We start from the raw sequence: 55,867 nt of genomic DNA, 5'->3' as shown, positions 1-55,867 counted from the left end.
CGGCGTCCTTGTCGCGGGCGTACAGCTCGGTCCAGCAGAAGCTGCCGGGCTCGCGCTGCCTGCCGAAGCCCTGGTGCGTGCCCGCCTGCCAGAGGCCGAAGACGGCGCCCTCGGGGTCGGCGGCGAGCCCCATCGTGCCGAACGGTCCCACCGGCATCGGGTCCATGATCATCTGCCCGCCGGCGCGGCCGATCCGCCCGGCGAGCGCGGCGGCGTCCGGGGCGGCCAGGTAGACCGTCCAGGCGGTGGGCATGCGGCCGTCCCGCTTGGGAGCGAGCGCGGCGACGGGCTCGCCGCCGAGGCTCGCCTGGACGTAGTTGCCGTACCCCTCCCCCGCGCCCTCGTCGAAGGTCCAGCCGAAGAGTTCGCCGTAGAAGCGCTTGCCGCCCTCGACGTCGGGGAGCATCACGTCCACCCAGCAAGGGACGCCTTCCGCGAATTCCATGAGACCGTTCCCTCGCTTCGACCGCGGAGGGCCCTCCTGTGGCCTCCGTCACAGTCAAGCTAGCCGCACCCCTCCGGGGCCGCAGCACATCAATTCGAACACTTGGCCAATTGTCGCGGACCGGGGGTCCGGCGGCACGCCCCGTGGTACGCGGCAGTGGCACCTCGCACAGAAGGGCGCACAGGACGGCGCGGGACCCCTCTGGCACCCCTTCAACCCCATTTGCACTCGGCCGAATCGCGCTCCGATCACCCCTCGGTAAGCTGACGGCATGACAGGACAGGTACGTACCGTCGACGGCCGTGTGGCCGGTCGACGTGGTCAGGCGACACGTCAGAAACTGCTTGAATGCCTGAGCGAGATGCTCAGCTCCTCGCCCTACCGGGACGTCAAAGTCATCGACGTCGCCCGGAAGGCGGGCACTTCGCCCGCGACGTTCTACCAGTACTTCCCGGACGTCGAGGGCGCCGTCCTGGAGATCGCCGAGCAAATGGCCGCCGAGGGTGCGCAGTTGACGCACCTCCTCGAAGGCCGCTCCTGGGTCGGCAAGGCGGGCTGGCAGACCTCACAGGACCTGGTCGACGGGTTCCTCGACTTCTGGCGGAAGAACGACGCGATCCTCCGGGTGGTCGACCTCGGTGCCGCCGAGGGCGACAAACGCTTCTACAAGATCCGGATGAAGATCCTCAACTCGGTGAACAACTCCCTTACGGACACCGTCAAGGAGCTCCAGTCCAAGGGCAAGGTCGACAAGGACGTGAGCCCGGCGGCGATGGCCGGTTCGCTGGTCGCGATGCTCGCGGCGGTCGCGTCCCACCAGCGCGGCTTCCAGACCTGGGGCGTCAAGCAGGCCGAACTGAAGCCGAACCTGGCGCTGTTGGTGCATTTGGGCGTGACGGGCAAGAAGCCGACCAAGTAGACGAAGCAGAGGCGCGGCTCGCGGGTCGCGCAGCACGAAGTCCTGTCACCACGGCGGCGGATCACTGACGGTGATCCGCCGCCGTGCGCTCTGCGCACGTCCTCGTTCTCTGTACGTTCTCGAATTCTCTGTACGTTCTCGAATCCTCTGTACGTCTTCGAGGGTGCCGCCTACCGCCGCTCGATGCGGAACAGCCGGATCTCCCGTTCCACGCGTTCCTGGTACGTCGCGTACGGCGGCCAGAACGCGAGTGCCGCCCGCCACGCGGCGGCCCGCTCCTCCCCCGCCAACAGCCGCGCCCGAACCGGGATGTCCGTGCCGCGCAGGCTGATCGACGCGTCCGGATGGGCGAGCAGATTGGCCGTCCACGCCGGATGCCCCGGCCGCCCGAAGTTGGACCCGACGAGCAGCCAGCTCCCGGCATCCGGCTCCGGCACACAGGCCAGCGGCGTACGCCGGTCGACCCCGCTCCTCGCGCCCCGCACGGTGAGGATCACGCCCGGCAGCATGCGGGCGCTGGGCAGCACCTTGCCGCGGGTGAGGCGGTGGACGGCCCGGTCCATGGCGGGTAGGAAGCGGGGGGCGACGCGGGCGAAGGCGCGGGTGGACGAGACGCGCCGCACCATGCGGAGCCCGACTCCGGGGGCCATCAGACGCCCGCCCCGTCCACCGGACGCGACCGGTCGACCCCGTCCACCCGAACGGCGGGCGCGGCCTCCGCCGTCTCCGGTGGACCCTCCGCCCCCTCGCCCGCGAACAACCCGGCACGTTCGGCCGCGTACGCGCGCAGCCGGTGCGCGGGCCCGAAGAGCAGCTCGTCGCCGGACGCCCGCTTGAAGTACAGGTGGGCGTCGTGCTCCCAGGTGAAGCCGATGCCGCCGTGGAGCTGGACGGCTTCGGCGGCGGCGGTGCGCAGGGCGTCGAGGCCCTGGGCGAGGGCGAGCCCGCCGACGCGTTCGTACGCATCGGCGGCACCGGAACCGTCGGAGCCCGGGGGCATCCCACCCTCCCCCGCCGCCCACGCCGCGTAATAGGCAGCCGACCGAGCCGCCTGCACCCGCACATACACGTCCGCGAGCCGGTGCTTCACCGCCTGGAAGGACCCGATGGCCCTCCCGAACTGCTCGCGTTCCTTGACGTAGGCGACGGTACGGGCGAGGGCGCGGTCGGCGGAGCCGACGGCTTCGGCGGCGAGCAGGGCGGCGACCCGCTCACCGACGTCACCCAGCGCATGGACCACCCCACTCCCATCGCCCACCAACTCCCCTTCCACATCCCGGAGTTCGAGGCGGGCGCGCGGCCGGGTCTCGTCGAGCGCGGTCTGCCGTACGCGGACGAGTCCGGGGGCGTCGCCGCGTACGAGGAACAGCAGCGTGCGCGAGCGGGCGAAGCCGCCGGTGTGCGCGGCGACGAGGAGCAGCCCGGCGCTGTGCCCGTCGAGGACCTGGTCGACCTGCCCGTACAGCCGCCAGGTGTCCGCGACGACCCGCGCCTGTACGCCGCCCGCGCGCCCGCCGCCCGACCAGTCGCCGCGGTTGTCGCCGACGAGGCCGAGTGCGGTGGCGAGGGCGGCGCCCGGGACGGCGAGGGTGGCGGTCAGCTCGCCGGTGGCGATGCGCGGCAGGAGCGCGGTGCGCTGGCGGGACGTACCGAGGGCGAGGAGGAGGGGCGCGGCGAGTCCGGCGGTGGCGAGGAGGGGCGAAGGGGCGAGCCCGTTCCCCAATTCCTCACTGGCGAGGGCGAGTTCAAGAGTGCCGCAGCCGATGCCCCCGTACGCCTCCGGCAGGGCGAGGCCGGGCAGGCCGAGGCGGCCGGCGAGGGCGGCCCACAGTCCGGTGTCGTACCCGGCGGGGGTGCGGACGGCGGCCTTGACGTCGTCGGGGCCGCAGTGCTTGGTGACGACCTCGCGGAGGGTGCGGCGGATCTCGTCCTGTTCCGCGGTGCAGGCGGCGTCCATCGGCGGGCTCCTCTCCCGGGTCCGCCCGACCCGGAGACCCGCTACCGGGCCTCCGCATCTGACGAACCGTCACACAAACTGACGGGCCGACATGCTAGAACCGCGAGCCGCGGTTGCCCAGGCCTGCGACGCCCTCCCCACCCCCCTGGACCTGATGTACCGTCAGAAACATGTCTCCCCAACCCCTTTCAGCTGTTCCTGACCGCCGCCGGAAGGTCGCCGTGGTGGGTGTGGCCCTCTCCGACTGCGGGCGTGTGGACGACGCGACGGCGTACGCGCTGCACGGGCAGGCGGCCCGGCGGGCGCTCGCGGACTCCGGTCTGGGCCGCGAGGTGGTCGACGGGATCGCGTCGGCGGGTCTGGGCACCCTCGCGCCCGCCGAAGTGGCCGAGTATCTGGGCCTGCGCCCGCGCTGGGTGGACTCCACCTCCGTGGGCGGCTCGACCTGGGAGGTCATGGCGGCGCACGCGGCGGACGCGATCGCGGCGGGGCACGCGAACGCGGTGCTGCTCGTGTACGGGTCGACGGCGCGCGCCGACCTCAAGGCGCGCAGGCGCACGGCGAACCTGTCGTTCGGGGCGGGCGGCCCGCTCCAGTTCGAGGTCCCCTACGGGCACACCCTGATCTCCAAGTACGCGATGGCGGCGCGGCGGCACATGTACGAGTACGGGACGACGCTGGAGCAGTTGGCCGAGGTCGCGGTGCAGGCGCGGGCGAACGCGGCCGCCAACCCCGAGGCGATGTACCGGGAGCCGATCACGGTGGACGAGGTCCTCTCAGGACCGATGATCGCGGACCCGTTCACCAAACTGCACTGCTGCATACGCTCCGACGGCGGCTGCGCGGTGCTCCTCGCGGCCGAGGAGTACGTGGCCGACTGCGCGTCGAAGCCGGTGTGGATCCTCGGGACCGGCGAGCACGTCTCGCACACGACGATGTCCGAGTGGGAGGACTTCACGGTGTCCCCGGCGGCGGTGAGCGGCCGCCTCGCGTTCGAGCGGGCGGGAGTGCGCCCGGCGGACGTGGACATCACCGAAATCTACGACGCGTTCACGTACATGACGCTGGTGACCCTGGAGGACCTGGGCTTCTGCGCAAAGGGCGAGGGCGGCGCCTTCGTGGAGAAGGGCCGCCTGCGCCTGGACGGCGAACTCCCGACCAACACGGACGGCGGCGGCCTCTCGGCCCAGCACCCCGGCATGCGCGGCCTGTTCCTGCTGGTGGAGGCGGTGCGGCAACTGCGCGGCGAGGCGGGCAAGGGGCGCCAGGTGCGACGGGGCGGCAGCCTGGGGCGACTGCCGGAGGTGGCGGTGGTGTCGGGCACCGGCGGGTGGTTCTGCTCGTCGGGGACGGTGGTGCTGGGTACGTGAGGGAGCCGCCGTACCACCGGCGCGCGTGAGGGAGGCCGGGCTCGGGGTGCTTTGCCTCGATGGGGTGAACCGGGCGCGATCACCCTCACCGAGGTTAACGCTTGCATTAACTTCCACGGCATGGCTCAATGGGAAGTGATCCTCGTCGCAGAGGTGGCGGCGTGGTTCGTCGAACTGACGGAATCGGACCACAGCAGTGCAGACCAGGTGGAAGACGCCATCGACACGCTGGCCACGTATGGGCCCGCGCTCGGCAGACCACTCGTCGACCGGATCAAGGGTGCCGAGCAGCATCACCTCAAGGAATTGAGGCCGGGTTCCGCCGGCACGAGCGAGATCCGGATCCTGTTCGCCTTCGATCCCGTACGACGCGCCGTCCTCCTGGTCGCAGGAGACAAGGCGGGAAACTGGCGCGGCTGGTACGACACCAATATCGACATCGCCGAAGAGCGGTACCGCTCGCACGTCGCCGAGCTGGATTCAAGGGAGTACGAATGAGCAGCGTGAGCTGGGAGGAAGTCAAGCGCAGGGCCGATCTGAAGCGCCGCGAAGCGGGCTTGCCTGTGCGCTCCCCCGAGGAGAAGCGGGCCGCGATGGACCAGCTGCTCGCCGAGGTGCGGGCGCACCGGCTGGCGGAGATCCGTGGCGAGCAGGACCTCACTCAGCGCGATGTGGCCGCTTCCATGGGCGTCAGCGCGCCGAGGGTCTCGGCGATCGAGCACGGCGAGATCGACCACACGGAGGTGGCCACCCTGCGCTCCTACGTCCGCGCGCTGGGCGGCGAGCTGCGGGTCGTCGCGGACTTCGGCGACACCGAGTACACGGTCGGCTGATGTGCGTGAGGGAGCGCGGTTCGGCTCCCTCACGCACGGGACGGGTTCGTTACTGGTGGAGTTCGTTGCGGCCCGTGCCGCCGGAGAGTTTGTCGGTGCCGGTGCCGCCCCAGAGGACGTCGTCACCGCTGTTGCCCCACAGCTTGTCGTTGCCCGCCTCGCCGTACAGCTTGTCGTTGCCCTTGCCGCCGTAGAGGACGTCGGCGGCCGACTTGCCGTGCAGGACATCGTTGCCATCGTCGCCGTGCAGGGTGTTCTCTTCGCCGTTGCCGCTCAGCGAGTCGTCGCCCGTCCCGCCGAAGCAGTCCTGCCCGCAGTTGGTGAGGGTGTCGTTCCCCGCGCCGCCGTACGAGCCGAAGCCCATGGGGCCGCCGCCCCCGTCGATGCGGTCGTTGCCGCCCTGGCCGCGGAGCATCGACCCGATGGAGCCGTTCAGCACGTCGTTGCCCGTGCCGCCGTAGACGCCCGCCCAGGCCTCGCTCTTGGGGGCGAGCGTGAGGGTGTCGTCCTTGTCGCCGAGGTCGATGTCGTAGGTGTCGGAGTCGTCCGAGTTCTGCGGGATCTCGACGCGGCACTGGACGACCTTGTGGTCGGAGGCCGTCGGGTACTTGCACTCGTCCCACTCGGCCGCGTTCGCGTCGATCTTGATGTCGAACCGGTCGCGGAACGTGAGGACGTAGTACGACTCGAACTCACCGACGTTCTCGATCTTGTCGGTGACGGTCAGCTCGTTCTTCTGGCCGGGGGCGGCCTTGTACCAGAGCTCGCTGTCCTCGTGGACGAGGGAAGCCGTGCTCGCCGACGGTGCGGCCTGGGCGGCGGGCGCCGCGAGGGCGGCTCCGCCGAGGGCGAAGGCGAGGGTGGCGGTTGCCGCTATTGCCTTGTACGTGCGCATGCAGAAGTGGCCCTTCGGGATGTCTTTTTGCGCCGTGTTGCTTCTGGTCATCCCGTTAGACAGGGCACTGGATGGGCGAGTTGTACCGCGGGGGATGAACATGCGTGAACCACGCCATGGCGGACAGATGGACGAGGGCGCCGCCTTCGACCGGGGACGACAATGTCCCCATGACGACGACACCGCCCCAGGAACCCTCGGCGTTTCAGCAGTCGCTGCGCGCGCAGCGGGTCTGGGACACCGAGCTGCCGGAGTTCGACCCGGCGGGAGCCCCGGCCGACCCGGTCGCCCTGTTCCACGGCTGGTTCACGGACGCCGTGGCCGCGCACCAGCCGGAGCCGCACACGATGGCGCTCGCGACGGCGGACGCGCAGGGCACCCCGGACGTACGTACGGTGATGCTGCACGATGTCGACGGCGAGGGCTGGCACTTCGCGTCGCACGCGACCAGCGCGAAGGGCAGACAGCTCGCGGCCCGCCCGCAGGCGGCCCTGCACTTCTACTGGGCGGCGCAAGGACGCCAGGTCAGAGTGCGCGGCCCGGTCCGCGCGGCCCCGCACGCCGACGCGCTCGCGGACCTGCACGCGAGGTCGACGGGCGCGCTCGCGGCGGCGCTGGTGGGCCGACAGAGCGAAATTCTGGACACGTACGAGGAGTTGGAGCGGGCCTCGGACTCGGCATGGGAGCGGGCGGCCGCGGAACCGGAGGCCGACGCGCCGAGCTGGACGCTGTACGTACTGGTGCCTGAGGAGGTGGAATTCTTCCAGGGAGACGCACGGCGTCGGCATGTACGGCTGCGCTACCGTGCGGCTCGAAACGGGGGCTGGGCAAGGGAGTTGATGTGGCCGTGACGATCCACGAGAACGGCACCACGGACGGCACCGAGCCCGTGACGCTGCGCCCCGCGACACTGGACGACGCGGCGGCGGTCGCCCGGATCTGGCACGAGGGCTGGGCCGACGGCCACCTGGGCAAGGTGCCGCCGACGCTGGTCGCGGTGCGGACACCGCAGTCGTTCGGGCTGCGGGCCCCGCAGCGCGTGTCGGACACGGTGGTGGCGGTGGTCGCCGGCGAGGTGGCCGGTTTCGTGATGGTCGTCGACGACGAGGTGGAGCAGGTGTACGTCGACGCGGCCCACCGGGGCACGAACGTGGCGCGGGCGCTGCTCGCCGAGGCGGAGCGCGTGGTGGCGGTGAAGGGGTACGCGCGGGCGTGGCTGGCCGTCGTCAGCGGCAACGCGCGGGCCCGCCGCTTCTACGAACGCAACGGCTGGACCGACGAGGGCCTCTTCGAGTACCTGGCGGCGAGCGACAGCGGCCCCATCCACGTCCCGTGCCACCGCTATGTGAAGCGGGTCGCGACCACCTGAGCCGCCCCCGTCAGGGCACCTGGCGGATCCGGAACACCGGCACCGTCACACCCTCCGCCCGCTCGCAGAACGCGACCTCCAACGGCAGTCCGGGCCGCAGCACGACCCCCTCGTGGTCGACGAGTTCGGTCATCATGCGCGGCCCCTCGGCGAGGTCGACGACGGCGGCGGTGTACGGGACGCGGGTGCCGAACGGCGGCAGGTCGTTCCGGTGGACGACGGACCAGGTGTAGAGCGCGGCCTGGCCGCTCGCCCGCTCCCAGGTGACGTCCTCGCCCCAGCAGCGCGGGCAGAACTCGCGGGGGTAGTGGTGGGCCCGGCCGCACCCGGGGGCGTGGCAGCGGCGGATCAGGAGGCGGCCCTCGGCGGCCGCGTCCCAGTAGGGGCGGGTGAAGGCGTCGGTCTCGGGGAGGTCGAAGCGTACGTCCATGGCGGCCAGGCCCTCTCGAATCAGCCCTTCTCGCCTCACTCGCGCGGGTGGCGTTCGGGGCACTGGGAAACCACATTCTGACGGTACGTCAGTTCAGCGCACCTGGAGACGGGGGCGCAAGACAGGGGCGTCCAGGGGGCACGCGCGTGATCGGATCGCAACCGGTTTCGGACTTGTCCGTCACCCATCAAGTGACGGCGTGGTTACTCTCCAGAACATGGCCGACTCCAGCACCCCCCGCGCGAGCAGCACCAAGCACCCCGCGCCAAGCCGCCCGGCCGAGGACCATCCGGTCTACGTCATCGGCGGCGGCCCCGGCGGGCTCTCCGTGGCGGCCGCCCTGCGCGCACGCGGCGTACGCGCGGTCGTCCTGGAGAAGTCCGACCGCGTCGGCGCCTCCTGGCGCGCGCACTACGACCGCCTCCACCTGCACACCACGCGCCGCCTCTCCGCCCTGCCGGGCCTCAAGATGCCGCGCTCGTTCGGGCGGTGGGTGTCGCGGGACGACGTACTGCGCTACCTGGACAAGTACGCGGAGTACCACGAGCTGGAGGTCGTGACCGGCGTGGAGGTGTCGCGCCTGGAGCGAACAGCCGACGGCGCCGGCTGGCTGCTGCACGCCACCGGCGGGCGCGAGCTGACCGGCAGCGCGGTGGTCGTGGCCACCGGCTACAACCACACCCCGCACCTGCCGGACTGGCCAGGGCGCGACACGTACACCGGCGATCTGCTGCACGCGAGCGCGTACCGCAACCCCGCCCCGTACGCGGGGCAGGACGTGCTGGTCGTCGGCGTCGGCAACACGGGCGCGGAGATCGCCGTCGACCTGATCGACGGCGGCGCGGCGCGGGTGCGGCTCGCGGTGCGCACGCCCCCGCACATCGTGCGCCGGTCCACGGCCGGGTGGCCCGCACAGCGCTCCGGGATCCTGTGCCGCAGGCTGCCGGTGCCGGTGGTCGACCGGCTCGGGCGGGCGATCGCCAAGGTGAGCGTGCCCGACCTGGCCGCGCAGGGGCTGCCGCGCCCGGAGACCGGGCTGTACTCGCGCGTCCACGAAGGCGCCATCCCCGTGCAGGACGTCGGCCTCATCGACGCCGTGCGCAAGGGGCGGGTCGAGCCCGTGGCGGCCGTCGAGTCCTTCGAGGCGGACAAGGTGGTCCTCGCGGACGGCACCCGCGTCGGCCCGGACACCGTCATCGCCGCCACCGGCTACCGCCGCGCGCTGGAGCCGCTCCTCGGCCACCTCGACGTGCTCGACGGCAGCGGCCGCCCGCACGCGCACGGCCCGCGCACGGCACCGGGCGTCCCCGACCTGTACTTCACCGGATTCACCAACCCCATCAGCGGGATGCTGCGCGAACTGGCCCGGGACGCGGGGCGGATCGCGGCGGCGGTGGCGAAGGCGAAGGCACGGAGCCGAGCGGCTTCGTAACTAACCGGCCAGTTCGCCGACGCACCCTTGGCAGGGGCCCGCTTCTGCGGTTCCGTGGTGTTACCGGGTGTACGCACCTGTCACACGCACCACAGGCAGCTCCCTTGTGCACGGTACGGCCGCCTCCCCGCGCCGTCGTAGAAAACGCGCAGCCCCATTCCTGACACAGCGTCAGTTCAGTAACCTGACTATGCGTCAGTTATGTTGCTGTCACACAGGAGCGGGCGGACCGATGCTTGGATCGACACACGGCACCTTCACCTCCGACCCCCGCCGCGCCCGCGCGGTGGCCTGCGGCAACGTCCCCGCCGCCACCGTCCACGGACGCCCCGCGGGCGCCGGTGACCTGGACGTCGGCGGGCGGCCGCTGTACGCCGGCGTACCCGACCTCGACCGGTTCTTCCGCCCCGAGTCCGTCGCCGTCATCGGCGCCTCGGACGCGGAGGGGCGGCCCAACACCGGCATCACGCGCCAGCTCGTGGCCTGGGCGGAGCGGGTCGGCGCCCGGCTGCACCCCGTGCACCCGACCCGCGCCACGGTCTTCGACAGGCCCTGCTTCCCGTCGGTCGCGGACCTGCCCGAGCAGGTGGACCTCGCGGTGCTGCTGGTCAGCGATCCGCTCCCCCTCATAGAGGAACTCTCCGAGGCGAAGGTGAAGTTCGCGGTCGCGTTCGCCTCCGGGTTCGCCGAGACGGGCGAGGCGGGCGCGGTCGCGCAGGAGCGGCTCGCCGCCGCCGTCGCCCGCTCGGGCATGCGGCTGCTCGGCCCGAACACCAACCTCAACGCCTTCGAGGAGTTCCGCGACGACCTCGAAGGCCCCGCCATCGCCCTCATCACCCAGTCGGGACACCAGGGCCGCCCCGTCTTCACGCTCCAGGAACTCGGCGTACGCCTCTCGCACTGGGCGCCCACCGGCAACGAGGCGGACCTGGAGACCGCCGACTTCATCTCGTACTTCGCCGAGCGCCCCGACGTCGGTGCCATCGCCTGTTACGTGGAGGGCCTCAAGGACGGCCGCGCCTTCCTGCTCGCCGCGGACCGGGCGGCGCGGCGCGGGGTGCCCGTGGTCGCGGTGAAGGTCGGCCGCACCGAGACCGGGGCGCGTACGGCCGCCTCCCACACCGGCAAGCTGACCGGGGCGGACGCGGTCGTGGACGCGGCGATGCGGCAGTACGGCGTGATCCGCGTCGACGGCCTCGACGAACTCCAGGACACCGCGGCTCTGTTGGCGCGGGCCCGGCCGCCCCAGGCCGACGGCGTGGTCGTGTACTCCATCTCCGGCGGCACCGGCGCGCACTTCGCCGACCTCGCCGCCGAGGCGGGGCTGCGCCTGCCGACGCTCTCCGACGCCAAGCAGGCCGAGCTGCACGACTGGATCCCGCACTACCTGAACGTCGCCAACCCCGTCGACAACGGCGGCCACCCGGTCGGCGACTGGCGCGGCCGCAAGATCATCGACGCGATCCTGGCCGACCCGGACGTCGGCGTCCTCATCTGCCCCATCACCGGCCCCTTCCCGCCCATGAGCGACAAGCTCGCGCAGGACCTCGTGGACGCCGCCGAACAGACGGACAAGCTGGTGTGCGTGGTGTGGGGGTCGCCGGTGGGCACGGAGGCGGCGTACCGCTCGACGCTCCTCGGTTCTTCCCGTGTCGCCACTTTCCGTACGTTCGCCAACTGCATCGGAGCCGTACGCGCGTACGTCGATCATCACCGTTTCACCTCCTCCTACCGCTCTCCCTTCGACGAGGCGCCGCGTACCGTCTCGCCGTCCTACCGCAAGGCGCAGGCGCTGCTTCGTCCCGGGCAGCGGCTGAGCGAGCACGCGGCGAAGCAGTTGCTGCGGGCGTACGGGATCCGCGTGCCGCGGGAGCAGTTGGTGACGAGCGCGGCTGCGGCCGTGCGGGCGGCGGGGCTCGTCGGGTACCCCGTGGTGATGAAGGCGTCGGGGGCGCGCATCGCCCACAAGACCGAGCTGGGCCTGGTGAAGGTCGGTCTCACCTCCGCCAGCCAGGTGCGGGACGCCTACCGGGACCTCACCGACATCGCCCGCTACGAAGACGTCGAACTCGACGGGGTCTTGGTCTGCCAGATGGTCGAGCGGGGCGTCGAAATGGTCGTCGGGGTCGCCCCCGACCCCCTCTTCGGGCCGACCGTGACCGTCGGGCTCGGCGGCGTCCTGGTCGAAGTCCTGCGGGATGTGGCTGTGCGGGTGCCGCCGTTCGGGGAGGACGAAGTGCGGGGCATGCTGGGGGGGTTGCGGGGGCGTGCCTTGCTGGACGGGGTGCGTGGCGCCCCGCCGGCCGACCTGGACGCCCTCGTCGAGGTCGTCCTGCGCGTCCAGCGCATGTCCCTCGAGCTGGGGGATTCCCTGGCCGAGCTGGACATCAACCCCCTGGTGGTGCTGCCCCGGGGGCAGGGGGCGGTGGCCCTCGACGCGCTGGCCATCTGCCACTGACGGTGTCACCCCCAAGGGGGCTCCGCCCCCTGAACCCCCGATCGCCGCTCCGCGGCTCGTCCTCAAACGCCGGACGGGCTTTCCCCCACCCACCCACCGAAACGGACCCCCCAATGCCCCCCATCCTCCACACCCACCGCGACAACATCTCCTGGATCACCCTCAACCGCCCCGAAGTCATGAACGCCCTCACAGCCGAGCAGCGCGACCACCTCATCGCCCTGCTGGAGGCAGCGACGACCGACCCGGCCACAAGGGCGGTCGTCCTGACCGCCACAGGCAAGGGCTTCTGCGCCGGAGCAGACCTCCGCTCCCCCACCACAGCCCCACCCCAGGCCGACAGAATCCCCGGAGACATCACCCGCACGATCAAACACGGCGCCCAACGCCTCATCACCGCGGTCCTGGACTGCGAAAAACCCGTACTGGCAGCCGTGAACGGCACGGCAGCAGGCATAGGCGCCCACCTGGCCCTCGCCTGCGACCTGGTACTCGCCGCCGAATCGGCAAGATTCATCGAGGTGTTCGCCCGCAGGGGCCTCGTCCCCGACGGCGCCGGCGCCTACCTCCTCCCCCGCCTCATAGGCCCCCACCGCACCAAGGAACTGATGTTCTTCGGCGACGCCATCGACGCGGCGGACGCCGAACGCCTCGGCCTCGTCAACCGCGTAGTCCCGGACGCGGACCTGGAGAAAACGGCCCAGTCCTGGGCGGACCGCCTGGCCGCGGCCCCCACCCGCGCCCTCGCCCTGACCAAGCAACTGGTCAACGCCTCCCTGGAGTCGGACCGCGCCACCGCCCTGGCGGCAGAGGCCGCCGCGCAGGAGATCAACATGACGACGGCGGACGCGCAGGAGGGCGTGGCGGCGTTCGTGGAACGCAGGCAGCCCACGTACCGGGGCAAGTAGCCCCCGCGACCCTCCACCCCCCAGCCCTTCCGATCTGACGAACCGTCAGGTTCAATGGAGGGCATGATGGGACACGCAGGCATGGCGGCCACCGTCGTCCGGTACCTCAGGTCGGTCGGGGCTCCCACGACGGCCGACCACCCGGTCGAGGCGGCACTGCCGCGCCCCCACCTGCGCGCCGTCCGCGAGGACGAGCGCGCACCGGTGGACGCGGCCGAATTCCGCCGCGTACTGGGAAACTTCGCGACGGGAGTGACGGTGGTGACGGCCCCCGCCGCCCACGGAGGAGCCGTCCACGGACGAGCCACCCCCGAGGCAACCGGCCCCGCCGGACCCGCCGGCTTCGCCTGCCAGTCCTTCGCGTCCCTCTCCCTCGACCCGCCCCTCGTCTCCTTCATGGTCGCCCGTACGTCGACGACCTGGCCCCGCATCGCCCGCGCGGGCGTCTTCTGCGTGAACGTCCTGGGCGCGGACCAGGGCGCCCTGTGCCGCGCGTTCGCGGTGAGCGGGGCGGACAAGTTCGCGGGGGTGGAGTACGACGCGGCGCCCGTCACGGGCTCGCCCCGGCTCGCGGGCGCCCCCGCGTGGATCGACTGCGCCGTGCACGCCGTGCACACGGGCGGCGACCACCTGATCGTCGTGGGCCGCGTGGCGGCACTGGGCACCACCGACGAGGCAACAGCGCCACTCCTCTTCCACCAGGGCAAGTTCGGCGACTTCACACCACACGGATCCCGCTGAAGCGAAGGCCGGAGAACCTCAGGCCAACAACTCCGCATCCCGAGCGTTCCGTCGAATCACCAACGCCATCAGCGCCGCCGCCGCGCACAGCGCCCCCGACGCGTACCAGACCACGTCGTACGTACCGAACACATCCCGCGCCACCCCGCCGAGGAAGGCGACGACGGCCGCGCCGACCTGGTGCGAGGCCAGGACCCAGCCGAAGACGATGGCGCTGTCGGCGCCGTAGTGCTCGCGGCACAGCGCGAGGGTCGGCGGCACCGTGGCGACCCAGTCCAGGCCGTAGAAGACGATGAAGAAGATCATCGGCGGGTGCACGGTCGGCGCGAGCAGCATCGGCAGGAAGAGCAGGGAGATGCCGCGCAGGGCGTAGTAGACGGCGAGCAGGCGGCGTGCGTCGAAGCGGTCGGTCAGCCAGCCGGAGGCGATCGTGCCGATGATGTCGAAGACGCCGATCACGGCGAGCAGCGAGGCCGCGGCGGTGATCTGCATGCCGTGGTCGTGCGCGGACGGCACGAAGTGGGTGCGGATCAGGCCGTTCGTGGACGCGCCGCAGATCGCGAACGAGCCCGCGAGCAGCCAGAACGGCCCCGTCTTCGCCGCGTCGAAGAGCACGCGTACGGTCCGCTTCGCGGCGCCGCGCGTCGGCTCCGGCTTGGGCGTGAACTCCCCTCCGTACGGGGCGAGTCCGACGTCCGCCGGATGGTCGCGCAGGAGCAGCCACACGAACGGGACGACGGCGAGGGCGGCGAGCGCGACCGTCACGACGGCGGGCTCCCAGCCGTGCTCGTCCACGATCCACGCGCACAGCGGCAGGAAGACGAGCTGCCCGGAGGCGCCCGCCGCCGTGAGGATGCCGGTGACCAGGCCGCGCCGCTCCACGAACCAGCGGTTGGTGACGGTCGCCGAGAAGGACATGGCCATCGAGCCGGTGCCGAGGCCCACGAGCAGGCCCCAGTAGAGCATCAGCTGCCAGCTCGCCGTCATCCAGACGCTGAGCACGGCCCCGGCCGCGATCATGGTGAGGGCGACCGCGACGACCTTGCGCATGCCGAAGCGGTCCATGAGCGCGGCGGCGAACGGTGCGGTGAGCCCGTACAGCGCCATGTTGATGGACACGCCCAGGCCGATCTCGCCGCGCGACCAGCCGAACTCGTCGTTCAGCGGGTCGATGAGCAGGCCCGGCAGCGAGCCGAAGGCGGCGCCGCCGATGATCGTCACGAAGGCGACGGCGGCGACGAGCCAGGCCCGGTGGATCCGGGGCGTCCGCTTCCGCCCGCTCGGGGCCTCAGGGGTCTTGCTCAGCAGATCCGGCCCTGCCATCGGGTCGTCCGGCTGTGTCGTCTGCACGCGCGGGTCGGTTGTCTCGCTCACGTCAACAGCTTCCGTGGCGCCGATCATCACGGACGAGTGGCCCGAAGGACAGCGTTCGCTAGGATCGGGCCATGGCCGACCGTACGCACGACCACACGCGGGCCGGGTTCTCCCGCAAGCACCGCGTCGCCGTCCTCGCTCTGGACGGCGTCATCCCCTTCGAACTCGGCATCCCCCAACGGATCTTCGGGCGCGCCCGCACCACCGCGGGTGAGCTGCTGTACGACGTCGTGACCTGCTCCGCCCGCCCGCCGGGCCCCGTCCGCACGGACGCGGACTTCGCGATCCTCGTCGAGCACGGGCCCGAGGCGCTCGCCACCGCCGACACCCTCATCGTCCCCGCGTCGTACGAACTGGGTCCGGTGTACGAGGAGGGCCGCCTCACCGACGAGCTGGCCGCCGCCCTCGCGCACCTGCGGCCCGGCACCCGCCTGGTGTCCATCTGCACCGGCGGCTACGTCCTCGCGGCGGCCGGATTCCTCGACGGGCGCCCCGCCACCACGCACTGGTCGTCCGCCGAGCACTTCCAGCAGCTCTTCCCGCGGGTGCGGGTCGACGCGGACGTGTTGTTCATCGACGACGGCGACGTGCTGACGTCCGCGGGCGTCGCCGCGGGCCTCGACCTGTGCCTGCATCTCGTACGCCGCGACCACGGCACCGCGGTCGCCAACGAGGTCGCCCGCCGCACCGTCGTACCGCCGCACCGGGACGGCGGGCAGGCCCAGTACATCCAACGCCCCGTGCCCGAGCCGCAGTTGGCGACCACGTCGATGGCGCGGGCGTGGGCGCTCGGGCGGCTGCACGAGCCGATCCAGCTCCGTGACATGGCGGAGCAGGAGGTGATGTCCGTGCGCACGTTCACGCGGCGCTTCCGCGAGGAGGTCGGGGTCAGCCCCGGGCAGTGGCTGACGCGGCAGCGGGTGGAGCGGGCGCGGCATCTCCTGGAGTCGAGCGGCCTGTCGGTCGACCAGGTCGCGCGGGACGCGGGCTTCGGTACGGCGCAGTCGATGCGGCAGCACTTGCAGGCGGCCCTCGGGGTGACGCCGACCACGTACCGGCGGACGTTCCGGGCCACGGAGGGCACCCGATAATGACCACGACGGCGGAGGCACGGGAGGATCTTGATGTACGCGATATCCCTGGGCGACGACGGCGCTGAGCTGCGCCCCCTCGAACCCTGGCAGGCCGACGAGTTCCTGGCCCACATCGACCGCGGACGGGACTTCATCGGGCGGCACAACGGCCTGCCCGACGTCGTCACCGACCTGGCGTCGAGCCGCGCCTACCTCCAGGCGTACGCCGACAAGACCGCCGCCGACACCGGCCGCATCTGCGGCATCCGCCTGCACGGCGAGCTGGTCGGCGCGGTCATCCTGCGCACCATGGACACCAGCCAGCGCACTGCGGAGGCGGGCTGCTGGCTGGAGCCCGCTGCCGCCGGCAAGGGCCTGGTCACGCGGGCCTGCCGGACCCTCATCGACTGGGCCGTCGAGGAACGCGGCATCGTGCGCGTGGACTGGTGGTGCACCTCCGCCAACACCCCCAGCATCGCCGTCGCCCGCCGCCTCGGCATGACCCGCGACGGCGTTCTCCGCGAAAGCTATCTCTACCGGGGGCAGCGGCAAGACGAGGAGATCTGGTCGGTCCTGGCACCTGACTGGCGCGCAGCGAAGAAGGCTGCGTCGGGCCACCTCCCGTAACCAGGGGGCTGCCGCCCCCTGGACCCCCGCTATCGGCGCTCCGCGCCTCGTCCTCAATCGCCGGACGGGCTAAAACCCAGCCCACCGGCACCGCATGGCCCCGCACCGGCGAGGCACGGCTCCACCAGCACAGTTCTAGCCCCTCCGGCGTTTGAGGAGCGGGGTCTGGGGCGGAGCCCCAGTTTCGGGAAGGGGTGGGACTGGGGCGCCCCCGCGAGGCCCCGGCCGCACCTCCGCCAACGCCCCCACCAGCGTCAGCACCAAGGACAGCCCCACCCCGGCCAGGATCGCGGCAGACGGAGTCGTAACGCTGAGGAGCCCACCCGCCAGGGACCCACTCGCCGCGTACCCGGCCCCAATCGCCGCGTACATCACGGAATACCCAGCAGCCAACGCACTCGGCGGCAGCACCTCCCGCAACGTCAGGTTCCTGGTGAGCATCGCGCCCGCCTGGAGGACACCCGCCACGGCAAGCCCCGCCGCGATCCACGCGGCAGTCGGCAGCAGCGCGACAACAGCCAGGCACCCACAGACGGACAGCATCAGCACCAGGCTCTGCGTACGCAACCGCCCCGGCCACGACCGCAGCCCGTACACGAACGACCCGACAGCCGACCCCACCGCCAGCCCGGCGAGCAGCGGCCCCGCCATGCCGACGGATATGGACCGCTGCTCAAGGAGCGCGGGCAGCACCAGCTCGGCGAGGGCAAGGAGCGAGAGGCTGGCCGCGCCGGTCACGTACACGGGCCAGGCGCGGGCCATGATGCGCAGCATCGACTCGCCGTCCCGGTCGGACTCGTCCGCCTGCCAGCCCACGGGCAGCAGCCAGAGCCCGGCCACGGACAGCGCCATCAGGACGGCGGCGAGCAGCAGCGGCAGTCCGGGCGCGACGCCGAGCGCGAGGCCGGTGACGGCGGCCGGTGCGACGGCCCATATGAGGAAGATCAGCACGGATTCGGCGGACATCGCCTGCGGCACGGACTTCTCCGGGACCAGGCTGTTGAGCAGCGCGCGCAGCCCGCCGGGCGCGGCGGCCGGTGCGGCGCCCGCGACGAACGCGAACAGCGCGAGCACCGCCGCGTGCGCGTCCGGCAGCGCGCCGAGCGCGGCGAAGCCCACGGCGCCCACGGCGAGCCCGACCGCGAGCTGCGGCCTGGCCCGCTCGGCCCGCATGCGCATGCCGAGCAGCGGGGCGCCGGCGATCTCACCGACCACGTACACGGCGGCGAGCATCGCGCCCAGCGCGTACCCGCCGTCGCGCTCGCGGACGAGGAACACCACGGCGAGCGGCGCCATGGCCACGGGCATCCGGGCGCCCACGGCCACGACCGCCCAGGCGAGGGTCCGCCGCGATGCGATGTCGCGATAGCTCATGCGTACGAAGGTAAGTCACGCCACTGACAACGCCCCACGCCTTTTCCCCCGCCGGACGCAGCGCCCGCCAGCCGACCCGACCAAGCCCGACCAGCGCGCCCCGGCACAGCCCAGCCCAGCCCACCGCACCGCACCGCACCCTCAGAACACCAACACCCCCCGAGCCACCTTCCCTTCCTCCGCGTCCGCCCGCGCCAGCGCGAACTCCTCCACCGGATACGTCCGCGTCACCAGCTCGTCGAGCAGCAGCCGTCCCGCCAGGTACAGGTCGGCATACAGCGCGAAGTCCCGTTGCGGGCGCGCCGATCCGTACCGGCAGCCGAGGATCGACTTGTCCAGGAACAGCGACGACACCAGGAACGACGCCTCGGCCTTGGCGGGCGGCACGCCGAGCAGGATGGCCTGGCCGTGCCGGTCGAGCACGTCGACGGCCTGGCGGATCAGCTCGACGCGGCCCACGCATTCGAAGGCGTGGTCCGCGCCGGTCGGCAGGATCTCGGCGACGCCGTCCGCCGACGGCAGGAAGTGCGTGGCGCCGAACTGCCGCGCCACCGCCTCCTTCTCGGGGTTGGAGTCGACGGCCACGATGGTGGTGGCGCCCGCGATCCGCGCGCCCTGGAGGACGTTGAGGCCGATGCCGCCGGTCCCGATGACGACGACGGAGTCTCCGTACGCGACCCGCGCGCGGTTGAGCGCGGCGCCGACGCCGGTGACGACCCCGCACCCGATGAGCGCGGCCGACGTCAGCGGGATCTCCTTGGGGATCTTCACGGCCTGCACGGCCTTGACGAGGGTGCGTTCGGCGAACGCGGAGTTCGCGGCGAACTGGTACAGCGGTTTCCCGGCCCGCGCGAACGGCTGTTGCGGCATCCCGATGGCCTTGCGGCACATGGTGGGCCGGCCCCGGTCGCACTGCGCGCAGGCCCCGCAGCTCGCGATGGTGGACAGGGCCACGTGGTCGCCGGGCACGACATGCCCGACGCCCGCGCCGACCGCCTCGACGACGCCCGCGCCCTCGTGGCCGAGCACCACGGGCGGCGGGAACGGGATCGTCCCGTCGATCACCGACAGGTCGCTGTGGCAAAGCCCGGCCGCCGCGACGGCCACGAGGACCTCGCCAGGACCGGGGTCGCGTATCTCCAGGTCGTCGACGACCTCCACCCGCACCCCGTCGAACACCACGCCTCTCATGGCGTACCCCTCACCGGCCCCTTGGCCTCTCTCGGCAGACCGAGCACCCGCTCGGCGATGATGTTCCGCTGGATCTCGTCCGAGCCGCCGTACACGGTGTCGGCGCGCGAGAAGAGGAAGAGCCGCTGCAGCGCGTCGAGTTCGTACGGCGCGTCCGCGCTCCAGTCCGCAGGTCCGACGGCGGCCGCCGTCCCGCGCACGGCCATCGCCAGCTCGCCGAGCCGCTGGTGCCAGCCGCCCCACAGCAGCTTGGCCACGCTGGGCGAGCCGTCATCACCGCCCGAACTACCCAGCGTACGAAGGGCGTTCCAGCGCATGACCCGCAGCTCGGCCCACTGCCGCACAAGGCGGTCCCGCAGCACCGGATCGGCCGCGGCCCCGGCCCGCAGGGCCTCCCGCACAACCCCGTCCAGCTCCTGCGCGAAGCCGATCTGCTGGGCCAGCGTGGACACGCCCCGCTCGAAGCCGAGCAGCCCCATGGCCACACGCCAGCCGTTGCCCTCGCCGCCGACGACGTGCGCGGCACGCGCGCGTGCCCCGTCGAAGAAGACCTCGTTGAACTCGCTCGTGCCGGTCAGCTGCCGGATCGGGCGCACCTCGATCCGCCCCGGCTGGTCCATGGGGACGAGCAGGAACGACAGCCCGTGGTGCCGCCGCGAGCCCGCCTCGGTACGGGCGAGGACGAAGCACCAGTCGGCTTCGTGGGCGAGGGACGTCCAGATCTTCTGCCCGGTGATTCTGTACGTCCCGTCAGCGCCGTCAGCCCTGTCGGCCCCGTCAGCGCCCCGGCCCCCGCCGCCCTCCCGCACGGCCGTCGTCCGTACGCCCGCCAGGTCCGACCCGGCGCCCGGCTCGCTGTACCCCTGGCACCACAGCGCCTCCCCACGCGCGATGGGCGGCAGGAACTCGTCCTTCTGCTCCTGGGTGCCGTACGCGAGGAGGGTGGGCGCCAGCAGATTCTCACCGACGTGACCGCAGCGGGCGGGCGCGCGCACGCGCGCGTACTCCTCGGCCCACACGACCTGCTGGGTCAGCGTGGCCCGCCGCGTGCCGTACACGGACTTCTCGGCGTCCGGGGCGTCGGCACCGCCCGTGGCACCCGCGCCGCCCGTGGCGTCCGCGGCACCCGCCACGCTTTCAGCGCTCTCGGCGTCCCAGCCGAGCCCGATCCACCCGCCCCGCCCCAACTCCCGCTCCCAAGCCCGCCGCACCTCCCCGCGCTCGTGCTCGCTCCCCGGCCCGCCAGCCCCCGCGGCCGCCGCGAACTCCCCCGCCAGATGCTCCTCCAGCCACACCCGCGCCTCCCGCCGGAAGTCCTCGTCGGCGGCCCCGAACCCGAAGTCCACGGCGGGGCCTAGACGTTGGGGCGGGGGGTGGGGGCGGGACGCGTGGCCGCGCCGTCGGGCCGGCCGCCGGGCGCGGGCCGCGCGTCCGGGCCCGCGTTGGGCCGGTCCTTGGCCGCCGCGGCCCGAGCCATCTCCTCCAACCGCGCGAGCAGCGGCATCGGATCCGTGCCCACCGTCCCCGGCAGGAAGTCGGCGATCCTCTCCGGTGTCCAGCCGCCGTCGGCGTACCCCGCGCGCAGTTCCCGCGGCTGCGCCCAGACCGCGATCTTGGGTCCGGCGATCGTGTACACCTGCCCGGTGATCTTCTCCTGCCGGGCCCGGTCGCTGAGCAGGTAGACGACGAGGGCGGCCACGTCCTGCGGCTCGCCGATCTCGGCGAGCTCCATGGGGACGTTGGCGGACATCCGGGTGCGGGCGACGGGTGCGACGGCGTTGGCGGTGACCCCGTACTTGTGCAGGCCGAGCGCGGCGCTGCGGACCAGGGAGATGATTCCGCCCTTGGCGGCGCTGTAGTTGGCCTGGGCGACGGAGCCCTGGTGGTTGCCGCTGGTGAAGCCGATGAGCGTGCCCGTGCCCTGCTTGCGCATGACGGCGGACGCGGCACGGAAGACGGTGAAGGTGCCCTTCAGGTGGGTGGCGACGACGGGGTCCCACTCCTCCTCGGACATGTTGAACAGCATCCGCTCGCGCAGGATCCCGGCGACGCACACGACGCCGTCCACACGCCCGTACTCGGCGAGCGCCACGTCGACGATCCGCTGCCCGCCCGCCATCGTGGAGATGTCGTCGGCGACGGCCACCGCCGCGCCGCCCGCCGCCTCGATCTCCTTGACGACGGCGGCGGCCACCTCGCTCGTGGGCTCGCCGCCCTCGATCGAAACGCCGTAGTCGTTGACGACGACCTTCGCGCCCTCGGCCGCCGCGGCGAGCGCGACCGCCCGGCCGATGCCACGCCCTGCGCCGGTCACGGCGACCACCTTGCCTGCCAAGAAGTTCCCCACGCCGGCCCCTTCCCGCGGATTCTGACGGACCGTTAGATTTTATGACCCGTCAGACACCGGAAGACAAGCCCCGGGGAGCACCCATGTCAGCGCCGACCACTCCGCACGCGCCCGCCATGCCGCCGGAGTTCCTCGACCTCGCCGAGCGCGTGAACAACTGGGGCCGCTGGGGCGCCGACGACGAGATCGGCACCCTGAACCTGATCACCGACGAGGTGGTGCGCGCGGCGGCGGCCACGGTCCGCACGGGCCGCCGCGTCCCGCTCGCGCTGCCGTTGCGCCAGGACGGCGTACAGACGGGCGCGATCCCGGGCCGCGTCAATCCGCTGCACACGATGGTGCAGATCAACCAGCCCCTGGCCGGGCCGGGTTCGGTCGCCACCAGCGACGACGCCGTGACGATGGGGCTGCAGGCGGCCACGCACTGGGACGCCCTGCCGCACGCCTCGCACTCGGGCCGGATCTACAACGGCCGCCCCGCGGACACGATCACGGCCCACGGGGGCGCCGGGTTCAGCTCCATCGCGACGGCGGCGTACGTCGTCTCGCGCGGCGTGCTCCTCGACGTGGCCCGCGCGAAGGGCCTGGAGCGGCTGCCCGTCGCGCACGCGGTGACGCCCGAAGACCTGGACGAGGCCGAGGAGTTCGGGGGTGTCACCGTCGGCGCCGGGGACATCGTTCTCGTACGGACGGGCCAGGTGCGGGTGTATCTGGCGGGCGACAGGAAGGGGTACGGCTTTCCGTCGCCGGGGCTTTCGGTGCGGACGCCGGAGTGGTTCCGCGCGCGGGACGTGGCGGCGGTCGCCAACGACACGCTGACCTTCGAGATCTTCCCGCCGGAGATCGAGAACCTGTGGCTGCCCGTGCACGCCCTGCATCTGGTCGAGATGGGCATGCCGCAGGGCCAGAACTGGGATCTCGAAAAGTTGTCCACAGCCTGTGGAGAGGAACGGCGGTACGGCTTCCTGCTGTCGGCGACACCGGAGCCGTTCGCCGGGGCGACGGGCTCGCCGGTGGCCCCTGTGGCGATCTTCTGAGCGTAGCGATCTTCCGAGCCCGAGCAATCTTCCGCGCCCGAGCGGTCTTCCGCGTCCGAGCGGCCCCCGGCGCCCGAGAAGCCTTCGGTGTCCGAGCGGTCTTGCGAGTTCGGGTGGCGGCGCGTCGGCGCCCGCCCCGAGCGCTGTTCCGCGCGCGCCGCCATCCGGCTCCGGCGTACGGGCCCCGCCCCCCTGCTGCCCTGAAGGGTCACCACGCCGAATCACGATCCGCACCTCGCCAAGGACCGGGCCACAGGCGCCAGCGCCCCTCGGCGTCCCCTCGCGGCGAATCGCTGCCCACCAGCGTGATCAATTGGTCACGGTACGTCAACACCGCGCCGGGGATTTATGGGGTATGCCGCTTTTGATCCGGCCGCGCACGGCCGCGCATCGGGGCACGGGACGGCGCATGCGTCGACACGGCGGGCGGTGCGGGAGCACGGAACGGCGGGGCGGCGCCGTGGGGGTCGGGCGGGGTGCGGGGGCGGTCGGGGGTCACACAGCGGCCGGAGTCGACGGCGGCCGGGGTCAACAGCAGCCGTGCGTCACACGGCTTCGTACGCGACGTCCTCGTGGGTCGTTCCGTCGAAGGTGTGGGCGGCGGTGTCCGCCTCGCAGCGGTCGACCTCGCACCAGATGCTCTTGCCGGCGCCTTCCTGGCGCCAGCCCCAGCGGTCGGCGAGGCCGTCGACGAGTTCGAGGCCGCGGCCGTTGGTGTCGTCGCCCTCCGCGTGCCGGGGCCGGGGCGGGCAGGTGCTGCGGTCGGCGACCTCGACGCGGACGGTGCCGGGTTCGTCGGCGGGGACTCCGGGGAGCAGCATGCGCAGGACCGCCGGACAGCCCGTGTGCACAACGGCGTTGGTGACGAGCTCCGAGATCAGCAGGATCAGCGTCTCGGCCACCGGCTCGTCGGCAGCTATGCCCGACCCGGCGAGCCGTGAGCGCGCCCATCTGCGGGCCCGGCCCACTTCCGCGGGGTCCGGCCCGACTTCCAGCTGAACTTGAAGCACCTGCACCGCTCACACCATCCGAACCGGCGGACACATCGCCTCGTGACTCCGCAGGGTCACAGAACGTGAACCCCTTGAGAGACAGCATGGTTGACGTTCAGTCACCCCAACAAGCGCTTCGGGCATATTCCAGCGCGAAGGAGTACGCGTGCGGCATACTGTGCGACGCGCGCCGCGGGGGGTCGAACAGGCGGGCGCTCGGCCTCGTCCTGCGCGGCGAGAGAAGCGCGTCACCAGGCGCGGAGTTGCCTCGGGGGCAACACCGGCACGGCTCGGCCTCATGACCACTCGCATCCCACACAAGGTACCGGAGCCGGGCGCCGACTCCGCGTCGTGACGAGTCACGCGTAGGACACAACCCGATATCGACGCTCAGTAGCATTTTGGTCGTTCGCGACGAGTTCTGCCGCCTTTACTCACAGACATCGACATCCCCTATTCCCCAAGAGGGACATCGGCGTCCATCACGGCAGGTATCGCCGCCTTTCACGGGAAGCTTTACCGCCTTTTCCGGGACGCACAAGTCGATCACAGCGCCGCGGCCAGTTCCTCCTCCGCCCGCGCCGCCGTACCGCCCAGACGGGCCCGCACCCAGGCCCGCTTCAGGTGCAGATGGACGTCGGACTCCCAGGTGAACCCCATGCCACCGTGCACTTGCAGACAGTCACGGGCGTTGCGTGCGGCGGCGTCGTCGGCGAGCAGCTTGGCCCCGGCGGCTTCGAGGGGGTCCTCGGTGACGGCGGCGGCGTACACCGCCACGCGGGCCAGCTCCGCGCGGACCAGCATGTCGGCGCACAGGTGCTGCACGGCCTGGAAGCGGCCGACGGGCCCGCCGAACTGTTCGCGATCTTGGGCGTATTGGACGGCGGCCTCGCAGGTGCGGGCGGCGGAGCCCAGTTGTTCGGCGGCGAGGAGGAGGACGGCGCGGGGGTCCTGGGCCTCCCCGTCGTCCTGCACACGGTGCAGGGGCGTCAGCGGATCGACGGACCGTACGGCCACCGCCCCCGCCGCGTCCCCCCGCACCGCGTCGGCCTCCTCCAGCCACGGCACGAACGGCCCTCCGACGGCGGTGACGACCGTCGTCCCCTCGGCGGCGCCCGCGACCTCCCCGGCCGCGAGGAACGTCGCCACGGCGGGCCCGGGCAGCAGCACACGGCCCGCCTCCTCGAACGCCAACACGGCCTCGGGCAGGCTCAGTCCGACGCCGCCCGCGTCCTCGGGCAGGCAGAGCGCGAAGAACCCCGCGTCGCCGAGCGCCCGCCACAGCTTCCGGTCGATCCGGGGCTCGTCGACGGCGGCCCGCAGCGCGTCCCGCCCGAACCGCCCTTCGAGTACGTCCCGCAGTCCGCGCCGCAACGCCCGCTGATCTTCACTGAGTTGGAAGTCCACGCGCCGCTCACCGCCCCTTCGGCAGGCCGAGGATGCGCTCGGCGACGATGTTCCGCTGGATCTGCGAGGTCCCGGCGGCGATGGTGTACGACAGCGACGACAGCCGCTCAAGCGTCCAGGGCCGGTCCGCGTCGAGGGCGCCGGGGCCGAGCACCTCGGCCGCCATGTCGTACAGCTCCTGGCGGGCGTGCGAGTAGCGCAGCTTGAAGACGGACCCGCCGGTGCCGGGCACGCCGCCGGTGCGCTGGGCCTCGCTGACGTTCCACTGGGTCAGCCGCCACAGGGCGGCGAACTCCGCGCTGAGGCGCCCGAGCCCGCGCCGCAGCACCGCGTCGTCCCAGCGCCCGTTCGCGCGCGCCTCGCGGGCCAGCTCGCCGAGCAGCCGACGGCAGGCCACCACCTCCCCCACGAAGGCCGTGCCCCGCTCGAAGGACAGCGTCACCATGGTCACGCGCCAGCCGTCGTTCTCGGCGCCGACGCGGTTGCCGACGGGCACCCGTACGTCGTCGAGGAACACCTCGGCGAACTCCGCCGACCCCGCGAGCGTCCGCAATGGCCGCACCGTGATCCCGGCGGCGTCCATGGGCATCGCGAGCCAGGTGATGCCCCGGTGCTTGGGCACCTCATCGCTCACCGGCGTGGTGCGTACGAGGAGTTCGCACCAGTCGGCGACCTCCGCGTGGGAGGTCCAGATCTTCGAACCGCTCACTACGTAGTCGTCGCCGTCCCTCCACGCGCGCGTGCGCAACGACGCGAGGTCGGACCCCGCGTCCGGTTCGCTGAAGCCCTGGCACCACACCTCGTCGCCGCGCAGCACGGGCGGCAGCCAGCGCTCGCGCTGCTCGGGGGTGCCTTCGGAGGCGATGGTGGGGCCCGCGTGCAGCAGGCCGACGAAATTGGCCCCTACGTAGGGCGCGCCGGCCTTCTCCGTCTCCTCCAGGAAGATGAGCCGCCGCGTCGGGGACGCGTCCCAGTGCACCTCGCCGTACCCCGCGTCGTGGAGCGTCCGCTGCCAGGCGGTGTCGTACGCCCGCCGCCCCGGCCAGTCGTCGGGCGAGGGCTTGGCCGGCAGCTTCGGCAGCACGTCCGCGAGCCAGGCCCGCAGGCCCTCCCGGAACGCTTCCTCCTCCTCGGTGTACGTCAGGTCCATCAAGGTCCCCTCGCTCGGCAGTTCTTGACAGTTCCCGGCTGTTTCTGATGGTCCGTCAGAACGCAGGCTAGCCCCGGGCCTCTGGACCGACAAGGAGCGGAGCTCTACGCTCTCCGCACGTTCTGACTATCCGTCAGAAACCGTGCTCGGTTGATGTACGAGGGGGCCGCAGTGCAAGACGACGACACCGCCCACGCCCTGAGCGCCTGCGGGACGCTCTGGGAGCTCATCGAGCGCCGCGCCGCCCTCACCCCGGACGCCCCGGCCCTGATCCAGGCCGCCGCCGACCCCGCGGCCGACCGCGCCCTCACGTTCGGCGGCCTGCGGGAGCACTGTGAGCGGGTCGCCGCGGGCCTGTACGGGATGGGGGTGCGCCCCGGCACGGTCGTCGCCTGGCAGCTCCCCACGCGCGTCGAGACGGCCGTCCTGTCCTTCGCGCTCGCCCGCATCGGGGCCGTCCAGTCACCGGTGATCCCGTTCTACCGGGACCGCGAAGTCGGCTTCGCGCTGCGGGAGTCGAAGGCCGAGTTCTTCGCCGTACCAGGTGTGTGGCGGGGCTTCGACCACGCGGAGCTGGCCGCGCGGCTCGGGGCGCGCGGCGTCTTCACCGCGTACGACGAGCTGCCCGAGGCCGACCCCGGCGTGCTGCCACCGCCGCCTGCCGACGGCCGCGCGGTGCGCTGGATCTACTGGACGTCCGGCACGACGTCCGACCCCAAGGGCGTCCTGCACACCGACCGCTCCCTGATCGCGGGCGGCTCCTGCCTGGCGCACGCGCTGCGCCTCACGCCGGACGACGTGGGCTCGATGGCGTTCCCCTTCGCGCACATCGCCGGGCCCGACTACACCGTCATGCTGCTCCTGTACGGCTTCCCCGCCGTGATGTTCGAGCACTTCGCCATGCCGGACGCCCTTGACGGCTACCGGCGCCACGGCGTGACCGTCGCGGGCGGCTCCACGGCCTTCTACTCGATGTTCCTCACCGAGCAGCGCGAGCGGCCCGACCGGAAGCTGATCCCCACCCTCCGCCTCCTCGCGGGCGGCGGCGCCCCCAAACCCCCGGAGATCTACCACGCCGTCGTACGCGAACTGGGCTGCCAACTCACCCACGGCTACGGCATGACGGAAGTCCCGATGATCACGATGGGCGACCCCGACGACACCCCGGAGAACCTCGCCACCACGGAGGGACGCCCGCCCGCCGGCATGGAGATCCGCGTCACGGACGCCGACGGCAAGGAGCTGCCCGCAGGCACGGACGGCGAGGTGCGGCTGCGCGGCGAGGCCGTCTGCCAGGGCTACTTGGACGCGGCGGCCACGCGGGCCGCGTTCGACGCGGACGGCTTCCTCGTCACCGGGGACCTGGGGCACGTCCGCGAGTCGGGGCACCTGGTGCTCACCGGCCGGGCCAAGGACATCATCATCCGCAAGGGCGAGAACATCTCCGCCAGGGAGATCGAGGACCTGCTGCACGCCCACCCGGCGGTCGCCGACGTGGCGGTGATCGGGCTGCCCGACCCCGAGCGCGGCGAGCGGGTGTGCGCGGTCGTGGAAAGCGCCCCCGGAGCGCCCGAGTTGACGCTCCAGGAGACGTCGGCGTATCTGCGCGGCGAGGGTCTTTCGGTGCACAAGCTCCCGGAGCAGTTGGAGCTGGTGACGGCGCTGCCCCGCAACGAGGCGTTGAGGAAGGTGCTCAAGTACAAGCTGCGGGAGCGCTTTTCGGCGTGACGTGAGGGGTGGGCGCTGTCGCGCCCACTGGCGACGGTCCTACTCGGGGACCGTGAAGTACGACGCGAAGGCGGAGACGACCTGGTCCTCGGTGACCGGGCCCAGCGTCGCCGCGGCCTGCGCCGCGACGTCCTGCCGCACGCCGAGGACGCGGAGCACCCGCTCCACCTCGCCCGCGGTGACCGAGGCGTCGCCGTCGCCGTCCGCCAGGGCGATCAGCGCGTGCAGGAACGGCCGGGCGATCTCCGCGAACCGGGCGGGGTTGTCGCGCAGCCGCTTCACGGCGCCGCCGACGAACTCGTCCTTGGTGATCCGCTGGTCCCCGTCGCGGTCCGCGATGCCCGCCATGCCCTGCCAGAACGCCTCCGCCCCGATGTACAGGGCCTGGCCCTTCTCGGACCGTGCGGTCACGTCGAACTCCGCGAGCAGCGCCTTGGCCGCCGTGCTGAAGTCCTCACGGGAGATGTAGCCGTTGCCGTCCTGGTCGAAGGTGGCGAAACGGGCCGCGATCCTGCGTTCGTACTCGGCACTGTCCATGGTCTTCGGGCCGCCTCACTTCTCATGCGGTTGGGGGGTCCGCCCGCCGCGGCCGGAGCCGGGACGAGCCGTCCTACAGGTATCTGTTCAGGAGCGTACGACGCCGTCGGCCGCCAGGAGACGGAAAAGCGACGCCTGTGCCAAGACCGCGGAAATTCCGCGACAAAGGTGTGTCATGGACGCACTCCGGGCCCGGCGGGCACGCCGACGGCGGCATCCGCTCGGGACGGTTGTATCAGCATGGCGATCTTGTCCGGCGTGCGGGGTTCCGCTACGCGGTCAGGGGTGCGGCGGCGTCGTCGACCGCCGACTCCGCGTCCGGATACACCTCGAAGAGGCGTCGTACGCCGAGGGCGGCGAGCACACGGTTCACGTGCGAGCCGTCGACCGCGCCCTGCGCGGGCAGGATCAGCCGCAGCCGGCCGCGGCAGGAGCGCATCAGTCGGCGCGTGGTGATGAGTACGCCGACGCCGCTCGAATCGCAGAAGAACACGTCGGACAGGTCGAGGACCAGGCTGCGGCGGCCGTCGGCCACGGCGTCGTGGACGCGTTGGCGCAGCACCGGTGACGCCAGGAGGTCCATCTCTCCCGACACCCGCAGCACGACCCAGTCGCCCTGCTCGCCCACCGCCACCTTCAACGCCACGCGCCAGCCCCTCGTCCACTGATCCGGAAGCAGCTCCTACGGTTCCTCTTTCGCGGCTGCCCCACAGCGGTTCCATGAAACACCAGGACCCCATGCGTCCCGGAAGCGGGCTTTACGAGGTACGCGGCGGGTAGGCGGCGGGAACGGGTTCAATATCATTCCCGGCCCCGCCCGGACCCGCATTGCCGCAAAGAACGGGAAAGCGCGGGGAAAGAGCGGTGCGGTGTCAGTGGCGCCGACTACATTCGAAGCAACGGTGATGGTGAGGACGGCGAGCGATCGAGGGGGCCGCATGCCGAAGGACGCGCCGCGTCGCTGGGACCGCCGCATGCAGCAGCGCCTGGCGCACGGGGAGGCAGCCGCCCTGGGCGAGCTGTACGACCACTTCGCCTCGCTGGTGCACGGCCTCGCGTATCGCGTCCTGGGGGACGTGGCGGCGGCCGACCGCATCACGCGCGAGGTCTTCTCGCATGTCTGGGAGAACCCCGAGGCGTATGACCCCAAGCAGGGTCCGCTGCGCTCGTGGATCGCCACGCTGGCGCACGAGCAGGCGGTGCGGCGGCTGCGGCAGACCGAGTCGGCCGCGCTCGCCCGGGGCGGCGAGGGCACCACGGAGGACCTGGAGCGCAAGGTCCGCCGCGCCTCCGCCGCCGCCCGCGCGGACTACATCGTCACCGCCATGCCCGCCCCGCTGCGCGCCGCCCTCGAACTGGCCTATTTCCAGCGCCGCGACTACCGCCAGACGGCCGCCGACCTGGGCGTCACCGAGGACGAGGCCCGCCGCCGCCTCCGCCTCGGCCTGCAACTCCTCTCCACCGCCCACGACACCGCCCCGTCCGGCGAAGACACCACAGACCCCACGGACACCGGCGCCCATGGCTACGGGAGAGCACTGTGAACAGCCCGGAGCAGCCGGACCCGCACGACGAGACTGGCCGTGGGCCTTTGGGGGACGGGACGGGCCCCGGACCCGGGGCCGGGCAGGGGCTGCCCGGCGGGGGCGGGGTGCCGCGGATACCCGCGCCGCGGGTGTCGGTGGAGGACGGCGGGGAGCCGCTGCCGGAGGTGCCTTCGCCGGAGGTGCCGTCGCCTTCGGCAGGGGTGGAGGAGCCGCGTGCCGGGGGTACGGCTGCGGCCGGCGCGGAGGCTGCTCCCGGCTCAGGGGCGGCACCCGACGCGGGGGCGGAGTCGGAAAGTGGTGGAGCTGCACCGGGGGGTGAGGGGCTTGATCATCGGGTGTTGAAGTCTTTGCTCGGGGCCTGGGCGCTCGCCGCCTGCTCGGCGCGGGAGTCGATCGCCGTCGAGGAGCATCTGGGGACGTGCGGGCCGTGCGCCGAGGAGGCGCTGCGGCTGCGCGAGGCGGTCGGGCTGCTGCACCCCGAGGAGAGCCTCGACCTCGACCCGGGCCTGCGCACCCGCGTCCTGGAGAGCTGCCTGGGGCGGCGCCCGCCCCGCATCCCGCTGCCGGAGTGGGCCGCTCCGTACGACGCCGAGACGGCGCGGCTCGACGCCCTGCTCCAGGACATCGGGGACTCCGAGTGGCACGCGCCCGTACGGCTGCGGTGGTTCGCGGACGACGGGCCGATAAGCCGCAAGACGACGGTCGCCGGGGTGATCGCACACCTGCTGGCCGTCGACGGCCTGGTCGGGACCGCGCTCGGCCTGGAGGACCCGCTCGGCGAGGAGGCACCACGGGTGCCCGACCCGACCCGGCGCACGGAGGCGTACTGGCGGGCGTCGCACTTCCCGCCGACCCGTGCCGTACGCGGCCCCTGGCGCGACCAGACGCACGAGCTGATCCGGACGGTGTCGTTCGCGGGCGGCGGCTCGGGGCGGCTCGCCGTGGGGTACGGGGTGGCCGCGGGGCACCCTCCCGGCGAGGACGGCCCCAGCATCGAACTGCCCCTGCGGGACTCGATGGTGGAGCGCGCCTTCGAGTGCTGGATCCACGCCGAGGACATCGCCGACGCCGTGGACTACCCGTACGAACCGCCCTCGCCCCGGCATCTGCACCACATGATCGACCTGGCGGCACGGATGCTGCCGGGGACGCTCGCGGAGCGGCGGCGTGCCGGGCGGGCGGCGCCGTCGCGGGAGCTGGTCGCCGCGGGCTCGCCGGGGCGGAGTCTGCGCCTCGAGGTCGAGGGCGTCGGGGGCGGCGAGTGGTTCATCCCGCTGGACTCGCCCGGGGCGAGCGGCTCCGCCGAGTGCGAGGTCGCGCACATCGCGCTTGACGGCGTCGAGTTCTGTCGCCTCGCGGCGGGCCACGTCGCCCCCGAGGAGGCGGCGGCCGGCCAGATGGGAGACCGCGAGGCGATCCGCGACGTGCTGTTCGCCGCGGCGTCCCTGAGCAGGCTGTAGGGCGCCCTGGGCCTCGGGCCCCGCCCACCGCGAGGCACCACGAGGCAGACGGTCAGGCGAAGACCACGGTGCGGTGGCCGTTCAGGAGGATGCGGTGCTCGGCGTGCCACTTCACGGCTCGCGCCAGCGCCTGGCACTCCACGTCCCGGCCGACGGCGACCAACTGGTCGGGGGTCACCCCGTGGCCCACCCGCTCGACCTCCTGCTCGATGATCGGCCCCTCGTCGAGCTCGGCGGTCACATAGTGCGCGGTCGCACCGATCAGCTTCACACCGCGCGCGTGCGCCTGGTGGTAGGGCCGCGCGCCCTTGAAGCTGGGCAGGAACGAGTGGTGGATGTTGATGATCCGCCCGCTCAGCGCCTTGCACAGGTCGTCGGAGAGCACCTGCATGTACCGGGCGAGCACGACCAGCTCGACGTTCTCCTCCCGCACCAGCTCAAGAAGGCGCGCCTCCGCCTCGGCCTTGGTGTCCCGCGTCACCGGAATGTGGTGGAAGGGAACGTCGTACGAGGCCGCCAGCTCGGCGAAGTCCGTGTGGTTGGAGACGACGGCGGCGATCTCCACCGGCAGCGCGCCGATGCGCGAGCGGAAGAGCAGGTCGTTCAGGCAGTGGCCGAACTTCGACACGAGCAGGACGATGCGCATCTTGTCCTCGGCCCGGTGGAGCTGCCAGTCCATCTGGAAGGAGTCACCGATGGCCGCGAAGCTCGCGCGCAGCTTGTCGAGGGTCACCGGCGCCTCGGCCGAGAAGTGCACCCGCATGAAGAAGAGTCCGGTGTCGTGGTCGCCGAACTGCTGGCTGTCCTCGATGTTGCAGCCGGTCATGAAGAGGTAGCTCGACACGGCGTGCACGATGCCCTGTTTGTCCGGGCAGGAGAGAGTGAGGACGTACTGCTCGGCGCGCTGGTCACTGACGACGGCGGACTGCTCATTCATCCGCCCAGGGTCCCATACGCAGGACCCCGCCCAGACCTCCGCCGAAGGCCCCTCAGCCCGACCGCGTGAGAATCCGCAGCACCTCGAGCGTCCGCGGCGGCCCGTCCGGATCCTCCCCGTCCGCCGCCGCGAGGGCGACGTGCGCGTCCCGCGCCGCCCGCACCGCGTCCGGCCAGCCGGGGTGGTCCAGATACACGGACACCGCCGCGTCGGGACCGGCCTCGTGCATGATCCGCAGCACCCGCAGCACCGCGGCGTCGACGAGCGCCGCCTCCTGCGCGTCCCGGAATATCGTCCCGACGTATTTCTCCGCCGACCAGTTGTCCAGCCAGGTGTCCTCGACGAGGCGGTACACGGCGTCGGTGACGTCCCCGTACTCCTCGCGCCCCGCGAGCCAGCACTCCCGCTGGAAGACCGGATCCGAGAGCATGTGCAGCGCCGAGCGCACATTGCTGCGCCAGCGCCACCACGGCATGTCGTTGGTTGGCATGCCGCCTATGGTCGTCGACCGACGGCCGCGACGGGAAGACCTCTCCGTTCCTTGCACGGTCATCGATCGTACGTTCCCACATCCCCCACGCGTTTACGGCCCCACCAGTTCACGCCTTGGTCACCAACCGTTGGGTGCGCGTCACTCCCAGGTTGGCCGGATGACGGAATCGTGCGTGTTCATGACCGCCTTGCGACGCGTCTTCCCTCCCCGTCCCGCCGAGACCGCGCCCAGAGCGCGAAGAGTGCTGCTCAGCGCCGCGGCGGTGACGGCGTGTGCGTCCCTGGCCGTCGGCTGCGGGGTCATCCCCGGTACCACGGGGGGTTCCGAGGATGACCCCGTCAAGGTCATGACGTGGGCCCCGGAGCACACCAAAGCGACCAACAAGCCCGGCATGCCCGCGATGGCCAAGGCGTACGCCCGCTGGGTCAACGCCAACGGCGGCCTCGACGGCCGCAAGCTCGAAGTCATCACCTGCAACGAGCGCAACGACCCGGTCGGCGCGGGCAACTGCGCCACCGAGGCCGTCGACGAGGGCGTCGCGGCCGTCGTCGGCTCCTACAGCCAGCACGGCCGCGCCTTCATGGCACCCCTGGAGTCGGCCGGCATCCCGTACATAGGCGGCTACGGGCTCAGCGACGAGGAGTTCTCGAGCCCGCTGTCGTACCCCGTCAACGGCGGGCAGCCCGCGCTGATCGCGGGCAACGGGCGGCAGCTCGCCGGTGTCTGCGACCGCGTCTCGCTGGTGCGCCCCGACACCATCGCGGGCGACAACCTCTCCAAGCTGCTCGACTCGGGCCTCGCCCAGGGCCACAACTCGGCGTCCGCCGACATCCGGGCCCCCGAGGACGCCACGGACTACACGACGCAGGCCGAGGAGGCCCTGGACCGGGCGTCCGACGGCAAGGGCGCGGGCGGCACCCCGGCATCGTCCTCCGGATCTGCTTCTGGCTCGGCCTCCGGATCGGCCTCCGGCGGCAAGGAAGGCTGCGTCGCCGCCGCCCTCGGCTCCCGCACGGACACCTTCTTCGACTCGTTCCGCCGCACCGAGGACACCTACCCGGACGTGCGCACCGCCTCCGTGCTCGGCAGCGTCGACCAGTCCCTCATCGACCGCACGGGCGGCGCCGACGGCGTCTACGAAGGCGCGTACGTCACCGGCTGGTACCCGGACGGCAGCGACAAGCGCTGGTCGAAGATGCGCGAGGTCATCCGCGAGCAGGCCTTCGGCGACAACCGGGTCGACGCGGCGGACGCGGGCGTACAGACCACCTGGATCGCGTTCACCGTGCTCCAGCAGGCCGTCGAGTCCCTGAACGGCGACGACGTCACCCCCGGCGCGCTGCGTCGCACCCTCAACGAAGGGCTGCGCGTGGACACCGGAGGGCTCACGCCGATGCTGAGCTGGCGCTTCGAGGACATGCTCGCCGCGGGCGACTACCCGCGCCTGATCAACGCCGACGTCACCTTCCAGGTGGTGCGGGACGGCCGTCTCGTGCTGGCCCGCAAGGCGTTCGTGAACGTGGCGAAGACCCTGGAATCCGCCCGCTGACCCCACGTCCCCCGCATCCACCGTCCACACCTACAGCTGCGTCTTGACCCGCTTGGTCAGCCCGTGCTGCTGCGCGATCGCGTTCCACAGGGTCGCCGCCTGCTGCTTGGCCTGGGTCGCCTCGCCGCTCGCGCGGTTGCCGGCGGCCGAGTGGTTGGTCTGCCGGGCGTGGCCCTTGCGGCAGCCCTTCTTGCCCGCGACCTGGCCGGCCCACGCGGCGTAGTGGTTGTCGGCCGACGCGGACGCCTTCCAGGCCTTGTTGAGCGCGGCGGTCAGCTGCGCGTGCTTGGGCAGCTCGTCGACGGTCAGGCCGGAGAGCCTGCCGACGAGGCCGTTGCGCTGCTCGGCGGCGGCCCGCAGGTCGGTGGCGGCCTGCTTCAGGTTCTTGCACCCGCCCACGTCGCGTACGGCGCCGATCACCGACTCGCGGCTGTCGTTGCTGTCCGCGAGGAGCTTGTCGAGCGCGACCGCCTGCTTCTTGGCGGGGTCGGGGGTCGGTGACGGCTTGTCGTCGTCCTCGGCCGGGGCGGTCGCGGCGAGGGGCTGGTTGTCGTCCTTCTTGTCGTCGTCGCCGCCCCCGCCGCTGAGCAGCGCGCCCGCGCCGACGCCGAGCACGGCGATGCCGACGCCGACGGCGGCGAGGAGCGGCATCTTGGATCCGCCGCCGCGCCCGCCGCGCCCACGGCTCTGCCGCTCGGGCTCGGGCTGCGGCTCGTACGCGGGGGTGGGCGCGGGCGCCTGGAAGCGGGGCATCTGCTGGGTCGACGCGGGGCCCTCGTCGGGCTCCGGCTCCCGGCGGAAGAGGCTGTCGAACTCCGCGGGCGGCTGCCGGTCCTCGGGGGCGCCGGGGCGCACTCCGTACGCGGCGGCGGCGTGCGGGGCCGCGGGGTTGGCGCCGTCGGTGACGGGCGCGATGAACTGGGTGGGCGCGTTGTCGTCCGGGGCCGCGGCACTCGGTACGACGTCCTGCGCGCGGCCCAGGAACTGGGTGGCGCCGCCGTCGGGCATGGCGGACGTAGCGGACACAGCAGGCATCTCGGGCGGGAGTGCGCCCGGCGCGGCGGGGGGCACCGGCGCGATGAACTGGGTGGCCTCGGCGTCGGCCCCGACGGGCGCGGCCGCGTGCCGACCGCCGCCGTTCCCGGCGTTCCCGGCGTTCCCGGCGGGGTACGCGGTGCCGGGCTGCCCCGGCTGGGCGCCGTGGTGGCCGCCGTGCGCCGGGCCCGCGTGCTGCCCGGTGCCGGGCTGCGGCCCCCCGTACGCGGGGTCGTGCTGTCCTGCCGACGGGAGGTGTCCGGCGGGCGGCAGCGGCATGCTCTGCGCTGCGGGCGGCAGCGGGGCGGAGGCGTGCGCGCCGCCGTAGGAGACGTCGGGGCTGCCGCTCCGGCCGTACGCGGCGTCGTTGCTGCCGCCGCTCTGGCCGTACGCCGCGGCGTTGGCGTTGCTCTGCCCGTACGAGGCTTCGCTGCCGCTGTTCTGTGCGTACGACGCTTCGTTGCCGCCGTACGAAGCGGCCCCGCCGCCATACGCGGCGTTCGTCCCGCCGTACGAGGCGCCGGGGAGCTCCTGGCCGTGCGGCGGCATGTAGTGACCCTCGGCGGGTATGGGGCCGTGACCGGGTATCTGCCCCTGGCCCTGCCCCGGCATCGGGGCGTCGTACCCCTGCCCCGCCCCCTCGGGCGGCAGTGCCATCCCCTGTGTCCCGTACGCCCCGGGCGGCGCCGCGGGCGGCAGCGGTGTCCCCTCGGGAGGCAGCGGCATCCCGGCTCCGGAAGAGGGTGCCGCGGGAGCCTGGTAGGGCCCGCCCGGCTGCTGCTGCGGGGTGTCCCAGGCCGCCCCCGCGCCCGGCGCGGGCGACGTCGGCTCCGGGCCCCAGGGGTCGCCCCAGGGGCTGCCCACGGGCGGGGCGGCGTGGTCGCCGGTGGTGCCCGGCATCAGGGGCTCGCTGCCGTCCGCCGGCAGCACGATGCCCTCGTGCGCGTGCCGCGCCGCGGGTTGCTGCGGGTCGGAGGAAGCAGCGCCTTGCCCGCTCTGCTGCGTCACCGGGACTCCTACGAATGGGGGACCTTCGGAACGTCGGCTCACGCTACCGGGTCCCCGAGGCCCTCTGCCACGCAGCTCAGAGCAGGCCGGACGCCACCCCTGCTACACGCGTCACGCGAGTAACAGAAGTCCTGCGCCAGACGCTGTTGAGGGGCGTGCGGCCCGACACGGGGCTCCCTGCGCCCCTTTCACGCCACACGCCCCCGGACAAGCCTCCGTTCACGCCATCCGCGGCACCGGAGCGGCTCCGGCGCGGAAGATCGCGTGGCGACCGTCACGCCGCCTGGAGGTCGAGCCGCGCCCCGAACTCCCGTACCACCGGCTCCTCCCGGAAGGGTTCGAGCCGCTGCTGGAAGTCGTCGAGGTACTCCGCGCCGCGGTTGGACCGCAGGGTGCCGAGGAGCTCGACGGCCTTCAGGCCGGTGTGGCAGGCCTGTTCGACCTCGCGGCGCTGGACCTGGGCCGTGGCGAGCAGCACCAGACCGATGGCGCGCCGCCGCGCCCGCGTCGGCGGATGCCCGGCAAGGGCCTCCTCCGCGCGCCGGGCCGCCCCGTCGGCCTGCCCCAAGTCGCGGTGGCAGTGCGCGAGTTCGTCGGCGAGATACGCGTGGTCGAAGTGGCGGATCCACACCGGGTCGTCGCCCGAGTCCTCCTCGCCCGTGGCCCGTTCGAGCGCCTCGACCGCGCGCCCCGCGACCACCTGCGTGGACCGGGCGTCGCCGAGCAGCGCGTGCCCCCGGGCCTCCGCGGCGTAGAACATGCACTCCGCGCGCGGTGTGACCCGCCCGCGCGCCCCCTCCTGCGCCGCCCGCGCGAGCTGGGCGATCTCGCGGGGGTTGCCGAGCTGCGCGGCGAGGTGACTCATCGACGCCGCGAGTACGTACCCTCCGTACCCCCGGTCGCCCGCCGCCTGGGCCAGGCGCAGCGCCTGGATGTAGTAGCGCTGGGCGAGGCCGGGCTGGCCGGTGTCCACGGCCATGTACCCGGCGAGTTCCGTCAACCGCGCGACGGCCGCGAACAGTTCGCGGCCCACCGCCTCGCGGTAGGAGCCCGCGAGCAGCCCGGAGACGACCGAGTTGAGGTAGTGCACGACGACGGGGCGCACGTGCCCGCTGCCGTACTGGTGGTCCAGTTGCGTCAGGGCCTCCGTCATCGCCTTGACGGCGGCCACGTCCGAGAGCCCGACGCGCGGCCCGGCCGTGCGGCCGACCTGTGCGTCCGGCGAGGAGATGAGCCAGTCACGGCTCGGCTCCACGAGCGCGGACGCGGCGACGGACGAGCCGGACAGGAAGTCCCGCCGCCCCACGTCGCTGCGCCACAGCTCGCAGACCTGCTCGATCGCGCCGAGAACGGTGGGCGAGAACTGCAGCCCCACGCCGGAGGCGAGGTTCTTGCCGTTCGCCATGCCGATCTCGTCGATCGTGACCGTGCGCCCCAGTTTGCGGCCGAGCGCCTCGGCGATGATGCCCGGCGCGCGCCCGCGCGGCTGCTGGCCGCGCAGCCAGCGAGCCACCGACGTCTTGTCGTAACGAAGATCGAGACCGTGCTCCGCGCCGCACATGTTCACGCGACGGGCCAGGCCGGCGTTGGAACAGCCGGCTTCCTGAATGAGCGCCTGCAGCCGTTCGTTGGGCTGCCGCGCGACGAGAGGCCTGGCGGCCATGGCGTACCCCCTGTGTGCACCGTGGACCATCTGGAACTTCGGATGTGGATGTCGAATGAGGAACGGTCCGGGCCGGTTTGCCCGCATCGCCCAGATGATCAATGCCCTGGGAACAACCGGAAGATGCACCACTAGCACCACAAATGCGCCACTAGCTGCTGGAACTTCATGTTTCGCAGCTCAATACAGCGGAATATGGCAGAACACTGCATTGCGCGGCAGAACGACATAGAACACAGCAGAGCGCAGCACAAGTCGGCGAGCCGGGTGAACCTGGGTGAACGAGGTGAACTCTGGCTGCCCCTGACGTGGCTACCCGCACCCGGCCCCCCTTGCGCATGCGCGCCCCCACTCGTGCACCCATGCGCCCCGCAGCAGGATCGATGCTCCTCCCCCGCGCACGTGACAGCCCGTAACCCCACATGACGCGGGCAGTTGAGACCTTCGTGGAAGAGACCATCGGAGTCACGTCAGCCGCGCAGATCCCGAAGCAGCGCGGAGAGGCCCTGCAGGACACGGCCGTACGGTATGCGGAGGAGCGCCATTGGGATGTCTTCCCCGGCGCCTGGCTCGAGTCCTTCGAGGGCACGTGGCGCTGCTCGTGCGGCGAGGTCGCGTGCCCGGCGCCCGGCGCCCACCCCGTGCGCGACGACTGGCCCACGCAGGCCACGGGCAGCGCGACGGTCGCCCGGCGGGTGTGGGCGAAGCAGCCGAACGCCTCGATCCTGCTTCCGACGGGGCGTACGTTCGACGCGATCGACGTGCCCGAGACGGCCGGCTTCCTCGCCCTTGCCCGCATGGAGCGGATGGAGCTGACACTCGGGCCCGTGACGTGTACGCCGGACCGGCGCATGCAGTTCTTCGTGCTCCCCGGCGCCTCGGCCAAGGTCCCGGACCTGGTCCGCAAGTTGGGCTGGCCGCCCGCCGCCCTCGACCTCGTCACCCTCGGTGAGGGCGCCTACGTGGCCGCGCCCCCGACCCGTTTCGGCGCCTCCGGCGCGGTCCAGTGGGCCAACCGCCCCACCCCCGCCAACCGCTGGCTCCCCGACGCGGAGGAAGTCATCTCCCCCCTGTCCTACGCCTGCGGCAGGGAAGCGCGCAGGAAGTAGGCGGCCCTGCCGACGTATCGTGCGCACACGGACGTCGGCAAGGGCAAAGGGGCAACGGTGACCGAGGGAACGGCAACCCCCGCGGCAGCGGTACGTGTGCACAACCTGTGGAAGGCGTTCGGCGAGCAAATCGCCGTGGCGGGCATCGACCTCACCCTCCCGGCAGGGAAGTTCATCGGCCTCGTCGGCCCGAACGGCGCGGGCAAGACCACCACCCTCTCCATGGTCACCGGCCTGCTCCGCCCCGACCAGGGCACCGTCGAGGTCGTCGGCCACGACGTCTGGCGGGACCCCGCCGAGGTCAAGGCCCGCATCGGCGTACTCCCCGAGGGCCTGCGCCTGTTCGACCGGCTCTCCGGCCGCGAACTCCTCGCGTACACGGGCAGACTGCGGGGCCTGCCCGGCGAGGAGGTCGACAAGCGCGCCACCCAGCTCCTGGACGTGCTCGACCTCGCGGGCGCCCAGCACAAGCTGGTGGTGGACTACTCGACGGGCATGCGCAAGAAGATCGGCCTCGCGGCGGCGCTCCTGCACAACCCGGAAATCCTCTTCCTCGACGAGCCGTTCGAGGGCGTCGACCCGGTGTCCGCGCAGACCATCCGCGGCGTCCTGGAGCGCTTCACGGCCTCCGGGGCGACCGTCGTCTTCTCCAGCCACGTGATGGAACTGGTGGAGTCCCTGTGCGACTGGGTCGCCGTCATCGCGGCGGGCCGCATCCGCGCGCAGGGCCCGCTCGCCGAGGTCCGCGGCGAGGCGGCCACCCTCCAGGAGGCGTTCCTCGAACTCGTCGGCGCGAACGGCCGTGACACCGGGTCCGACCTCGACTGGCTGGGCGGCGGCGCCCGATGACGACACCGGCGACCACCACTCCGGGCACCCGCCAGGGCCCCGCCCCGAGCACGGGCCTGACCCCCGTCTTCGTACGCCTGAAGCTGTCCCTGCTCCGCAACGGCCTGCGGCAGTCGTCGGGCCGCCGCGCCGCGTACGTGGCGTCCGCCGTCGTCGCGCTGCTGTTCGCCGCGCTCCAGCTCCTCGGCCTGATCCTGCTGCGCGGCAACGAGCACGCGGCGACCGTGTCGGTCCTCCTCGTCGCGGTGCTCGCGCTCGGCTGGGCCGTCATGCCGCTGTTCTTCCCCAGCGGCGACGAGACCCTCGACCCGACGCGTCTGGTGATGCTGCCGCTGCGCCCGCGTCCTCTCGTACGCGCCCTGCTGGTGTCCTCGCTCGTGGGCATCGGGCCGCTGTTCACGCTCTGTCTGGCGCTCGGCGCGGTGATCGCGGTGGCGCGGGGCGGGGCGGCGGTCGCCGTGGGGGTCGTCGCCGTGCCGCTGACGCTGCTGGTCTGCGTGGCGCTCGCGCGGGCCGTCGCGACCGCCAACATCCGCCTGCTGACCAGCCGCAAGGGGCGCGACCTCGCCGTACTGAGCGGGCTCGTCATCGCCGTCGGGGCGCAGCTCGTGAACTTCGGGGCGCAGCGGATCGGTTCGTCGCAGGAGGGGCTCGGCGAGCTGGATCCGGCGGCCGATGTGCTCGGCTGGATCCCGCCGTCGTCGGCGCTGTCGGCGGTGCACGCGACCGGTGACGCGCGGTACGTGACGGCCGCCGCCCAACTCGCCCTGTCCGTCGCGGCCCTCTTCCTGCTCGTGTGGGCCTGGCGGCGCAGCCTGACCCGTCTCATGACCTCGCCGGACGGCTCGACGCTCGCGGCGGCGGAGCCGTCACGGACCAAGAACCGCACCACGGGCCTGGCCGCCCGCCTCCCCGCGGGCCGCACCGGCCCCGTCATGGAGCGCACCCTCCGCTACGTCTGGCGCGACCCGAAGACCAAGGCGGCCTGGGTGACGTCCCTGGCCATCGGCCTGATCGTGCCCGTCTTCAACGCGCTGCAGGGCACCGGCTCCGTCTATTTCGCGTGCTTCGCGGCGGGGATGCTCGGCATCCAGATGTACAACCAGTTCGGGCAGGACACGTCGTCGTTCTGGATGGTCGCGATGACGATCTCCTCGACGCGCGACGCGTACGAAGAGCTGCGGGCCCGCGCGCTCGCCCTGCTCGTCATCACACTTCCGTACGCGGCTTTGGTCACCGTCCTGACCACGGCCCTGCTCGGCGACTGGCGCACCCTCGCCGAATCCCTCGGCCTGTCCTTCGCGCTGCTCGGCGCGATGCTGGCCACCGGCGCCTGGTCGTCGGCCCGCTTCCCCTACTCCATCCCGCAGCAGGGCTACAAGAACGTCGCCCCCGGCCAGGCGGGCCTCGCCTGGATCTCCATCCTCGGCGGCATGATCGCCGCCGCCGTCCTCTGCGCGCCGGTGATCGCCTTCACCATCTGGCTGCACTCGGCGGGCCACTCCGCCTCGACGTGGCTGCTGCTGCCGCTGGGCACGGCGTACGGGGCAGCCATCACCTACGCGGGACTGCGGCTCGCGGCGCCGCGGGTGGCGGCGCGGCTGCCGGAGATCCTGACGGCGGTGAGCAAGGGCTGAGGGCGCTGCGCACTGGCTGCTGGGCGCCTCCGGGCACACGGAACGACCCGCGAGCCGTGGTTCCCCCGCCGTGGGGCGGGAGAAGCCGGCCGGACGTGCCGGCGGCTCGCGGGTCGGGTGACTGCTTGAATTTCGGCCGGCTGCACGCAGCTCTCGCGTGCTGGTCCGGCACCGCACTCGGTGTGGTGGCGGGCCGCTAGCCCGCAGCCACCTCTTCCGTCCGGTGTACGTACATCTGCCGAACCACCTCCTCTCCGAAGTGACACTCACCCTAGGAACTGATCCGGCGGCCCTCAACCGATTTTCCGGGGGAACGGAGAATTGCCCTCCAGGCGGGCTGAAAGGTTCCTGAGCCATGGATGTGTCCCGTCGTCAGACGCCGGCGCGCCGCATGCCGCGCATGCCGAGGGCGAGGCCGACGGCGGCGATGCCGATGCCGGAGAGAAGGCCCCAGCCCACGGACGCGCTGGCGAAGTCCCCGACGAACAGGGCTCGTTCGGCGTCCACGACGTACGAGACCGGGTTGATGTCGGCGAGCAGCTTGAGCCAGTCGGGGCCGCGCTCCATCGGGAGCAGCATCCCGGACAGCAGCAGCAGCGGGAAGAGCAGGGTCTGCTGGACCACGATGAAGAGGTAGTCGCGGCGGTTGACCGCGAGCGCGAGGGCGTTGGACAGCGCGCCCACGCCGAGCCCGAACAGCATCAGCAGGACGAGCCCGGCGAGGATGCCGAGGAGGTCGAAGTCGACGTCGATGAACAGCAGCGCGCCCACGGTGATCAGGACGGCCTGGCCGAGCAGGATGGCGGCTTCCTTGGCGGTCCGCCCGATGAGCAGCGCGCTGCGGCCGGCCGGCGAGACGAGGGTGCGTTCGTAGCTGCCGGTGTGGATCTCGGAGAGCAGGTTGGCACCGGAGGGCGAGGTGCCGAAGAGCGCCAGCATCACGATGACGCCGGGCACGAACCACTCCCATGACGAGCCCTCCATGCCCGGCATGGTGTCGAGGAGCGGGCCGAACAGGACGAGGAACAGCAGCGGTTGGAGCATGGCGAAGGCGAGCGCGACGGGCTCGCGCAGCACCGGCTGGATCTCGCGCTCGAAGGTGGCGAGCGAGTCGTTGAGGACCTTCACTGTGCGTCCGCCTCCTCAAGGCTGCGGCCGGTGATGGACAGGAACACGTCGTCGAGAGTGGGCCGGTCGAGGGTGACGCCACGCACCTTGATCTCCAGCGCGTCGAGGTGGCGCAGGAAGGCCGGGAGCAGTTCGTCGCCGTGCGCGACCCGGACGCGGATCTGCCTGCCGTCGACGGTGACGCGCTCGCGGGTCGTGACGCGCTCGGCGTGGTGCGCGACGAGGACGGCGTCGGCGTCGTGCTCGGTGGTGAAGGTGATGAGGTCGCCCGCCTGGTCGGCCTTCAGCCGCTCGGGGGTGTCGTCGGCGATGACGCGCCCCTGGTCGACGACGATGACGCGGTCCGCGAGCCGGTCGGCCTCGTCCAGATAGTGCGTGGTGAGGAACATCGTCATGCCGTCGCGGTGGAGCCCGCGGATGTGCTCCCAGACCATGGCGCGGTTGTGCGGGTCGAGGCCGGAGGACGGCTCGTCCAGGAACAGCAGCCGGGGCGAGTGCATCAGGCCGAGCGCGATGTCCACGCGGCGGCGCTGCCCTCCGGACAGGCGCTCCGCGACGCGCTTCTCCATCCCCTTGAGGCCCATGGCCCCGATCAGTTCGTGCGCGCGGGCGCGGGCCGCACGGCGGCTCATGCCGTAGTACCGGGCGTGCGAGGTGAGTTCGTCCACGACCCGGATCTCGTTGCCGGAGCCGTTCCCCTGGCCGATGTAGCCGATGTTCTTGCGGATCTCCACGGCGTCGGTGCGGATGTCGCGGCCGACGACGCTCGCCCGGCCCGAGGTGGGCGGGAGGAGGGTGGTCAGCATCCGTAACGAGGTGCTCTTCCCGGCGCCGTTGGGGCCGAGGAAGGCGACGAACTCCCCTTCCGCCACGTCGAGGTCGAGGCTGCGGACGGCGTGCACCAGGCCGTCCTTGACCTTGAAGGTCCGGCTCAGTCCGCTGGCGGTGATCATTACGCCTCCAAACTGCTTACGTTGTATTGAGTTTTAAAACACCTTAGCACGTACAGTGTTTCCACCCGTATCACCGGAAGGCCGGACCGGAGGAGAAGGATGACCGCACAGCACACAGGGGGCAGCGGGGACGCCCGGCGCGCGCTCGAACTGCTCTGGGGCGCCGAGCCGCGGCCCCGGCGCGGCCCGAAACGCGGTCTGAGCGTGCAGCGCGTGGTGAGCCGGGCGGTCGAGCTCGCCGACGAGCACGGCCTGGAGTCCCTGACGATGCGGCGGGTGGCCGAGTCGTTCGGGGTCACCGCCATGTCCCTGTACTCCTATGTGCCGAGCAAGGACGAGCTGGTCGACCTGATGGTGGACCGGGTCGCCGAGCCGTCCGCCGAGCCCGGCCCGCCCGGGGAGCACTGGCGGGCCGGGCTCGAACGGCACGCCAGGACGAGCTGGCGGATCTACCACCGCCACCCCTGGGTGCTCGAGGTCAGCATGGGGCGCCCGCCGCTCGGCCCGAACGTGCTGGCCGGCCTCGAGGCCCGGCTCACCACCGTCGGCGGGCTCGGCCTCTCCGTCGAGCAGCAGCTCGCCGTGATCAACCTCGTCGACGACTACGTGCACGGCGCGGCCACCTCGCTGACCGGCGTCGCCCTGCTCGAGCGACGCACGGGCCTCAGCGCCGCGCAGTGGTGGGAGCGGTACGACCCGCTCCTGGAGGAGTTCGTCGACTTCGAGCGCTATCCGGCGCTCACCGCGATGTGGGAGGAGCTCGGCCCCACCGAGCAGCGCACCGACTTCGAATTCGGCCTGCAGCGGGTCCTCGACGGGGTCAGCACGTTCGTGGAGAGCAGTCGCGAGACGGGAACTTGAGCAGATGCTCCTCGGGATGCGCGGTCCTGCCCGCTTGCGATGATCTTCGAAATGATTTGCCTCGACTTCCGGGAACTTACTGTGGGCTGGGTCACGTTCAAGTTGAATGATCTGACGACGAGAACACGGCCTGCAGGGGGGTCCGGGTGAGTGCTTCCCGACAGAGCGGAACCACCGACGAACTGGGCCCCGGAGAACCCGAGCCCGGCGGCGCCGAGTTGCTCGCGGCGCTGCTCGACGGGATGGACGCCGCGTTGTGCGCGTTCGACGCCGACGGGGTCGTGACGCACTGGAACCGCGAGGCCGAGCGGATCCTCGGCTGGTCGGCCGACGAGGCGGTCGGGCGGCCCGGGTTCGCGGGCTGGGCGGTGCGCTCCGCCGACGCCGAGGACGTCGGGGGGCGGCTGCTTTCCGCGATGCACGCGCCGGGGCGCCGCGTCGACGAGTTCGCCCTCGTGACGAAGGACGGCGGCCGGGTGCTCGTACGGACCCAGTCCGCCCCCGTCCGCGACGGCGACGGCAAGCCCAGCGGGGTCTACTGCGCCTTCAGCGAGGTGCACGCCCAGATCGACCTGGAGCGGTCCATCGCCTTGAGCGAGGCGCTGTTCGAGAACGCGTCCTGGGGAGTGGTCCTCGTGGACGCCGACCTGCGGCCCGCCGTGGTCAACGAACACGCCGCGCGCGCCCTGAAGATGGGGCGCACGGCACTGCTCGGGCGGCCGCTCGGAGAGGTGCTCTCCCAGGGCGTCGAGGAGCTGGAGAGCGCGCTCACGCATGTCCTCGCCGAGGGCGCGCCGCCCGCGCCCGCCGAGATGTGGGTGGCCGTGCGCGGCGACACCGGCGGCGGCGAGCCCGAGCGGCGCTGCTGGCGCAGCGGGTTCCTGCGGCTCGGCTCGCCGCTCGCCGAGGAACCGGTTCCGCTCGGCGTCGGCTGGCTCTTCCTGGACGTCACGGAGGCCAAGCAGACCGAGCAGGAAGCGGCGCAACTCCGCTTCCGGTCCCAGCAGTTGCACCGCGCGGCCCGTGCCGCCGCCGAGTGCGAGGACCCCATGGAGGCGGCCACCGTCCAGCTCGACTTCGCCCTCGCCGGGTTCGCCGACCACGCCCTGATCGACGTGCTCGTCGGCGAGGAGCCCGACACCCGGCTCGTCCGCACCGCCGTCACCCCCGCCGGCGCCCCCGGGCCCTGCCAGCCCGCGGGGCGGGCCCGCCTGCCCGTGCGGTACATGGAAGGTCACCCGGCCCCCCAGTGCGTCGAACGCGTCGGCTCGGTCCGCGCGAGCGCGGGGCTCGCCACGGCCGACCGGGCCCGTGAGTGGGCCCTTGCCCGGCAGTGGCCGGAGTCCTCCGTCCACGCGCTGTGCGCGGTGCTGCGCAGCAGGGGGCGGACGTTGGGGGTGGTCACGTTTCTGCGGGGGGCTTCCCGGACCCAGTTCGAGCGTGCGGACGCCTCGTACGCGGAGAGTGTGGCCGCGCGGGTTGCGGCTGCGTTGGATTTGGCGGGGGTGGGGGGTTAGGCCTTCGCGGGGCGCCCCAGTCCCGCCCCTTCCCGAACCGGGGGCTCCGCCCCCCGGACCCCCGCTGATCGCCGCTTCGCGGCTCGTCCTCAAACGCCGGACGGGCTATACCTAGCCGGCGCGGCCATGTCTTGCCGGTGCGGCTGGGGTGTTTCAGCCCGTCCGGCGTTTGAGGACGAGGCCGTTCAGGCCGATACGGGGTCTGGGGCGGAGCCCCAGTTTCGGGAAGGGGCGGGACTGGGGAGCTCCCAGCCGGGCCCATCTACGCCGCATGCAACGCCAACGTCGGCGACAACCTCGCCGCCCGCACCGCCGGGTACAACCCCGCCACCGTACCGATCGCCAAGGTCGCACCGAACCCCGCCGTGACCGACCACAGCGGAACCACCCAGGGCAGCCCCCCGGACGCCGCGTACGCGGCCGTCGCCGCCGCCCCGAGCGCGACCCCCGCCAGACCGCCCAAGCCGGACAGCATCAGCGACTCGGTCACGAACTGAATGCGGATCTGCCCCCGGGTAGCACCCAACGAGCGGCGGAGACCGATCTCGTAGCGCCGCTCCAGAACCGAGATGATCATGGTGTTGGCCACGCCGACCCCACCGACCAGGAGGGCGATGCCGCCAAGACCGAGGAGCAGCGTCGAGAACGCGCCCTCCGTGTCCGCCTTGGCCTGAAGCGCCGCCGACGGATCGGTGACCTTCACGTCGCGCGGACTCTCCGGCGAGATCGACGGGCCGAGCAGCTTGCGCACGTCATGGACCGCCGCGTCCGCCGACCGCTCGTACACCGACGTCGGATGCCCGTCGAAGCCGAGCAGCGACTTCGACGCCGACCAGCCCGTGAGCGCCGAGCGCTCCACGTCGGGCGCGAGCGGCAGCGGGGCGAGGATGCCGATGACCGTGAAGTACCGGTCGTCCATCCACACCTGCTGGCCGGGCGAGGTGATGCCGAGGCGCTTGGCGGCGACATGGCCGAGCACGACCGACGGATAGCGGGCGTTGGCCGCGTTGAACCACGTACCGCTCGCCGTCCGCCCGCGCAGCACCTCCAACAGGCCCTCCGTGGCCGCCTTGACGGAGATGCCGCCCGTCTCGCCCTCGGGGATCTTCTCGCTGCGCCGCACGGTGCGGTCGATGTCGCCGGTGGCACCGGCGCTCTCGACCCCCGCGATCCGGGACACCCGGCCCACCGCGTCCCTCGGCAGCTTCAGTTCCTCCCCGGAGAACAGCGGGTCGCCGGGTGCCGCCACCAGCATGTTCGTGCCCAACCTGTCCAGGCGCTGGAGGAGTTGGGCCTTGCTGGAGGCCGAGACGCCGACCACCGCGACCATCGTGGCGATGCCGATCGCGATGCCGAGGGCGGAGAGGACCACCCGCATGGGGCGGCTGCGCAGCCCGGACGCGCCGACGTGGGCGACGTCGCGGGGGCTCAGCCGGGCGGCACGCAGCCGGTTCCTACGGTTACCGGTACCGGTCATCGCGCCACGGCTCCCGGCGTTCGTACGTCCTCGACCGCCCGAACGTCCCCGACCGCCCGGACGTCCTCGACCACGCGCCCGTCGCGGATCCGCACCTGCCGCGGCAGCCGCTCCGCGATCTGCGCGTCGTGGGTGATGACGGCGATCGTCGCGCCCTCGGAGTTGAGGCCGTGGAGGAGTTCGAGGACCGCCTCGCCGGAGGCGGAGTCGAGGGCTCCGGTGGGTTCGTCGGCGAGCAGCAGGTCCGGTTCGCCGACGACCGCACGGGCGATGGCGACCCGCTGCTTCTGGCCGCCGGACAGCTCGTGCGGCCGGTGCCGCATGCGGTCGGCGAGGCCGACGCGGTCCAGGGCCTCGGCGGCGCGGGCCCTGCGCGCGGCGCGCGGCAGGCCGGAGTAGAGCAGGCCCTCGGCCACGTTGTCGCGGGCGCTGACGCCGGGGACGAGGTGGAAGGCCTGGAAGACGAAGCCGATGCGGCTCGCCCGCAGCGCGGACAGGCTGCGGTCGGACAGCGCGGCCACGTCGTGCCCGGCGATCTCGACCGTGCCCGCGGTGGGCCGGTCGAGGGTGCCGACGATGTGCAGGAGCGTGGACTTGCCGGAGCCTGACGGGCCGACGATGGCGAGGAGTTCGCCCTCACCGACGTCGAGGTCGACTCCGCGCAGGGCGGCGACACCGCCCGGGTACTCCTTGGTGACACCGGCGAGGCGGACGACGGCGCGGGCGTGGGGTCCGAGGCCGGGGCCCGCGGCCACGTCTTCGGCACCGAAGCCCACGACCGGGGCCTCTGGCTGCGTACTCATAGCTTCGGCACCCCGACCTTCGTCCCCGCCCGCAGCCCCGGACCGCTGACCTCCACGCGCCCCGAGCCGAACATGCCGAGCTTCACCTTGACCTGCCGCGCTCGGCCGTCCGCGACGACCTGCACGCCGTAGCCGCCGCCGGGCAGCGCGAGCAGCGCGTTGACCGGCACCGAGAGGACGTCCTCGCGGGTCTCACCGGTGAGGTTCACGGTGACCGGGGACTGGTCGAAGCCGCCCACGTCGGAGGGATCGTCGAAGGACACCGTGACCGGGATCTTCGGGGTCTTGTCGGACGGGTCGTCGCCGGGCTTCGCGGTCCGCCCGACGGAGGCCACCCGCCCGGACGCCGAGGACCCGTCCGGCAGCGCCACCTCGACCTTCGTGCCGACCTTCGCCAACTTGCCCTCGGACACGTCGAGTTGGAAACGTACGACCCGCTCGGAAGCGGTGGTCGTGAGCACCGGCCTGCCGGACGACACCTGGTCGCCGACCGCCGTGTCCGCGGACTTCACGCGCACCGAGGCCGGCGAGAAGGCGATGTCGCCGGGCCCGACCCGGCCCGTCTGCCGCCGGTCGTGCGCCTTCTGCCAGCGCTTGACGGCGGCGGCCGTGCCCGCGGTGTACGTGTCGTCGATGTCGAGCCCGGCCGCGTACCCGAGGGCCTGGAGGTTCAGCTCCAACTGCCGTACGTCCTCGCCCTCCGCGCCGGTCTTGAGGTCGCGGTACATGGGCTGGGTGCCGTACATCAGGCGCACCGGGACGCCGTTGACCTCGTAAAGACGCTGGTCGCGCCGCACGGTGTCGCCCGCGGCGGGCGACCAGGTGAGGATGCCCGCGCCGCCCGCGTTGACCTTGCGTTCCTTGGCGTAGCCGAGGGTGCCGTCGAGCTGGGTGCCGCTGCTGAGGTCGCCGCGCTCGACGGCCGCGGTGGCGGGCGGCAGGTCGGCGTCGCGCGCCGGTCCGCCGTCGTCGCCGCCGGATCCGCCGAACCCGGTGACGGCGACACCGGCGCCGGTGACCGCGAGGAACGCGACCACCGTGGAGACGACTGCCGTGCGCCGCCTCATCCGACGATGCCCTTGCACGCCTTGGCGGCCTTCTCCATCTTCTTCATCTCGGCGCCCTTGGGCGCGGGCATGGCCTGCGCCATGCCCTCCTCGAACTTCGGGTCCGGCATGTTGTAGCCGTTCTTGCGCATGCACTGCGCGTACTTCAGCATCTTGTCCTTGTCGGCCTGCGAGATCCCGCCGCCCGCCGACCCCGGCCCTTTGCCGGTGCACTCCTTGAGGGCCTTCTGCATCTTCTCCTTGCTGAGGTCCCCGCCGATGGTGAGGCCGTTGCCGTCCTGGCCCGACTTCGGCTCGGGCACCTTCAGGCCGTGCTTGCGCAGGCACTCGCGCTCCTTGAAGGCCTTGTCGGCGGCGTTCTCCTTGCCGCCGGTGTCCTTCTTGCCGCCGTCGCCGCCGTCGTCACCGCCGGAGCAGGCGGTCGCGAACAGCGCGAGGGCGGCGGCCGCGGCGGCGAGCCCGGCAGATCGCGTGTGCGTACGAGTACGTGTGGTGATGCGCGTACGTGAGGTCATGGCTTCCCCTGGTGTCCGGTGGTGTCCGGTGGTGTCGCGGCCCAGGTTCACGGGAAGCGGGGTTTCGTCTCTCTCACGGCAAACCTTTACACCGGCGAAAGGTGCCCCTCCGGTACACAGGGCGGCATGCGCGTACTGCTGGTGGAGGACGAGGAATTCCTGGCCGAGATGATCGCCGTCGGGCTGCGCCGCGACGCGCTCGCGGTCGACGTGGCCGCGGACGGCCTCACCGCGCTGCGCAAACTCCAGCTCGGCGAGTACGACGTCCTCGTCCTCGACCGGGACCTGCCGGGTGTGCACGGCGACGAGGTGTGCCGCCGTGTCGTACGCCAGCGCCTGCTCACCCGCGTCCTGATGCTCACGGCGGCGGGCACGGTGCGCGACCGGGTCGCGGGCCTGGGCCTCGGCGCCGACGACTACCTGACCAAGCCCTTCGCGTACGACGAGCTGCTCGCCCGCGTCCTCGCCCTCGGGCGGCGCGCCCGGCCCGCGCTGCCGCCGGTCATCGAGCGGGCGGGCGTCGTCCTGGACACCGCACGCCGCCAGGCCAGCCGCGACGGCCGCCACCTGTCGCTGTCCCGCAAGGAATTCGCCGTCCTGGAGGCGCTGCTGCGCGCCGACGGCGCGGTCGTCAGCGGCGATGACCTGATCGAACAGGTCTGGGAGGAGGACACCAGCTACCGCACCAACGCCGTCCGCGTCACGCTCTCCAAGCTCCGCGCGAAGCTCGGGGAGCCCGCGGTGGTGGAGACGGTGCCGGGGGCGGGCTACCGGATCTCGGGGGTGTCGCTGTGAGGTCCGCCGCTCCGGGCGCGGACGCGTCCGCCGTGCCACGCCTGCCCGGCGGCCACCGCCGCCACCGCCTCCGCGTGCTCGGCGCCCTCCGCGCACCGGGCGCCCCCCGTCGGCCCGGCGCGCCCCGCGGCCTCGGCGTGCGCGGCGAGCGGGTCCGGCTCACCGCGCTCTACGGCGTCCTGCTCGTCCTGGCCGGGGCGCTGCTCACGGGTGTGGTGTACGTCCTCGTGCGGCAGGGCCTGTACTCGTCGATCAGTACGGCGGTGACCACGGCGGTGCCCGGGAACCGGGTCGACCAGGACGGCCTCGGGCCGCCGTGGGCGCTCCAGCCGGTGGCGGGGCGGGCACTGCCCACGTATCCCATGCTGCCCGCCGACACGGTGCCCGCGCAGGCGGTGACCCGGGTCAGCGACGCCGCCAGGGAGGCCGCGCTCGGCCGGCTGCTCTCGGTGTCCGTGATCGTCCTGGCCGCGTACACCGTGCTTTCCATCGCCCTGGCCTGGTGGATGGCGGGCCGCGTGCTCCGCCCCGTAGCCGTGATCACCGAAAGCGCGCGCCGCCTGTCCGGCTCCAACCTCCACGAACGCATCGCCCTGGACGCGCCCCCGGGCGAGCTCAAGCAGCTCGCCGACACCTTCGACGCCATGCTCGACCGCATCGAGCGCCTCGTCGGCGCGCAGCAGCGGTTCGCGGCCAACGCGGCACACGAGCTGCGTACGCCGCTGGCGGTGCAGCGGGCCGCCGCCGAGATCGGACTCGCAGGGGACCCACCGCCCGAGCACGTCGCCCGCATCCGTACGAAGCTGATCTCCGTGGCCGACGACAGCGAACGCCTCATCGAGGGATTGCTGCTGCTCGCGACCACCGAGCAGGGCTCAGCGGGCGGGCCGGCGCAAGAGCCCGTGGCCCTGGACATCACGGCCCGCGAGGTGGTCGCCGCGCTGGCGGAGGAGGCGGACCGACGCGCCGTCACGGTCCATGTGCGCGCCGCCCCGCTCACCGTCCGGGGCGACGGCGTCCTGCTCGAACACCTCGTGCACAACCTGATCGCCAACGCCGTACGCCACAACGTCCCCGGCGGCCACATCGAGCTGACCACGACACCCGACGCGCTCACCGTCACGAACACCGGCCCCGCCATCCCACCCGCCACCGTCACCCAACTCTTCGAACCGTTCCACCGCCTGCGCCCCCGCACCCACGCGCGCGGCGAGGGCGCAGGCCTGGGCCTGTCGATAGTGGCGGCGATAGCAAGGGCACACGGCGGCACAGCGGAGGCAACGGCGAACGGCCCAGGCGGCGGCCTACAGGTAACGGTCCGCTTCCCGATCAACGGTGCCGGGGTTTTTAGGGGCGCGGGGCTGTGCTGAATATGCGGCTCCGCCGCGCGGGCGCGACAAACCCCCACCGGCCCGCAGGTAAAACACCGCCCGACCAGCGGAGCGTTCAGTGCCGGTAAAAAATCCGATCCCCGTACTCAGAGAAAACCCGCCCGTTCCAGTCATGGCCGCCGTCCACGTTGCCCGAGCGCAGCAGAGGCGGCTGGATACCCCGCGCGGCCAGAGCGGCCGCAGCCGTGGCCATCATGGCCTGCATGAGCGCACTGGCGACCATCGTGGAAGCGGGCCCGAAGGGCGCGTCCACGGAGTCGAGGGCGAGCTCCGCGTCCCCCACTGCGATCTTGGAATCGAGGACAAGATCGCAGTGGTCCTTGAGGAAGGTCCCCGAGACATGCCGCGACTTCGTCTCGGTCGCGTACGCCACCGAGGTCACACCGATGACCTTCAGGCCGAGCGCGCGGGCGTTCATGGCCATCTCGACGGGCAGCGAGTTCCGCCCGGAGAGGGAGATGATCACCAGGACGTCGCCGGGCCGGACCGGGCTGGAGTCGAGGACGGCGCCCGCGAGCCCGTCGACACGCTCCAGGGCGGAGCCGAGCGTCGCGGGCATCACGTCGACGCCGACGACGCCGGGCACGGACAGCAGGTTCATCAGGGCGAGGCCGCCCGCGCGGTAGACGACGTCCTGGGCGGCAAGCGAGGAGTGGCCCGCGCCGAAGGCGAAGAGCCGGCCGTCGGCGGCGACGGCGTCGGCGATCAGCTCGCCGGCGGCCGTGATGTCCGCGGACTCCTCGTCCCGGACCCGGCGCAGCAGGTCGATGGCGGCGTCGAGGTAGCGCGCGGCGAGCAGGTCCCCGCTGCCGCTGTTCTCCGGTCCGTTGCCCATCCGCGAAACCCCTTCGTCCCGCCGTGTCCCGTCGTGTCGCGGATCACGGTGCGGTCTGGACCAGGGCCCTGTCAATACGGCCTCGGACCGCCTCTTTTCCCGGCGCAACCCGGTTGTCAGTGGTATGCGTCAGAATTGAGGGCAGGGCCAGCGCACGAGCGAAATCTGAGGGGCACCCATGTCGGGGCTTATTGACACCACTGAGATGTATTTGCGCACCATCCTCGAGCTGGAGGAGGAGGGTGTCGTCCCCATGCGCGCCAGGATCGCCGAGCGGCTCGACCAGAGCGGACCGACGGTGAGCCAGACGGTGGCGCGGATGGAGCGTGACGGCCTGGTGGCCGTCGCCAGCGACCGGCACCTGGAACTGACCGAGGAGGGCCGCCGTCTCGCCACGCGCGTGATGCGCAAGCACCGCCTCGCCGAATGTCTGCTGGTCGACGTGATCGGCCTGGAGTGGGAGCAGGTGCACGCCGAGGCCTGCCGCTGGGAGCACGTGATGAGCGAGGCGGTGGAGCGCCGCGTCCTGGAGCTCCTGCGCCACCCCACCGAGTCGCCGTACGGCAACCCCATCCCGGGCCTGGAAGAGCTCGGCGAGAAGGACGGCGCCGATCCGTTCCTGGACGAGGGCATGGTCTCCCTGATCGACCTCGACCCGGGCACGGACGGCAAGACGGTCGTGGTGCGCCGCATCGGCGAGCCGATCCAGACGGACGCCCAGCTGATGTACACGCTCCGGCGCGCGGGCGTGCAGCCCGGCTCGGTCGTGAGCGTCACGGAGTCCGCCGGGGGGGTGCTCGTGGGCAGCAGCGGCGAGGCCGCCGAGCTGGCGGCGGACGTCGCGTCGCACGTGTTCGTCGCCAAGCGCTGACGGCATCGGCTCCGGGCCGGGTCCCGGTCTCGCCCCCGCTTCCGCCTCGGCTGTCAACAGCCGTTATGACAGGGGAAGTTGGGGCGAGTCCGAGACCCGCCGGAGCCCAAGATTCAGTGTGCCGAATCGCAGCGCCGGGACGTTTTGCGTGCGAGGCTGTCGCGAGAGGCATATGACCTGAGGACTCTTGACCGTGTCGGCATCAGGACTTGGTCGGGCGTTCACCCGGGTCCTGGCCAGGGGCCGGAGAGGGGGCAGACGATGTGCCCGGCTGGTGAACGGACGCGTGCGGGGCGTGGCAGGCCGCGCGCCGCGCACGGGCCGCACGCCCTGTATGCGGAGGCACCGCACGCGCTGCCCGCAGCGGCATCGCGCACCCGGCAAGCAGAGGGCCCCGGCGCCCTTGAGCGCCGGGGCCTGTCCTCCCCTGTGCTGACCCGGAGCCCCGAGCTCCCAGGGTCATTCCCCTCGGACCGTTTTCCCCGAGCGGCCCGCCTCCCGTTGAAGATCTCCCCTCGGCGGCGGCGGTCAATCCTTGAGCATGGTCACCCGAACGAGGGGTGTTGGCGGCAAGACGGCCGATTTCGAATGAGGGTTCGATAGCGTGCCGGGGTGCGTGAGTGAACAACCCGACCGGATTCAAGGGGGGTGCCTGGGACCATGGTGCGGCGCATCGACGTGACCGGCGCGGGCGGCGTGAGCCTCGCCGCCTGGGAGTATGCCGACCCGCCCAAATCCAGGGAGGCCGATGCCGCCCCGGGCGGAGTGCTGTTGCTGCACGGCCTGATGGGCCGCGCCTCGCACTGGGCGAGCACCGCCCGCTGGCTCTCCGAGCGGCATCGCGCCGTCGCGCTCGACCAGCGCGGGCACGGCCAGAGCGACAAGCCGGCCGAGGGCCCGTTCAACCGCGAGGCGTACGTGGACGACGCCGAGGCCGCCCTCGAACAGCTCGGCCTCGCCCCCGCCGTCCTCATCGGGCACTCCATGGGCGCCCTCACCGCCTGGCAGCTCGCCGCGCGCCGCCCGGACCTGGTCCGGGGCCTGATCATCTGCGACATGCGCGCTTCGGCGCTCGGCGCCGCGTCCCAGCGGGAGTGGGAGAACTGGTTCAAGTCCTGGCCGGTCCCGTTCGCCGCGCTCGCGGACGTACGGAAGTGGTTCGGCGAGGACGACCCCTGGGTGGAGCGCCCCAACCCCTCACGGGGCGCCTTCTTCTCCGAGATCATGGCCGAGGGCCCCGACGGCTGGCGCCCCGTCTTCGACCCCTCCCAGATGCTGAAGTCCCGCGAGACCTGGGTGTACGACGCCCACTGGGAAGAGCTCGTCCAGGTCCAGTGCCCCGCCCTGGTGGTCCGCGGCCTCGACGGCGAGCTGGGCCGGGCCGAGGCCCAGGAAATGGTCCGGGTCCTTCCCCGCGGCGCCTACGCGGAGGTGGCCGACGCGGGCCACCTGGTCCACTACGACCGCCCGGAGGGCTGGCGCGAGGCGATCGAGCCGTTTCTGGACGGAGTACTGGCGGGGTCGTAGCCACCCTCAAGGGCTGTCGTAACCACCCTCAAGGGCTGAGGCGCCGAAGCTCCCAGCCCCCAGAAGCGTCCTCGCGCACGTAGCAGAGCCGGTCGTGCAGCCGGTTGCTGCGCCCCTGCCAGAACTCGACGGCCAGCGGGGTGACCCGGTAGCCGCCCCAGTGCGGCGGGGCCGGGACCTGCTCGCCCTCCGGGTAGCGCGCGGCCAACTCCGCGTACGCGGCGTCGAGTTCGTCCCGGGAGGCGA

At 72.4% G+C, this 55,867-nt stretch carries 53 protein-coding genes (2 of these 53 cut by a window edge); 26 read left to right on the top strand and 27 right to left on the bottom strand.

Annotated features, from left to right (window positions below; translation table 11 throughout):
- On the bottom strand, positions 1-445 hold the 5' portion of the coding sequence (gene kbpA, locus IEY91_RS19865; RefSeq protein WP_189175019.1) for an AfsK-binding protein KbpA. Its footprint begins 338 nt before the window's first position; the window shows 445 of its 783 coding nt (coding positions 1-445); its start codon is at positions 443-445; its stop codon lies off the left edge, out of view.
- A 271-nt stretch (positions 446-716) separates the two neighbouring features.
- Here kbpA and IEY91_RS19860 point away from each other — a divergent pair, with 271 nt between their 5' ends.
- Positions 717-1,364, top strand: a complete 648-nt coding sequence (locus IEY91_RS19860; RefSeq protein ID WP_164323845.1) for a TetR family transcriptional regulator — start codon at positions 717-719, stop codon at positions 1,362-1,364.
- Between the two features lie 170 nt (positions 1,365-1,534).
- On the opposite strand, the gene IEY91_RS19855 is transcribed toward IEY91_RS19860, so the two are convergent.
- Both IEY91_RS19855 and IEY91_RS19850 read right to left on the bottom strand, forming a co-directional pair.
- Positions 1,535-2,014 carry a nitroreductase family deazaflavin-dependent oxidoreductase gene (locus tag IEY91_RS19855; protein ID WP_189175018.1) on the bottom strand — a complete coding sequence of 160 codons (480 nt, stop codon included), beginning with the start codon at positions 2,012-2,014 and terminating at the stop codon, positions 1,535-1,537.
- On the bottom strand, positions 2,014-3,321 hold the full coding sequence (locus IEY91_RS19850; RefSeq protein ID WP_229697090.1) for an acyl-CoA dehydrogenase family protein: 1,308 nt from the start codon (positions 3,319-3,321) through the stop codon (positions 2,014-2,016). Before IEY91_RS19850 ends, IEY91_RS19855 begins: the two co-directional genes overlap by 1 nt.
- A 170-nt stretch (positions 3,322-3,491) precedes the next feature.
- Between IEY91_RS19850 and IEY91_RS19845 the strand changes: the two genes are divergently transcribed.
- The 3 genes from IEY91_RS19845 to IEY91_RS19835 all read left to right on the top strand — a co-directional run bounded on the left by IEY91_RS19845 (position 3,492) and on the right by IEY91_RS19835 (position 5,524).
- Positions 3,492-4,691 carry a thiolase C-terminal domain-containing protein gene (locus IEY91_RS19845; RefSeq protein WP_189175017.1) on the top strand — a complete coding sequence of 400 codons (1,200 nt, stop codon included), beginning with the start codon at positions 3,492-3,494 and terminating at the stop codon, positions 4,689-4,691.
- 120 nt (positions 4,692-4,811) lie between these two features.
- Positions 4,812-5,189 (top strand): type II toxin-antitoxin system RelE/ParE family toxin, encoded by a 378-nt coding sequence (locus IEY91_RS19840; protein WP_189175016.1) that lies wholly within the window; start codon positions 4,812-4,814, stop codon positions 5,187-5,189.
- On the top strand, positions 5,186-5,524 hold the full coding sequence (locus IEY91_RS19835) for an XRE family transcriptional regulator (protein ID WP_189175015.1): 339 nt from the start codon (positions 5,186-5,188) through the stop codon (positions 5,522-5,524). The genes IEY91_RS19840 and IEY91_RS19835 overlap by 4 nt, the downstream gene beginning before the upstream one ends.
- A 49-nt stretch (positions 5,525-5,573) precedes the next feature.
- Here IEY91_RS19835 and IEY91_RS19830 read toward each other — a convergent pair whose 3' ends face one another.
- Positions 5,574-6,470, bottom strand: coding sequence for a calcium-binding protein (locus IEY91_RS19830; RefSeq protein ID WP_306309904.1), 897 nt, complete (start codon positions 6,468-6,470; stop codon positions 5,574-5,576).
- A 119-nt stretch (positions 6,471-6,589) separates the two neighbouring features.
- Here IEY91_RS19830 and IEY91_RS19825 point away from each other — a divergent pair, with 119 nt between their 5' ends.
- The gene (locus IEY91_RS19825; RefSeq protein ID WP_189175014.1) at positions 6,590-7,270 is read left to right on the top strand and encodes a pyridoxine/pyridoxamine 5'-phosphate oxidase; all 681 of its coding nucleotides are present in this window, start codon (positions 6,590-6,592) and stop codon (positions 7,268-7,270) included.
- Positions 7,267-7,788, top strand: coding sequence for a GNAT family N-acetyltransferase (locus tag IEY91_RS19820; protein WP_164323828.1), 522 nt, complete (start codon positions 7,267-7,269; stop codon positions 7,786-7,788). The genes IEY91_RS19825 and IEY91_RS19820 overlap by 4 nt, the downstream gene beginning before the upstream one ends.
- A gap of 10 nt (positions 7,789-7,798) precedes the next feature.
- Here IEY91_RS19820 and IEY91_RS19815 read toward each other — a convergent pair whose 3' ends face one another.
- Entirely contained in the window at positions 7,799-8,218 is a 420-nt protein-coding gene (locus IEY91_RS19815; protein ID WP_189175013.1) for a Zn-ribbon domain-containing OB-fold protein, read from the bottom strand.
- 217 nt (positions 8,219-8,435) lie between these two features.
- On the opposite strand from IEY91_RS19815, the gene IEY91_RS19810 reads away from it, so the two are divergent.
- From IEY91_RS19810 to IEY91_RS19795, 4 genes are all read left to right on the top strand, one after another.
- On the top strand, positions 8,436-9,650 hold the full coding sequence (locus tag IEY91_RS19810; RefSeq protein ID WP_189175012.1) for a flavin-containing monooxygenase: 1,215 nt from the start codon (positions 8,436-8,438) through the stop codon (positions 9,648-9,650).
- Between the two features lie 232 nt (positions 9,651-9,882).
- Complete coding sequence (locus IEY91_RS19805) at positions 9,883-12,108, top strand: acetate--CoA ligase family protein (RefSeq protein ID WP_189175011.1); 2,226 nt, start codon at positions 9,883-9,885, stop codon at positions 12,106-12,108.
- Positions 12,109-12,221: 113 nt separating this feature from the next.
- Complete coding sequence (locus IEY91_RS19800) at positions 12,222-13,016, top strand: enoyl-CoA hydratase/isomerase family protein (protein WP_189175010.1); 795 nt, start codon at positions 12,222-12,224, stop codon at positions 13,014-13,016.
- 54 nt (positions 13,017-13,070) lie between these two features.
- Positions 13,071-13,757, top strand: coding sequence for a flavin reductase family protein (locus tag IEY91_RS19795; protein WP_189175009.1), 687 nt, complete (start codon positions 13,071-13,073; stop codon positions 13,755-13,757).
- An 18-nt stretch (positions 13,758-13,775) separates the two neighbouring features.
- Here the strand turns inward: IEY91_RS19795 and IEY91_RS19790 are convergent, their stop codons facing one another.
- Positions 13,776-15,080, bottom strand: a complete 1,305-nt coding sequence (locus IEY91_RS19790) for an MFS transporter (protein ID WP_229697109.1) — start codon at positions 15,078-15,080, stop codon at positions 13,776-13,778.
- A gap of 122 nt (positions 15,081-15,202) precedes the next feature.
- Here IEY91_RS19790 and IEY91_RS19785 point away from each other — a divergent pair, with 122 nt between their 5' ends.
- Complete coding sequence (locus IEY91_RS19785) at positions 15,203-16,222, top strand: GlxA family transcriptional regulator (RefSeq protein ID WP_189175007.1); 1,020 nt, start codon at positions 15,203-15,205, stop codon at positions 16,220-16,222.
- 33 nt (positions 16,223-16,255) lie between these two features.
- On the top strand, positions 16,256-16,831 hold the full coding sequence (locus tag IEY91_RS19780) for a GNAT family N-acetyltransferase (RefSeq protein ID WP_189175006.1): 576 nt from the start codon (positions 16,256-16,258) through the stop codon (positions 16,829-16,831).
- Between the two features lie 135 nt (positions 16,832-16,966).
- Here the strand turns inward: IEY91_RS19780 and IEY91_RS19775 are convergent, their stop codons facing one another.
- The 4 genes from IEY91_RS19775 to IEY91_RS19760 all read right to left on the bottom strand — a co-directional run bounded on the left by IEY91_RS19775 (position 16,967) and on the right by IEY91_RS19760 (position 21,743).
- Positions 16,967-18,205 (bottom strand): MFS transporter, encoded by a 1,239-nt coding sequence (locus tag IEY91_RS19775; RefSeq protein WP_229697089.1) that lies wholly within the window; start codon positions 18,203-18,205, stop codon positions 16,967-16,969.
- Positions 18,206-18,346: 141 nt separating this feature from the next.
- Positions 18,347-19,396, bottom strand: coding sequence for a Zn-dependent alcohol dehydrogenase (locus IEY91_RS19770; protein WP_164323810.1), 1,050 nt, complete (start codon positions 19,394-19,396; stop codon positions 18,347-18,349).
- Complete coding sequence (locus IEY91_RS19765) at positions 19,393-20,742, bottom strand: acyl-CoA dehydrogenase family protein (RefSeq protein ID WP_189175005.1); 1,350 nt, start codon at positions 20,740-20,742, stop codon at positions 19,393-19,395. Before IEY91_RS19765 ends, IEY91_RS19770 begins: the two co-directional genes overlap by 4 nt.
- An 8-nt stretch (positions 20,743-20,750) precedes the next feature.
- Positions 20,751-21,743 (bottom strand): SDR family NAD(P)-dependent oxidoreductase, encoded by a 993-nt coding sequence (locus IEY91_RS19760; RefSeq protein WP_229697088.1) that lies wholly within the window; start codon positions 21,741-21,743, stop codon positions 20,751-20,753.
- Between the two features lie 83 nt (positions 21,744-21,826).
- Between IEY91_RS19760 and IEY91_RS19755 the strand changes: the two genes are divergently transcribed.
- Entirely contained in the window at positions 21,827-22,780 is a 954-nt protein-coding gene (locus IEY91_RS19755) for a cyclase family protein (RefSeq protein WP_189175004.1), read from the top strand.
- A gap of 545 nt (positions 22,781-23,325) precedes the next feature.
- Here the strand turns inward: IEY91_RS19755 and IEY91_RS19750 are convergent.
- The 3 genes from IEY91_RS19750 to IEY91_RS19740 all read right to left on the bottom strand — a co-directional run bounded on the left by IEY91_RS19750 (position 23,326) and on the right by IEY91_RS19740 (position 26,329).
- Positions 23,326-23,796: an ATP-binding protein gene (locus IEY91_RS19750; protein WP_164323804.1), complete on the bottom strand. Its 471-nt coding sequence runs from the start codon at positions 23,794-23,796 to the stop codon at positions 23,326-23,328.
- A gap of 522 nt (positions 23,797-24,318) precedes the next feature.
- On the bottom strand, positions 24,319-25,179 hold the full coding sequence (locus IEY91_RS19745) for an acyl-CoA dehydrogenase family protein (protein WP_189175003.1): 861 nt from the start codon (positions 25,177-25,179) through the stop codon (positions 24,319-24,321).
- Positions 25,180-25,186: 7 nt separating this feature from the next.
- Positions 25,187-26,329 (bottom strand): acyl-CoA dehydrogenase family protein, encoded by a 1,143-nt coding sequence (locus tag IEY91_RS19740; RefSeq protein WP_189175002.1) that lies wholly within the window; start codon positions 26,327-26,329, stop codon positions 25,187-25,189.
- A gap of 153 nt (positions 26,330-26,482) precedes the next feature.
- On the opposite strand from IEY91_RS19740, the gene IEY91_RS19735 reads away from it, so the two are divergent.
- Positions 26,483-28,057 (top strand): class I adenylate-forming enzyme family protein, encoded by a 1,575-nt coding sequence (locus IEY91_RS19735; protein WP_189175114.1) that lies wholly within the window; start codon positions 26,483-26,485, stop codon positions 28,055-28,057.
- 39 nt (positions 28,058-28,096) lie between these two features.
- On the opposite strand, the gene IEY91_RS19730 is transcribed toward IEY91_RS19735, so the two are convergent.
- Both IEY91_RS19730 and IEY91_RS19725 read right to left on the bottom strand, forming a co-directional pair.
- Entirely contained in the window at positions 28,097-28,594 is a 498-nt protein-coding gene (locus IEY91_RS19730) for an EF-hand domain-containing protein (RefSeq protein WP_164323798.1), read from the bottom strand.
- A 271-nt stretch (positions 28,595-28,865) separates the two neighbouring features.
- Complete coding sequence (locus IEY91_RS19725) at positions 28,866-29,240, bottom strand: STAS domain-containing protein (protein WP_164323796.1); 375 nt, start codon at positions 29,238-29,240, stop codon at positions 28,866-28,868.
- 292 nt (positions 29,241-29,532) lie between these two features.
- Here IEY91_RS19725 and IEY91_RS19720 point away from each other — a divergent pair, with 292 nt between their 5' ends.
- Together IEY91_RS19720 and IEY91_RS19715 are read left to right on the top strand one after the other, a co-directional pair.
- Positions 29,533-30,138: a sigma-70 family RNA polymerase sigma factor gene (locus IEY91_RS19720; RefSeq protein WP_164323794.1), complete on the top strand. Its 606-nt coding sequence runs from the start codon at positions 29,533-29,535 to the stop codon at positions 30,136-30,138.
- Positions 30,135-31,601 (top strand): zf-HC2 domain-containing protein, encoded by a 1,467-nt coding sequence (locus IEY91_RS19715; protein ID WP_373287981.1) that lies wholly within the window; start codon positions 30,135-30,137, stop codon positions 31,599-31,601. The genes IEY91_RS19720 and IEY91_RS19715 overlap by 4 nt, the downstream gene beginning before the upstream one ends.
- A gap of 52 nt (positions 31,602-31,653) precedes the next feature.
- Here IEY91_RS19715 and purU read toward each other — a convergent pair whose 3' ends face one another.
- On the bottom strand, positions 31,654-32,538 hold the full coding sequence (gene purU / locus IEY91_RS19710; protein WP_164323792.1) for a formyltetrahydrofolate deformylase: 885 nt from the start codon (positions 32,536-32,538) through the stop codon (positions 31,654-31,656).
- Positions 32,539-32,590: 52 nt separating this feature from the next.
- On the bottom strand, positions 32,591-33,091 hold the full coding sequence (locus IEY91_RS19705; protein WP_164323790.1) for an SCO4402 family protein: 501 nt from the start codon (positions 33,089-33,091) through the stop codon (positions 32,591-32,593).
- Between the two features lie 118 nt (positions 33,092-33,209).
- On the opposite strand from IEY91_RS19705, the gene IEY91_RS19700 reads away from it, so the two are divergent.
- Complete coding sequence (locus IEY91_RS19700) at positions 33,210-34,580, top strand: ABC transporter substrate-binding protein (RefSeq protein WP_189175000.1); 1,371 nt, start codon at positions 33,210-33,212, stop codon at positions 34,578-34,580.
- Positions 34,581-34,610: 30 nt separating this feature from the next.
- Here the strand turns inward: IEY91_RS19700 and IEY91_RS41870 are convergent, their stop codons facing one another.
- Positions 34,611-36,623, bottom strand: coding sequence for a hypothetical protein (locus tag IEY91_RS41870; protein ID WP_229697086.1), 2,013 nt, complete (start codon positions 36,621-36,623; stop codon positions 34,611-34,613).
- Between the two features lie 274 nt (positions 36,624-36,897).
- Positions 36,898-38,286: an NsdA family TPR-like regulatory protein gene (locus IEY91_RS19690; protein ID WP_164323786.1), complete on the bottom strand. Its 1,389-nt coding sequence runs from the start codon at positions 38,284-38,286 to the stop codon at positions 36,898-36,900.
- A gap of 422 nt (positions 38,287-38,708) precedes the next feature.
- Here IEY91_RS19690 and IEY91_RS19685 point away from each other — a divergent pair, with 422 nt between their 5' ends.
- From IEY91_RS19685 to IEY91_RS19675, 3 genes are read left to right on the top strand one after another with little or no spacing between them, the layout of a single operon-like run.
- The gene (locus IEY91_RS19685) at positions 38,709-39,395 is read left to right on the top strand and encodes a bifunctional DNA primase/polymerase (protein ID WP_164323784.1); all 687 of its coding nucleotides are present in this window, start codon (positions 38,709-38,711) and stop codon (positions 39,393-39,395) included.
- A gap of 57 nt (positions 39,396-39,452) precedes the next feature.
- On the top strand, positions 39,453-40,244 hold the full coding sequence (locus IEY91_RS19680) for an ABC transporter ATP-binding protein (RefSeq protein WP_189174999.1): 792 nt from the start codon (positions 39,453-39,455) through the stop codon (positions 40,242-40,244).
- Positions 40,241-41,881, top strand: coding sequence for a transporter (locus IEY91_RS19675; protein WP_189174998.1), 1,641 nt, complete (start codon positions 40,241-40,243; stop codon positions 41,879-41,881). The genes IEY91_RS19680 and IEY91_RS19675 overlap by 4 nt, the downstream gene beginning before the upstream one ends.
- A gap of 372 nt (positions 41,882-42,253) precedes the next feature.
- Here IEY91_RS19675 and IEY91_RS19670 read toward each other — a convergent pair whose 3' ends face one another.
- The gene (locus tag IEY91_RS19670; RefSeq protein WP_189174997.1) at positions 42,254-43,009 is read right to left on the bottom strand and encodes an ABC transporter permease; all 756 of its coding nucleotides are present in this window, start codon (positions 43,007-43,009) and stop codon (positions 42,254-42,256) included.
- Positions 43,006-43,962 carry an ABC transporter ATP-binding protein gene (locus IEY91_RS19665; protein WP_189174996.1) on the bottom strand — a complete coding sequence of 319 codons (957 nt, stop codon included), beginning with the start codon at positions 43,960-43,962 and terminating at the stop codon, positions 43,006-43,008. Before IEY91_RS19665 ends, IEY91_RS19670 begins: the two co-directional genes overlap by 4 nt.
- 99 nt (positions 43,963-44,061) lie before the next feature.
- Here IEY91_RS19665 and IEY91_RS19660 point away from each other — a divergent pair, with 99 nt between their 5' ends.
- Positions 44,062-44,823 (top strand): TetR/AcrR family transcriptional regulator, encoded by a 762-nt coding sequence (locus tag IEY91_RS19660; protein WP_164323774.1) that lies wholly within the window; start codon positions 44,062-44,064, stop codon positions 44,821-44,823.
- 146 nt (positions 44,824-44,969) lie between these two features.
- Positions 44,970-46,340: a PAS domain-containing protein gene (locus IEY91_RS19655; RefSeq protein ID WP_189174995.1), complete on the top strand. Its 1,371-nt coding sequence runs from the start codon at positions 44,970-44,972 to the stop codon at positions 46,338-46,340.
- A gap of 262 nt (positions 46,341-46,602) precedes the next feature.
- Here the strand turns inward: IEY91_RS19655 and IEY91_RS19650 are convergent, their stop codons facing one another.
- Genes IEY91_RS19650 through IEY91_RS19635 form a run of 4 tightly spaced genes read right to left on the bottom strand, consistent with a single transcriptional unit; the run spans position 46,603 to position 50,202 of the window.
- Positions 46,603-47,817, bottom strand: a complete 1,215-nt coding sequence (locus IEY91_RS19650) for an ABC transporter permease (RefSeq protein ID WP_189174994.1) — start codon at positions 47,815-47,817, stop codon at positions 46,603-46,605.
- Positions 47,814-48,620 carry an ABC transporter ATP-binding protein gene (locus tag IEY91_RS19645; protein ID WP_229697085.1) on the bottom strand — a complete coding sequence of 269 codons (807 nt, stop codon included), beginning with the start codon at positions 48,618-48,620 and terminating at the stop codon, positions 47,814-47,816. Before IEY91_RS19645 ends, IEY91_RS19650 begins: the two co-directional genes overlap by 4 nt.
- Positions 48,617-49,687 carry an efflux RND transporter periplasmic adaptor subunit gene (locus IEY91_RS19640; protein ID WP_189174993.1) on the bottom strand — a complete coding sequence of 357 codons (1,071 nt, stop codon included), beginning with the start codon at positions 49,685-49,687 and terminating at the stop codon, positions 48,617-48,619. The genes IEY91_RS19645 and IEY91_RS19640 overlap by 4 nt, the downstream gene beginning before the upstream one ends.
- Positions 49,684-50,202, bottom strand: coding sequence for a hypothetical protein (locus tag IEY91_RS19635; protein WP_189174992.1), 519 nt, complete (start codon positions 50,200-50,202; stop codon positions 49,684-49,686). The genes IEY91_RS19640 and IEY91_RS19635 overlap by 4 nt, the downstream gene beginning before the upstream one ends.
- A gap of 126 nt (positions 50,203-50,328) precedes the next feature.
- Between IEY91_RS19635 and IEY91_RS19630 the strand changes: the two genes are divergently transcribed.
- A complete protein-coding gene (locus IEY91_RS19630; RefSeq protein ID WP_164323764.1) occupies positions 50,329-50,997 on the top strand; it encodes a response regulator transcription factor in 669 nt (222 codons plus the stop codon).
- Entirely contained in the window at positions 50,994-52,367 is a 1,374-nt protein-coding gene (locus IEY91_RS19625; RefSeq protein WP_306309903.1) for a sensor histidine kinase, read from the top strand. Before IEY91_RS19630 ends, IEY91_RS19625 begins: the two co-directional genes overlap by 4 nt.
- Before the next feature lie 76 nt (positions 52,368-52,443).
- Here the strand turns inward: IEY91_RS19625 and IEY91_RS19620 are convergent, their stop codons facing one another.
- Positions 52,444-53,223 (bottom strand): SIS domain-containing protein, encoded by a 780-nt coding sequence (locus IEY91_RS19620; protein WP_164323762.1) that lies wholly within the window; start codon positions 53,221-53,223, stop codon positions 52,444-52,446.
- A gap of 178 nt (positions 53,224-53,401) precedes the next feature.
- Between IEY91_RS19620 and IEY91_RS19615 the strand changes: the two genes are divergently transcribed.
- Complete coding sequence (locus IEY91_RS19615) at positions 53,402-54,094, top strand: iron-dependent transcriptional repressor DtxR (protein ID WP_030361523.1); 693 nt, start codon at positions 53,402-53,404, stop codon at positions 54,092-54,094.
- 660 nt (positions 54,095-54,754) lie between these two features.
- Positions 54,755-55,621: an alpha/beta fold hydrolase gene (locus IEY91_RS19610; RefSeq protein ID WP_164323760.1), complete on the top strand. Its 867-nt coding sequence runs from the start codon at positions 54,755-54,757 to the stop codon at positions 55,619-55,621.
- Positions 55,622-55,649: 28 nt separating this feature from the next.
- Here IEY91_RS19610 and pdxH read toward each other — a convergent pair whose 3' ends face one another.
- Positions 55,650-55,867, bottom strand: partial view of a pyridoxamine 5'-phosphate oxidase gene (gene pdxH / locus IEY91_RS19605; RefSeq protein ID WP_164323758.1) — the 3' end only. The gene runs 430 nt beyond the window's last position; only the last 218 of its 648 coding nucleotides appear in the window; the start codon falls outside the window, past its right edge — the gene reads right to left on this strand; it ends in the stop codon at positions 55,650-55,652.

Origin of the sequence: Streptomyces lasiicapitis, assembly GCF_014646335.1 — a bacterium.
GTDB lineage: Bacteria > Actinomycetota > Actinomycetes > Streptomycetales > Streptomycetaceae > Streptomyces > Streptomyces lasiicapitis.
The sequence above is the reverse complement of the archived record's forward strand: the minus strand, read 5'-3'. Positions and strand labels throughout refer to the sequence as shown.

Bases quoted from the DNA above. Each gene is read 5' to 3' on its own strand.
- IEY91_RS19860 (WP_164323845.1), top strand. From the start codon at position 717: ATGACAGGACAGGTACGTACCGTCGACGGCCGTGTGGCCGGTCGACGT.
- IEY91_RS19855 (WP_189175018.1), bottom strand. From the start codon at position 2,014: ATGGCCCCCGGAGTCGGGCTCCGCATGGTGCGGCGCGTCTCGTCCACC.
- IEY91_RS19850 (WP_229697090.1), bottom strand. From the start codon at position 3,321: ATGGACGCCGCCTGCACCGCGGAACAGGACGAGATCCGCCGCACCCTC.
- IEY91_RS19845 (WP_189175017.1), top strand. From the start codon at position 3,492: ATGTCTCCCCAACCCCTTTCAGCTGTTCCTGACCGCCGCCGGAAGGTC.
- IEY91_RS19840 (WP_189175016.1), top strand. From the start codon at position 4,812: ATGGCTCAATGGGAAGTGATCCTCGTCGCAGAGGTGGCGGCGTGGTTC.
- IEY91_RS19835 (WP_189175015.1), top strand. From the start codon at position 5,186: ATGAGCAGCGTGAGCTGGGAGGAAGTCAAGCGCAGGGCCGATCTGAAG.
- IEY91_RS19830 (WP_306309904.1), bottom strand. From the start codon at position 6,470: ATGACCAGAAGCAACACGGCGCAAAAAGACATCCCGAAGGGCCACTTC.
- IEY91_RS19825 (WP_189175014.1), top strand. From the start codon at position 6,590: ATGACGACGACACCGCCCCAGGAACCCTCGGCGTTTCAGCAGTCGCTG.
- IEY91_RS19815 (WP_189175013.1), bottom strand. From the start codon at position 8,218: ATGGACGTACGCTTCGACCTCCCCGAGACCGACGCCTTCACCCGCCCC.
- IEY91_RS19810 (WP_189175012.1), top strand. From the start codon at position 8,436: ATGGCCGACTCCAGCACCCCCCGCGCGAGCAGCACCAAGCACCCCGCG.
- IEY91_RS19805 (WP_189175011.1), top strand. From the start codon at position 9,883: ATGCTTGGATCGACACACGGCACCTTCACCTCCGACCCCCGCCGCGCC.
- IEY91_RS19800 (WP_189175010.1), top strand. From the start codon at position 12,222: ATGCCCCCCATCCTCCACACCCACCGCGACAACATCTCCTGGATCACC.
- IEY91_RS19795 (WP_189175009.1), top strand. From the start codon at position 13,071: ATGGAGGGCATGATGGGACACGCAGGCATGGCGGCCACCGTCGTCCGG.
- IEY91_RS19790 (WP_229697109.1), bottom strand. From the start codon at position 15,080: ATGGCAGGGCCGGATCTGCTGAGCAAGACCCCTGAGGCCCCGAGCGGG.
- IEY91_RS19785 (WP_189175007.1), top strand. From the start codon at position 15,203: ATGGCCGACCGTACGCACGACCACACGCGGGCCGGGTTCTCCCGCAAG.
- IEY91_RS19780 (WP_189175006.1), top strand. From the start codon at position 16,256: ATGTACGCGATATCCCTGGGCGACGACGGCGCTGAGCTGCGCCCCCTC.
- IEY91_RS19775 (WP_229697089.1), bottom strand. From the start codon at position 18,205: ATGAGCTATCGCGACATCGCATCGCGGCGGACCCTCGCCTGGGCGGTC.
- IEY91_RS19770 (WP_164323810.1), bottom strand. From the start codon at position 19,396: ATGAGAGGCGTGGTGTTCGACGGGGTGCGGGTGGAGGTCGTCGACGAC.
- IEY91_RS19755 (WP_189175004.1), top strand. From the start codon at position 21,827: ATGTCAGCGCCGACCACTCCGCACGCGCCCGCCATGCCGCCGGAGTTC.
- IEY91_RS19740 (WP_189175002.1), bottom strand. From the start codon at position 26,329: ATGGACCTGACGTACACCGAGGAGGAGGAAGCGTTCCGGGAGGGCCTG.
- IEY91_RS19735 (WP_189175114.1), top strand. From the start codon at position 26,483: ATGTACGAGGGGGCCGCAGTGCAAGACGACGACACCGCCCACGCCCTG.
- IEY91_RS19730 (WP_164323798.1), bottom strand. From the start codon at position 28,594: ATGGACAGTGCCGAGTACGAACGCAGGATCGCGGCCCGTTTCGCCACC.
- IEY91_RS19720 (WP_164323794.1), top strand. From the start codon at position 29,533: ATGCCGAAGGACGCGCCGCGTCGCTGGGACCGCCGCATGCAGCAGCGC.
- purU (WP_164323792.1), bottom strand. From the start codon at position 32,538: ATGAATGAGCAGTCCGCCGTCGTCAGTGACCAGCGCGCCGAGCAGTAC.
- IEY91_RS19705 (WP_164323790.1), bottom strand. From the start codon at position 33,091: ATGACCGTGCAAGGAACGGAGAGGTCTTCCCGTCGCGGCCGTCGGTCG.
- IEY91_RS19700 (WP_189175000.1), top strand. From the start codon at position 33,210: ATGACCGCCTTGCGACGCGTCTTCCCTCCCCGTCCCGCCGAGACCGCG.
- IEY91_RS19690 (WP_164323786.1), bottom strand. From the start codon at position 38,286: ATGGCCGCCAGGCCTCTCGTCGCGCGGCAGCCCAACGAACGGCTGCAG.
- IEY91_RS19685 (WP_164323784.1), top strand. From the start codon at position 38,709: ATGACGCGGGCAGTTGAGACCTTCGTGGAAGAGACCATCGGAGTCACG.
- IEY91_RS19675 (WP_189174998.1), top strand. From the start codon at position 40,241: ATGACGACACCGGCGACCACCACTCCGGGCACCCGCCAGGGCCCCGCC.
- IEY91_RS19665 (WP_189174996.1), bottom strand. From the start codon at position 43,962: ATGATCACCGCCAGCGGACTGAGCCGGACCTTCAAGGTCAAGGACGGC.
- IEY91_RS19660 (WP_164323774.1), top strand. From the start codon at position 44,062: ATGACCGCACAGCACACAGGGGGCAGCGGGGACGCCCGGCGCGCGCTC.
- IEY91_RS19650 (WP_189174994.1), bottom strand. From the start codon at position 47,817: ATGACCGGTACCGGTAACCGTAGGAACCGGCTGCGTGCCGCCCGGCTG.
- IEY91_RS19645 (WP_229697085.1), bottom strand. From the start codon at position 48,620: ATGAGTACGCAGCCAGAGGCCCCGGTCGTGGGCTTCGGTGCCGAAGAC.
- IEY91_RS19640 (WP_189174993.1), bottom strand. From the start codon at position 49,687: ATGAGGCGGCGCACGGCAGTCGTCTCCACGGTGGTCGCGTTCCTCGCG.
- IEY91_RS19635 (WP_189174992.1), bottom strand. From the start codon at position 50,202: ATGACCTCACGTACGCGCATCACCACACGTACTCGTACGCACACGCGA.
- IEY91_RS19630 (WP_164323764.1), top strand. From the start codon at position 50,329: ATGCGCGTACTGCTGGTGGAGGACGAGGAATTCCTGGCCGAGATGATC.
- IEY91_RS19620 (WP_164323762.1), bottom strand. From the start codon at position 53,223: ATGGGCAACGGACCGGAGAACAGCGGCAGCGGGGACCTGCTCGCCGCG.
- IEY91_RS19615 (WP_030361523.1), top strand. From the start codon at position 53,402: ATGTCGGGGCTTATTGACACCACTGAGATGTATTTGCGCACCATCCTC.
- IEY91_RS19610 (WP_164323760.1), top strand. From the start codon at position 54,755: ATGGTGCGGCGCATCGACGTGACCGGCGCGGGCGGCGTGAGCCTCGCC.